Source organism: Pseudomonas sp. NY15437 (genome assembly GCF_048068435.1).
GTDB lineage: Bacteria > Pseudomonadota > Gammaproteobacteria > Pseudomonadales > Pseudomonadaceae > Pseudomonas > Pseudomonas nitroreducens_B.
Genome location: NZ_JBLUQC010000002.1, coordinates 272318 through 327432, shown reverse-complemented (window position 1 = coordinate 327432; position 55115 = coordinate 272318). Strand labels below are relative to the sequence as shown.

The following is a 55115-nucleotide window of genomic DNA, read 5'->3' as shown; positions in this document are numbered from 1 at the left end:
AGTCCTCAGAGCAGGGGGTCGAGGATGCCCAGCGGCAGCGGGACATCCAGGGTGCGGTCGAACAGCACGTAGAGGCCGATGGCGAGCAGCGTCGCGGTGATCACGCTGGCCACCGGGCGGCCGCCGTAGATCAACGCGATGAAGGTGCCGACCAGGGCGCTCGCCGGGATGAAGCCCAGCGGTTCGAACAGCCCGGCGTAAACGGCCAGCAGCGCGACGCAGAGCACCACCTTGCCGAGCAGCGCGCCTTCCAGGGCGGGTTCGTCGTCCTCGCGCTTGATCGGCGTGGGGCGCGCGATCAGCCAGGCCAGGCCCACGGCCATCAGGCCCAGGCACAGCAGCGGATAGGCGCGCGGGCCGACCGGTTCGTAGGAAAAGGGCGCCTGGAGCTGCCAGGCGATCAGGGCGAAGGCGACGCAGGCGAGCAGCCAGGCGCCGGCGAACAGCCGCTGGAAGAGGCTGGTACGGGACATGGGGAGTCTCCTGGCGCCGCCTTCGCGGAAGGCGGCGCCGCTCAGGACGTTACTGGATGAGGCCGAACTCGCGGGCCAGCTGCTTGTACTGGGCGACCTGCTGCTTCACATAGGCGTCCAGTTCCGGGCCGGTCATGGCGAAGGGGAACAGCTCGCGCTGGTCGCGCAGCTTGGCGAAGTCCTCCGAGGCCAGCAGCTTGTCGAACGAGGCCTTCCAGAACTGGTAGTCCTCGTCGCTCACCTTCGGCCCGACGTAGAAGCCGCGCACCACCGGCCAGACGATGTCGTAGCCCTGTTCCTTGGCGGTGGGGATGTCGGCCATGCCTTCATCCTTCAGGCGCTCCTCGGCGAACACCGCGAGCAGGCGCATCTTGCCGGCGCGGATGTGCGGCATGGAGTCGGAGATGTCCGTGCTGCCCACCTGGATGTGACCGCCCAGCAGGGCCGTGGCGATCTCGCCGCCGCCTTCCAGGGCGACGTAGCGCAACTGCTTGGGATCGATGCCGGCGGCCTTGGCGATCAGCGCGGTCTGCATCCAGTCCTGGCTGCCGACGGTGCCGCCGGAGCCGATCACCACCTTGCTCGGGTCGGCCTTGAGCGCAGCCACCAGGTCGCCGAGGTTCTTGTACGGCGAGTCGCTGGGCACGGCGATGGCGCCGTAGCTGGTGCCCACGGCAGCCAGCCACTTCACGGCGTTTTCATCGAAACGGCCGAACTTGCCCTGGGCCAGGTTGAGCAGCGAGCCGCTGGAGAAGGCGGTGATGGTGTTGCCGTCGGCCGGACGCTGGGCGACCACCGCGTTGTAGGCCACGGCGCCGACGCCGCCGGGCATGTAGGTGACGCGCATCGGCCGGGACAGCAGCTTGCCGTCCACCAGGGCGCTCTGCGCCAGCTTGCAGGTGAGGTCGAAGCCGCCGCCGGGGGAGGCGGGGGCGATGCATTCCGGGCGCTTGGGCTCGGCCATCAGTTGGCTGGCGGCGAGCAGCGTGGCGCCGGCGAGGGTCAGGGTGCGCAGGACGGTGGGCATGGGGCAATTCCTCTTATTGTTGTTGGCTTACCAGATCGCCAGGGAGTAGCTGAGGTAAATACGCGTCTCGTCGGCATCGCGGGCGAAGCTGGAACGGTAGGTGGCGTTGCGCACGCGCACTGCCACGTCCTTGAGCGGGCCGCTCTGGATCACGTACTTGATATCGGTGTTGCGCTCCCATTCCTTGCCGTGACCGTCCATGCCGGTGATTCTGGCATTGTCACCGCTGATGTAGCGGTTCATCAGAGTCAGGCCGGGGATGCCGAACTTGGCGAAGTCGTAGTCGTGGCGCACCTGCCAGGAGCGCTCGTCGGTCTCGGCGAAGTCGCCGACCTGGACGAAGTTGACGAGGTAGGGGTTGCTGCCGTCGATGTAGGGGAAGGCGCTGTCGCCGCTCATCCGCTGCCAGCCGAGGCTGAACTTGTTGGCGCCGATGGCGTAGCCGAGCATGCCGTTGAAGGCGCGGTTGTCGATCTCGCCGCCGCGCGCCTCGCCCTGGTCGTCGCTGATGGCCAGGCGCACATCGGCGCTGAACTTGCCGGGGCCCAGCGGGTAGCTGGCGAGCAGGCCGACGAAGTGCTGGCGGTAGACCTCGTCCAGTTGCGCGTAGTGGTAGCGGCCAGTGAGGTTGTCGGTGAACTGGTAGTCGCCGCCGGCCAGGTCGTAGTGCTTGCCCTCGGCGCTGCCGCCGGAGAAGCGGCGGTTCTTGTTGTTCAGCGCCAGGTCGGTGTAGTCGGTGGAGTCGCGGTCCTTGACCTTTTCCAGGCGGCCGCCGGTGAAGTTCAGGCCCGGCAGGTCGGTGGAGTTGAGCAGGCCGCCTTCGAACGTCTGCGGGAACAGGCGGCTGTCGTTGGGCTGCAGGGTTGGCAGGTCGGGGATCAGGCTGCCGATCTTCAGCTCGGTTTCGGAGGCCTTGAACTTGGCGGTCAGGCCCAGCTTGCTGTACTCGTCGGCGGCGCGGCCGTCATCGTGGGTCGGCAGCAGGCCGGTGCCGGTCCTGTCGGGCGAGGAGTCGAGCTTCAGGCCGAGCATGCCCATGGCATCGAGGCCGACGCCGACGGGGCCGGGGGTGTAGCCGGACTGGAAATCGAGGATGAAGCCCTGCGCCCATTCTTCGCGCTTGGACTGGCCGGCGCCGTCGCGGAAATCACGGTTGAAGTAGATGTTCTGGGTGCTGAGCGTGGCGCTGCTGTCCTCGATGAAGCCGTCGGCTTCGCACAGCGGGGCGACCCCCGCGAATGCCAGCAGGGCAGGGGTCAGACAGCAGGAACTGGGCTTGGTGAAAGCCGGTGCAGCCAAAGGCCGGGCGGTGGGCATCTGTGGTCTCCGTTCTTGTTGTTGTCGCGAAAGGGCACCACGCCGCCTTTCGCTCTGCTGACGGTCTTCGCCGTCGTCGAGTCCGCTGCTCCCGCCGTTGCGCCTGGGCAGTCGGCGCGGAAGAATCGGGGTTGGGAGGCGGCTCGTTGGCGATGCTAACGGGCTAAGCTTTCGCCAGGCTTTCAGTGTCCTTTCGCAGTGATTTCAGCGAATTTCCCCCATTCACAGCGGCGCGCGGATGGGTAAACTGCCGGCCCGAACCTGTAGTCCGAGGGGTAGAAACCCGTGCGAATTCTCCTGGTTGAAGACCACCCGCAACTCGGCGAAAGCGTCGCCCAGGCGCTCAAGGGCGCCGGTTGGACCGTGGACCTGTTGCAGGATGGCGTGGCCGCCGACCTGGCCCTGGCCAGCGAGGACTACGCGCTGGCGATCCTCGATGTCGGCCTGCCGCGGCTGGATGGCTTCCAGGTGCTGGCGCGCCTGCGCGAGCGCGGCAAGACCCTGCCGGTGCTGATGCTCACCGCCCGCGGGGAAGTGCGCGACCGTGTGCACGGGTTGAACCTGGGCGCCGACGATTACCTGGCCAAACCCTTCGAACTCACCGAGCTGGAAGCGCGGGTCAAGGCATTGCTGCGCCGCAGCGTGCTGGGCGGCGAACAGCAACAGCGCTGTGGCGAACTGGTCTATGACCTCGGCGCACGGCGCTTCACCCTGGCGGCGCAGGCGATGAACCTGACCTCCCGCGAGCAGGCCGTGCTCGAGGCGCTGATCGCACGTCCCGGGCGGGTGATGAGCAAGGAACAACTGGCGGCGCAGGTATTCGGCCTGGACCAGGACGCCAGCGCCGATGCCATCGAAATCTACGTGCACCGCCTGCGCAAGAAGCTCGAAGGCAGCTCGGTGCGCATCGTCACCTTCCGTGGCCTGGGTTACCTGCTGGAAGCCCAGGATGGCTGATCGACGCTGGGCCTTGCCCGGCACGGGCAGCCTGCGCGGTCGGCTGCTCTGGCGCCTCGGCGGTCTGCTGCTGGTGCTGCTGCTGATCGGCAGCGCGGCCACCTACTGGCGCGCCCGGCACGCCGCCGACATCGCCTATGACCGCACCCTGCTGGCTTCGGCGCGGGACATCGCCGACGGCCTCTACGCCAGCGACGGCTCGCTGCGGGCCAACGTGCCCTACGTGGCGCTGGACAGCTTCGAGTACGACAGCGCCGGGCGCATCTTCTACCAGGTGATCGACCCCCAGGGGCAGATGATCTCCGGCTACGAGAACCTGCCCGCGCCGCTGCCGACCACGCCGCGCACCGACGATTACCCCGCGCTGGCCAAGTTCTACGACGCCACCTACGAAGGGCAGGGCGTGCGGGTGGTCAGCCTGTTGCAGCCGGTGAGCCAGCCAACGGTCAACGGCATGGCGGAAATCCGCGTCGCCGAGACCCTGGGCGCCCGCGAGCGGCTGGCGCGCAACCTGCTCGCCGACACGCTGCTCAACCTGGCGCTGTCGGCCATCGCCGCGCTGATGATGGTCTGGTACGCGGTGAGCGCCGGCCTGCGCCCGCTCGACCGCCTGCGCGAAGCCGTGGAGGAACGCCAGCCGGACGACCTGCGGCCGTTGCCGGAGGTACGCGTGCAGAAGGAGCTGCGCCCGCTGGTGGCGGCGCTCAACCATTTCACCGTACGCCTGCGCGGGCTGTTCGACCGTCAGTCGCAGTTCATCGCCGAGGCCTCCCATGAGTTGCGCACGCCGCTGGCCGCGCTCAAGGCGCGCCTGGAACTGGGCCTGCGCGAGCAGGACCCGCAGCAGTGGCGGGCGACCCTGGTGGAGGCGGTGCAGAACACCGATCGGGTGACGGGATTGGCCAACCAGCTCCTCTCGCTGGCGCGGGTCGAAAGTGGCGCCCGGGCGATTGCCGAAGGCGCGGGCGAGCGCATCGAACTCGGCCAACTGGCCCGCGAGCTGGGCCTGGCGCTGGCGCCGCTGGCCTATTCGCGCGGGGTGGCGCTGGCCCTGGAAGCGGATGAGCCGGCCTGGGTGAAGGGGGACCCGACCCTGCTCTACGAACTGCTCAGCAACCTGGTGGACAACGCCATTGCCCACGCCCCGGCGGAGGGTAACGTGATCATCCGCGTGCGCTCGCCGGCGGAGCTGGAGGTGGAGGATGACGGCCCCGGTATTCCGGCGGAGGAGCGCGACAAGGTGTTCCGCCGCTTCTACCGCCGCCGCCAGCAGGGCACCGGCCTGGGCCTGGCCATCGTCGGTGAGATCTGCAGTGCGCACCGCGCGCGGATCGAGCTGGGGCAGGGCGCGCTGGGCGGGTTGCTGGTGCGCGTGACCTTCCCGGCGGAAAACGCCTGAACCGGAAACGCGAAACCCGCCGGTGAGGGCGGGTTTCGGTGTGGCCTGTAGGAGCGAGCTTGCTCGCGAACCGAGCGTTCCCGCAACGCCGCTGCCTTGCGGGTTCGCGAGCAAGCTCGCTCCTACGAAGAGCAGGGGCTTCCGGGCGTTTCCGGTTACTGCAACATGCTCATCGCCGCTTCCATCGCGGCGGAGAGGTCTTCGTCTTCCTTCACGTCCGCCTTCGGGTCCAGGCCCAGCTTGGCGAAGGCCGGAATGGCCGCCCAGTCCAGCTCGGTGTAGGGGTGCTGGCTTCCCAGGTAGCTCTGCAGGGTGGCGACCTGGACGATGTCCACGTAGTCCACCTTGGCCGAGTCGCGGCTGAAGTCCAGGTGCTGGCCCGGCACGGCGGCGATCGGCGCCGGGAAGTCCCAGGCCTTGAGAATGCGGTCGCCGATGATCGGGTGGATGCGCTCGATCACGTGGTTGAGGCTGATGGAATCGGCCAGCAGCTCGCTGTGGTCCTCGGCGTAGGTGAGGATCGGCAGCACGCCGATCTGGTGCACCAGGCCGGCGAGGGTCGCCTGGTCCGGCGCCAGGCGCGTGTAGTGGCGGCACAGGGCGTGGCAGATGCCGGCGATCTCGGTGCTCTTGGTCCACACCTCGCGCATCTTGCGGTCGACCACATCGGAAGTGGCCTGGAACATCTGCTCCATCGCAAGGCCGGTGGCCAGGTTGCAGGTGTAGTTGATGCCCAGACGGCTGATCGCCATCTGCAGATCGTTGATTTCCTTGTTGGTGCGCAGCAGCGGGCTGTTCACCACCTTGATGATGCGCGCGGTCAGGGCGGCATCGTTGCCGATTACCTTGGCCAGATCCTGGATGCTGATGTCGGGGTTTTCCGCCGCTTCGCGGACGCGCAGAGCGACTTCCGGCAGTGTCGGCAGCACCAGTTCATCGTTGTCGATGGCCCGCAGCAGTTCCTGTTGTACTTTTTCGGCAAGCTTGCTCATGGCGTTTCCTGTGAGGGGCGCCGGGCTCCCCGCCCGGCACGAAAGTCAGCGCTGGATCTCGCGGTCGCTGTCCAGAACGTAAGGCAAATCCAGCAGGCGCAGGGGCTGGTCGTCGCCCAGGCGCACATTGCCGTCGGCGGCGGCGTCGTCCTGCAGCACGGCCAGCAGCTCCACGCCATCTTCTGCACGGGCGGCCAGCACCACTTCGCCGACGCTGGTGCTGTGCACCGGCGAGAACAGCTCGCAGCCCGGCTCCGGCAGTTCGCCGCCGTCGAGTTTCAGGCGCTGCAGGCGGCGCTTGAGGCGGCCGAGGTACTGCATGCGCGCGACGATTTCCTGGCCGGTGTAGCAGCCCTTCTTGAAGCTCACGCCGCCCACGGCCTGCAGGTTGATCATCTGCGGGATGAACAGCTCGCGGGTGGCGCCGAACACCTGGCCGACCCCGGCGCGCACCTGGCCCAGCAGCCAGTCGTTGAGCTCGGCGTGGGCCAGGCGGGCCTGCAGCAGGTCGATCAGGGCGGCGGCGCGCTCGGCCGGCACCCAGAGTTCGACGCGGCCCTGGCCGAGGCCGACGGCGATCAGGCCATCGGCCCGCGCCACCTGGTCGGCGTCGCCGGACAGCTCCAGGCCCAGTTCGGCGAGGATGGCGTCCGCGCCGCCCAGGCCGAAACGCGCCCACTGGGCGCTGTCATCGGACAGCGTGGCCTTGGAGAACACCGCGTACTTCTTCAGGTCCGCCAGTTGGCTGTCCAGCAGGTCCTTGGCCATGGCCAGCAGGAAACCGTCGCCCTCGGCGAGGATACGGAAGCTGGACGTCATGCGGCCCTTGGGTGTGCAGCGGGCGCCCAGGCTGGAATGGTCGGCGGTGAGGTAGTTGAGGTTGCAGGTCAGCTGGCCCTGGAGGAATTTGGCGGCGTCCGCGCCACGGACGGCGAGAATCCCTTCGTGATTGAGTTCGGTGTAGAAAGCAGAGTCGGTCATCACGATTCGCTGGAAGAAAGTTAGGGGACTCATGATAGAGCCCAGGCCACGCCTTGTCAGCGGGTGCCGGGGAGCCTGCTCATGCGTATAATGCCGCTCGGCTCGCGCCGTCCGTCGACTTCGCGAGCGCCACGCCGTATTCGCCCGCTGTTAATCGAGGTGCCCGCAGATGACCGACGAAACCGAACTCAAACGCCTTTTCTGGCACAGCCGCCGCGGCATGCTGGAACTGGACGTCCTGCTGGTGCCCTTTGTCCAGGAAGTCTATCCGGGCCTGCCGGCCGAGGATCAGGCGCGCTTCCGCAAGCTGCTGGAATGCGAGGACCAGGACATGTTCGGCTGGTTCATGCAGCGCGGCGAGCCGGAAGATGCCGACCTGCGCATCATCGTTCGCATGATCCTGGACCGTGTCCAGCCCAAGTGAGCCCTTCGAGTGCCGCTGGCAGCCGTCCATCGGTTTGCTCGCGGCCTACCTCGCCGCGCAGTGCGGTGCCGTCCTGGCGCTGCTGCTGGCGGAGATTCCCCTGCACTGGAAAACGTTCGGCCTGAGTCTCTGCCTGCTGCATGCCTGCTGGGTGGTGCCGCGGCGGATTCTATTGCGCGCGCCGGATTCGTTACGTGCGCTGCGCCACAACGCCGACGGCTGGCAGCTGTGGAGCGAGCGGGATGGTTTCCAGCCGGTGCGCCTGCTGCCGGACAGCCTGGCGCTGCCGACATTGATCGTCCTGCGTTTCCGGCGTCCCGGCGACTGGCTGGCGCGCAGCGTCTGCGTCCCGGCCGATGCCCTGGCGCCGGAGTTGCACCGGCGCCTGCGCGTGCGGTTGCGCTTCAGCCGCAGTAGGTGGACGGCGCCAGGATAGTGTCGCGGGCCTCGGGCAGCAGGTCCGGATAGTCCAGTGTGTAGTGCAGGCCGCGGCTTTCGTGGCGCTGCATCGCGGAGAGGATGATCAGCTCGGCCACCTGGGCCAGGTTGCGCAGCTCGATGAGGTCGCGGCTGACCTTGTAGTTCGAGTAGAACTCGTCGATCTCGTCCAGCAACAGGCGCACCCGGTGCTGCGCGCGGGCCAGGCGCTTGTTGGTGCGCACGATGCCCACGTAGTCCCACATGAAGCGCCGCAATTCGTCCCAGTTGTGGGCGATGATCACGTCCTCGTCCGAGTCGGTCACCTGGCTGGCGTCCCAGCACGGCAGCGCGACCAGGTCCTGCGCCTTGGGCAGTTCGGCCAGGATGTCGGCGGCCGCGGAGCGGGCGTAGACGAAGCACTCCAGCAGCGAATTGCTGGCCATGCGGTTGGCGCCGTGCAGGCCGGTGAAGGTGGTTTCGCCAATGGCGTAGAGGTTCGGCACGTCGGTGCGGCCCTGGGAATCCACCACCACGCCGCCACAGGTGTAGTGCGCCGCCGGCACCACCGGAATCGGTTCGCAGGTGATGTCGATGCCGAAGTCCAGGCAGCGCTCGTAGACGGTGGGGAAGTGCTCGCGGATGAACTCGGCCGGCTTGTGGCTGATGTCCAGGTAGACGTAATCGATACCCAGGCGCTTCATCTCGTGGTCGATGGCGCGGGCCACCACGTCGCGCGGGGCGAGTTCGCCCAGGGCGTGGAAGCGCGGCATGAAGCGCTCGCCATTGGGCAGGCGGAGCAGGGCGCCTTCGCCGCGCAGCGCCTCGGTGATCAGGAAGCTCTTGGCCTGCGGGTGGTACAGGCAGGTCGGGTGGAACTGGTTGAATTCCAGGTTGCCCACCCGGCAGCCGGCGCGCCAGGCCATGGCGATGCCGTCGCCGGAGTTGCCATCGGGGTTGCTGGTATAGAGGTAGACCTTGCTGGCGCCGCCGGAGGCGAGCACGGTGAAGCGCGCGCTGAAGGTGTCCACCTCGCCGGTCGCGCGATCCAGCACGTAGGCGCCCAGGCAGCGCTGGCCGTTCATGCCCAGCTTGCGCTCGGTGATCAGGTCGACGGCGACGCGTTGCGACAGCAGCTCGATGTTCGGCCGCTGGCGCGCCTGCTCCAGCAGGGTATTGAAGATCGCCGCGCCGGTGGCATCGGCGGCATGGATGATGCGCCGGTGACTATGGCCACCCTCGCGGGTCAGGTGGAATTCGAAACCGCCGTCTTCGCGGCCCGGTTCATGGTCGCGGGTGAACGGCACGCCCTGTTCGATCAGCCACTGGATGGCCTCGCGGCTATGCTCGACGGTGAATTTCACCGCGTCCTCGCGGCACAGGCCGGCGCCGGCGACCAGGGTGTCCTCGACGTGGGACTCGACGGTATCGGTGTCATCCAGCACGGCCGCGACCCCGCCCTGGGCCCAGAAGGTGGAGCCCTGGGACAACTCGCCCTTGCTCAGCACGGCGATCTTCAGGTGCGAAGGCAGCGTCAACGCCAGCGTCAGGCCGGCGGCCCCGCTGCCGATCACTAGGACATCGTGCTGGAAATGCTGACTCATACCCGGCTCCACAAAATGGCGCCCTAGTATATAGAAGGGGGCCACGGCACAATACTGGCGAACCGATGACACCGAAGACGCCCGCGCTGGGGCGGCGGTCGCAGGGCGGGAGACATTCTTCCCCGCTCAAGCCGGCCTGACGGGCGCCGAGGGTGACATCGAAGTGATTGAAGGATCACGGCAAATCACCGGAACTTTTTCAGGGGTTCCGGTTCGAACCCGGAATACCCATTCAACTTTGCGCGCAGATTGACATTGCGCGGAAGGGGAGCGGGTGTTCCGCCCGGTACAGTTGAATTTGACGGGCTTCGGACGCATGTCGGGGTCCGATTGCCACAAATGTGAAAAAACTGTGCGGCGCATGCTTGGAGGGGAGAACTTTTGCAAAAGACCCGAGTCTATCTTGGCAGGACGATTTACCAGGGTGCTCGATGCTCCTCCAGGTTTTCAGAGGAGCATTCATGCTAACCCAGGAACAGGATCAGCAACTGGTTGAACGGGTACAGCGCGGAGACAAACGGGCTTTCGACCTGCTGGTGCTGAAGTACCAGCACAAGATTCTGGGGCTCATCGTGCGGTTCGTGCACGACGCCCAGGAAGCCCAGGACGTTGCACAGGAAGCATTCATCAAGGCGTATCGCGCCTTGGGTAACTTCCGGGGTGACAGTGCCTTTTATACCTGGCTGTACCGTATCGCCATCAACACCGCGAAGAACCACCTGGTGGCGCGCGGTCGGCGGCCGCCGGACAGCGATGTCACGGCAGAGGACGCGGAGTTCTTCGACGGCGACCATGCCCTGAAGGACATCGAGTCGCCGGAAAGAGCCATGCTGCGGGATGAGATCGAGGAAACGGTCCATCGCACCATCCAGCAGCTGCCCGATGATTTGCGCACGGCATTGACCCTGCGCGAGTTCGAAGGCCTGAGTTACGAAGATATCGCCACCGTGATGCAGTGTCCGGTGGGAACCGTCCGCTCACGGATTTTCCGTGCGCGGGAAGCGATCGACAAAGCTTTGCAGCCTTTGTTGCATGATGAAGTCTGATACAGCGGCAGAAGCCAAGAGAGGTACCGCTATGAGTCGTGAAGCCCTGCAGGAGTCGCTGTCCGCTGTTATGGATAACGAAGCGGATGAGCTGGAGCTGCGGCGTGTGCTTGCAGCCTGCGGCGAGGACGCCGAATTGCGGGCCACCTGGTCCCGTTACCAACTGGCTCGTGCAGTGATGCACCGCGAGCCAGCCCTGCCCAAACTGGACATCGCCGCCGCCGTGTCCGCCGCGCTGGCCGATGAGGCCGCCCCGGCGGTGCGCAGCCGCAACCCGTGGCGCAATGTCGGCCGACTGGCCGTCGCCGCCTCGGTGACGCTGGCCGTGCTGGCCGGTGTGCGCCTGTACCACCAGGATGACAGTGTCGCCAGCGGCCTTGCCCAGCAAGGCGCCACCCCGCAGATCGCCCTGCCGCAAGTGCAAGGCCCGGCGGTGCTGGCAGGCTACACTCAGGACGAGGCGCCGCAGGTGATCACCAATGCCCAGGGCGGGCAGACCACCTGGCATGAGCAGCGCCTTCCGGGTTACCTGCGTCAACACGCGCAGCAGTCCGCCGTCAGCGGCACCGACAGCGCCCTGCCTTACGCACGCGCCGCGAGCCTGGAAGACCGCTGATTTGCGACCTTAAGGAGCGACATGCGCGCAACCACAGCACTGTTGTTCTTCCTCGGCGGTCTGCTGGCAGTGCCAGTTCAGGCCGCCGATGCGTTGGACTGGATCAAGCGCCTCTCCGAGGCTGATCAGCAGCAGAACTTCCAGGGTACCTTCATCTACGAACGCAGCGGAGCCTTCTCCACCCACGATGTCTGGCATCGGGTGGAGAGCGACGGTTCCGTGCGCGAGCACCTGGTCCAGGTCGATGGGCCGCGCCAGGAAGTGGTGCGCGTCGACGGCGCCACCCAGTGCGTGGCGGGCGGCATGTCCGGGCAGGTGTCGACCGGCGAGATGTGGCCGGCGCGCAAGCTCGATCCGACTGAATTGTCCAGTTACTACGACGTCCGCGTGGCCGGCGAATCGCGCATTGCCGATCGCCCGGCGGTGGTCCTGGCGGTGATCCCGCGCGACCAGCACCGCTACGGCTTCGAACTGCACGTGGACAAGCAGACCGGCCTGCCGCTCAAGTCCCTGCTGCTCAACGACAAGGGCCAGATCATCGAGCGCCTGCAGTTCACCCGCATCGACATGGCAGCCCCGGACGACGGCGAGTTGCAGCCGACCGCGGCCTGCAAGCCGGTGAAGGAAGCCAAGGTCGCCGAAGTGAAAACCAGCTGGCATTCCGAATGGGTGCCGCCGGGCTTCACGCTCAACAGCACCTTGCAGGAACGCAGCCCGGTCTCCAATGACCAGGTCCTGTGCCTCGCCTATGGCGACGGCCTGGCGCGCTTCTCGGTGTTCCTCGAGCCGTTGCACGGCGCCAAGGTCGACGATGCCCGCACCCAGCTGGGCCCGACCACCGTGGTGTCGAGGCGGTTCGCCAGCGACGATGGCGGCACCATGGTGACCGTGGTCGGCGAGATACCCAGCGGCACCGCCGAACGCGTGGCGTTGTCCATGCGGCCAACGGGAGCCAAGGCTCAGTGATCCACGAGCGGGGGAGGGTGATTGCGGTCGAGGCTGGCGCTGTCCAGGTCGAAACGCTGCGCCGCTCCACCTGCTCGGGTTGTTCGGCCAACGCCGGTTGCGGCCGGGGCCTGCTCGATCGACTGGGTATTGCGCGAGATCGCGGCCAGGTCCGTACGCTCCCCTCGCAGCGTGTCGCTGCGCTGCAACTGTCGCCCGGCGACGACATCGTGCTGGGCATCGGCGAAGACCTTCTGCTCAAACATGCCCTGCTTCTCTATCTTGCCCCTCTGCTAGGGTTACTGGCGTTGTCCCTGCTGGCAGCGCAGTTCGGCGGCGGGGAACCTCTTATCATCGTGGCCGGGTTGGCGGGTTTCCTGCTGACCTGGCTGCTCGTGCGTCGCCATGCGCGACGCCACATGGATGATCCGGCGATGCAACCGGTTGTGCTGCGTGCGCCGGTCGGTGGGCCGCCCGGCCCTGTATAGTGATTTTCCCAATCAACATCACGGGAGCTGTAGTCAATGCAAACCCTGAAACGCAGCATGGCTGCGCTGGTCGCCCTGCTGGCCTTGAGCCTGTCGGTTGTCGCGCGGGCTGAACTACCGGACTTCACCCCGCTGGTCGAGAAGGCCTCGCCGGCGGTGGTCAACATCAGTACGACGCAGAAGATTCCCGACCGCTCCAACGCGCAGATGGGCATTCCGGACCTCGACGGCCTGCCGCCGGGCCTGCGCGAATTCTTCGAACGCAGCATTCCCCGCGGCCAGGGCGGCCAGGGGCAGGCGCCCCGTGGCCAGCAGCGCGAAGCGCAGTCGCTGGGTTCGGGCTTCATCATTTCCGATGATGGCTACATCCTCACCAACAACCACGTGGTGGCCGACGCCGACGAGATCCTCGTGCGCCTGTCCGACCGCAGCGAGCACAAGGCCAAGCTGGTCGGTGCCGATCCGCGCAGCGACGTCGCCGTGCTGAAGATCGATGCCAAGAACCTGCCGACCCTCAAGCTGGGCGATTCCGACAAGCTGAAGGTCGGCGAGTGGGTGCTGGCCATCGGTTCGCCGTTCGGCTTCGACCACTCGGTGACCGCCGGTATCGTCAGCGCCAAGGGCCGCAGCCTGCCGAACGAGAACTACGTGCCGTTCATCCAGACCGACGTGGCGATCAACCCCGGCAACTCCGGTGGCCCGCTGCTGAACCTGCAGGGCGAAGTCGTGGGTATCAACTCGCAGATCTTCACCCGTTCCGGCGGCTTCATGGGTCTTTCCTTCGCGATCCCGATCGATGTGGCGCTCAACGTTGCCGATCAGCTCAAGGCCGGCGGCAAGGTCAACCGTGGCTGGCTGGGCGTGGTGATCCAGGAAGTGAACAAGGACCTGGCCGAGTCCTTCGGTCTCGACAAGCCGTCCGGCGCGCTGGTGGCGCAGCTGGTGGAAGACGGTCCGGCCGCCAAGGGCGGGCTGCAGGTGGGTGACGTGATCCTCAGCCTCAACGGCCAGGCGATCAACGAATCCGCCGACCTGCCGCACCTGGTGGGCAACATGAAGCCGGGCGACAAAGCCAGCCTGGAGGTCATCCGCGACAACAAGCGCCAGACCCTCAACCTGACCATCGGCAGCCTGCCGGACGACGACGATGCCGTCGCCGCCGTCGAGGGCAAGGGCGCCGAGCGCAGCAGCAACCGCATGGGCGTGACCGTGGCGGAACTGACTGCCGAGCAGCGCAAGTCCCTGGATATCAAGGGCGGCGTGGTCATCAAGGAAGTGCAGGGCGGTCCGGCGGCCATGATCGGCCTGCGTCCGGGCGACGTCATCACCCACCTGAACAACCGCGCGGTGGATTCCTCGAAAACCTTCAGCGAGATCGCCAAGGCGCTGCCGAAGGACCGTTCGATTTCCATGCGCGTGCTGCGTCAGGGTCGTGCGAGCTTCATCACGTTCAAATTGACCGAGTAAGCCTGTGCACCAGAAAAGGGCGGTTTCGACCGCCCTTTTTCATGCCTGACCGTCCGGCGCGGCGTGACGCCCCGCGCTGTATTCAGGTAAACTCCCCGGCTATTTTTCGGCGGACCACCGCCTTCAGCCTTCCGAGTGTGTTCAGCCGTGAGTGACCTGAGTCATATCCGCAATTTCTCCATCATCGCCCACATCGACCATGGCAAGTCGACGCTGGCAGACCGCTTCATCCAGATGTGCGGCGGCCTCTCCGACCGCGAGATGGAGGCCCAGGTGCTGGACTCCATGGACCTGGAGCGTGAGCGCGGCATCACCATCAAGGCGCACAGCGTCACCCTTCACTACAAGGCGAAGGACGGCAAGACCTACCAGCTGAACTTCATCGATACCCCCGGCCACGTCGACTTCACCTACGAAGTCAGCCGCTCGCTGGCCGCCTGCGAAGGCGCGCTGCTGGTGGTGGATGCCGGCCAGGGCGTGGAAGCGCAGTCGGTCGCCAACTGCTACACCGCCATCGAGCAGGGCCTGGAAGTGATGCCGGTCCTGAACAAGATGGACCTGCCGCAGGCCGACCCGGACCGCGTGAAGGACGAAATCGAAAGCATCATCGGTATCGACGCCACCGACGCCGTGGCCTGCTCGGCCAAGAGCGGCATGGGCGTTGAAGATGTGCTGGAGCGCCTGGTCACCGCCATTCCGGCGCCCGAGGGCGAAATCGATGCGCCGCTGCAGGCGCTGATCATCGACTCCTGGTTCGACAACTACCTGGGCGTGGTCTCGCTGGTGCGGGTGAAGCACGGCCGCGTGAAGAAGGGCGACAAGATCCTGGTGAAATCCACCGGCAAGGTCCACCAGGTGGACAGCGTCGGTGTCTTCACCCCGAAGCACACCGAGACCCCGGACCTCAAGGCCGGCGAAGTGGGCTTCATCATCGCCGGCATCAAGGACATCCTGGGCGCGCCGGTGGGCGACACCCTGACGCTGAACAGCACCCCCGACGTGGACGTGCTGCCGGGCTTCAAGCGCATCAAGCCGCAGGTCTACGCCGGCCTGTTCCCGGTCAGCTCCGATGACTTCGAAGACTTCCGCGAGGCGCTGCAGAAGCTGACGCTGAACGACGCCGCGCTGCAGTACGAGCCGGAGAGCTCCGAGGCCCTGGGCTTCGGCTTCCGCATCGGCTTCCTCGGCATGCTGCACATGGAGATCATCCAGGAGCGCCTGGAGCGCGAGTACGACCTGGACCTGATCACCACCGCGCCGACCGTGATCTTCGAGATCGTGCAGAAGAACGGCGACATCCTCTATGTCGACAACCCGTCCAAGCTGCCCGACCTCTCGTCCATCGACGAGATGCGCGAGCCGATCTGCCGCGCGACCATCCTTGTGCCTCAGGAGCACCTGGGCAACGTCATTACCCTGTGCATCGAGAAGCGCGGTGTCCAGCGCGACATGCACTTCCTCAGCGGCCAGGTCCAGGTGATCTACGATCTGCCGATGAACGAAGTGGTGCTGGACTTCTTCGACCGCCTGAAGTCCACCAGCCGCGGCTATGCTTCGCTGGACTACAGCTTCGATCGCTTCGAACCGGCCAACCTGGTTCGTCTCGATGTGCTGATCAACGGCGAGAAGGTCGACGCCCTCGCCCTGATCGTCCACCGCGACAACGCCCCGTACAAGGGCCGTCAGCTGGTGGAGAAAATGAAGGAATTGATTCCGCGGCAGATGTTCGACGTCGCGATTCAGGCCGCCATCGGTGGGCAGATCATCGCTCGCTCGACGGTCAAGGCGCTCAGGAAGAACGTGCTGGCCAAGTGCTACGGTGGTGACGTGAGCCGTAAGCGCAAGCTGCTGGAGAAGCAGAAGGCCGGTAAGAAAAGGATGAAGCAGGTCGGTAGCGTGGAGATTCCGCAGGAAGCCTTCCTCGCTGTGCTCAAAGTGGACAGTTGAACCCTATGACCCTGAATTTCCCGCTGTTGCTGGTGATTGCCGTTGCGGTATGCGGCGTTCTCGCCCTGGTGGACCTGGTGCTGTTCGCGCCGCGCCGCCGGGCGGCCATTTCCGCCTACGAAGGCTCGGTCAGCGAAGCTGACCCGGAAGTGCTGGAGAAGCTGAACAAAGAGCCGGTGCTGGTCGAGTACGGCAAGTCGTTCTTCCCGGTGCTGTTCATCGTGCTGGTGCTGCGCTCGTTCCTGGTCGAGCCCTTCCAGATCCCGTCGGGCTCGATGAAGCCGACCCTGGAAGTGGGCGATTTCATCCTGGTGAACAAGTTCGCCTACGGCATCCGCCTGCCGGTGCTGGACACCAAGGTGATCCCGATCGGTGACCCGCAGCGTGGCGATGTCATGGTGTTCCGCTACCCCAGCGACCCGAACATCAACTACATCAAGCGCGTCATCGGCGTGCCGGGTGACACCATCCGCTACACCAGCGACAAGCGCCTGTACATCAATGACCAGGCCGTGGCCGAGTCGCTGGTGGGCGAGGAGCCGGGCACCCTGGGCAGCGTGACCCTGTACCAGGAGAAGCTGGGCGCCGTGGAGCACATGATCCGCAAGGAAATGACCCGCTTCCGCATCGAACCGGGCAAGCAGTGGAAAGTGCCGGCCGGCCATTACTTCATGATGGGCGACAACCGCGACAACTCCAACGACAGCCGCTACTGGAACGACCCGAAGATTCCGAAGGACCTGCTGGGCATGGTTCCGGACCGCAATATCGTCGGCAAGGCGTTCGCGGTGTGGATGAGCTGGCCGGATCCGAAGATGCGCAATCTGCCGAACTTCTCACGAGTCGGCGTGATTCACTAAACTTGTGAGACGCTCCAGGCCAGCATGGCTGGAACGGTGCTAGAAAAGGGCGGGGCTGCACGCGGGGAGCGAGGCAGCCCCGCTTCACTTGGACCCGCCGCGGTTGGCGGGCAAATAAGAAAAGATACCGACATGAGGTCGATATGACGTACGCACGTTCGCAGAAGGGCATGTCCTTGCTGAGTTGGCTGGTGGTGCTCGCCGTGGTGGCGTTCCTGGCCAGCGCCGCGTTCAAGGTCATCCCGCATTACCTGGACTACTACGCAATCGAGAAGGCCATTACCTCGGTGGAGACGGACAAGGCCGCCGAAGTGCGCACCGTGCCGGAGTTCTACTCCTATGTCGACAAGGCGCTCATGCTCAACAACATCCGCGACCTGAAGCTGGATGACGCACTGGACGTGAAACTCGAGAACAACGAGTTCCGCGCCCACCTGAAATACGAAAAACGCGAGCCACTGGTGCAGAACATCGACCTGGTGGTCAAATTTGACAAAGAATTCCGTGTACGAATGCCGTGAGTAACAACAGTCTGGATCGACTCGAGCGCAAGCTTGGCTACACCTTTCGCGACCAGGACCTGATGGTCCTGGCGCTGACCCATCGCAGTTTCGCCGGGCGCAACAACGAGCGCCTGGAGTTCCTCGGCGACGCCATCCTCAACTTCGTCATCGGCGAAGCCCTGTTCACCCACTTTCCCCAGGCCCGAGAGGGCCAGCTGTCGCGCCTGCGCGCGCGCCTGGTGAAGGGCGAGACCCTGGCGCTGCTGGCGCGCGGTTTCGAGATCGGCGATTACCTGCGTCTGGGCTCGGGCGAGCTGAAAAGCGGCGGTTACCGCCGCGAGTCGATCCTGGCTGACGCCATGGAGGCGCTGATCGGCGCCATCTACCTGGACACCGGCATGGATTCCGCCCGCGAGCGGATCATGGCCTGGCTCGGCCCGCAGTTGCGCGAGCTGACCCCGGTGGATACCAACAAGGACCCCAAGACCCGCCTGCAGGAATTCCTGCAATCGCGCGGGTGCGAATTGCCGCGTTACGACGTGGTGGATATCCAGGGCGAGCCGCATTGCCGCACCTTCTTCGTGGAGTGCGAGGTGGCCCTGCTGAACGACAAGACCCACGGTCACGGCGGCAGCCGCCGCATCGCCGAGCAGGTGGCCGCCGCCGCCGCGCTGGCAGCCCTGGGCGTGGAGAATGGCCATGAGTGAGCACGAGCAAACCCCGCACGAACCATCCGAGCACGATGAAGCAGGAGCCGTCCGTTGCGGTTACGTCGCCATCGTCGGCCGTCCCAATGTGGGCAAGTCGACCCTGCTCAACCATATCCTCGGGCAGAAGCTGGCGATCACCTCGCGCAAGCCGCAGACCACCCGCCATACCCTGCTGGGCATCAAGACCGAGGGTGACGTGCAGGCCGTGTACGTCGATACCCCCGGCCTGCACAAGGACAACGACAAGGCGCTCAACCGCTACATGAACCGTTCGGCCAGCGCCGCGCTGAAGGACGTCGACGTGGTGATCTTCGTCGTCGACCGCAATCGCTGGACCGACGAAGACCAGATGGTCTACGACAAGGTCAAGTACGTCAGCTGCCCGGTGCTGCTGGCGGTGAACAAGGTCGACCGCATGGAAGACAAGGGCGAGCTGCTGCCGCACCTGCAGTGGCTGGCCGAACAGCTGCCCAACGCCGAAGTCGTGCCGATTTCCGCCCAGCACGGGCAGAACCTCGACGTGCTCGAAGGGCTGGTGGCCGAGCGCCTGCCGGAAAGCGAGCACTTCTTCCCGGAAGACCAGATCACCGACCGCAGCAGCCGCTTCCTGGCCGCCGAACTGGTGCGCGAGAAGATCATGCGCCAGCTGGGCGCCGAGCTTCCCTACCAGGTCACCGTGGAAATCGAAGAGTTCAAGCAGGACGGCCCGATCCTGCACATCCACGCGCTGATCCTGGTGGAACGCGACGGCCAGAAGAATATCATCATCGGCGAGAAGGGCGAGCGCATCAAAAGCATCGGCCAGAACGCCCGCAAGGACATGGAGGTGCTGTTCGACTCCAAGGTCATGCTCAACCTCTGGGTGAAGGTGAAGGGCGGCTGGTCCGACGACGAGCGCGCACTGCGTTCGCTGGGCTACGGCGACCTCTGATCCTCCGGCGCCCCGCGAGCCATCGCGGGGCGCAGCCTGCCGGTGCGTGAGCGCGCCGATATCCCGATTCCCACTCCAGGCGCAGCGCCATGAGCCTCGCTTCTACTGCCCAAGCCGCGTTTGTCCTGCACAGCCGTCCCTACAAGGAAACCAGCGCGCTGGTGGATTTCTTCACCCCGCAGGGGCGCCTGCGCGCCGTGCTGCGCGGTGCGCGGGGCAAGGCCGGTGCGCTGGCGCGGCCGTTCGTGCCGCTGGAAGCTGAATTCCGCGGGCGCAGCGACCTGAAGAACGTCGCGCGCCTGGAGCCCAACGGCATCCCCAACCTGCTCAGTGGCGAGGCGCTGTTCAGCGGCCTGTACCTGAACGAGCTGATGATCCGCCTGCTGCCGGCGGAAGACCCGCACCCCGCCCTGTTCGAACACTACCGCGCGACCCTGCCGCTGCTGGCCGCCGGCAGCCCGCTGGAGCCGCTGCTGCGCGCCTTCGAATGGCGGCTGCTGGACGACCTGGGCTATGGTTTTTCCCTGGACACCGATATCGTCGGCCAGAGCGTGGCGCCGGACGGCCTCTACCGCCTGCTGCCCGACTCGGGCCTGGAGCCGGTCGGCAGCCTGCAGCCAGGCCTGTTCCATGGCGCCGACCTGCTGGCCATGGCCGAAGCCGACTGGAGCGCCCCCGGCGCCCTGGCGGCGGCCAAGCGCCTGATGCGCCAGGCCCTGGCGCCCCACCTTGGCGGCAGACCGCTGGTCAGCCGCGAGCTCTTCATGAATCGCAAGGACACTTCCCGTGACTGAAGCCAACCGTATCCTGCTCGGCGTGAACATCGACCACGTCGCCACCCTGCGCCAGGCCCGCGGCACCCGTTATCCCGACCCGGTGAAAGCCGCGCTGGATGCCGAGGAAGCCGGTGCCGACGGCATCACCGTGCACCTGCGCGAAGATCGCCGGCACATCCAGGACCGCGACGTGCGCGTGCTCGCCGAGGTGCTGCAGACCCGCATGAACTTCGAGATGGGCGTCACCGAGGAGATGATGAAGTTCGCCGAGATCATCCGTCCGGCGCACGTCTGCCTGGTCCCTGAGACCCGCCAGGAACTGACCACCGAGGGCGGCCTGGATGTCGCCGGCCAGGAAGCACGCATCCGCGAAGCGGTGCAGCGCCTGGCGGCCGCCGGCTGCGAGGTGTCGCTGTTCATCGACCCGGATCAGCGCCAGATCGAAGCCTCCGCACGCATCGGCGCGCCGGCGGTGGAATTGCACACCGGCCGCTATGCCGACGCGCACACCCCGGCCGAAGCCGCCCAGGAGCTGGCGCGCATCCGTGACGGCGTGGAGTTCGGCCTGTCCCACGGCCTGATCGTCAACGCCGGCCACGGCCTGCATTACCACAACGCCGAGCCGGTGGCGGCGATTGCCGGCATCAACGAGCTGAACATCGGCCACGCCATCGTTGCCCATGCGCTGTTCGTGGGCTTCAAGCAGGCGGTGGCGGAGATGAAGGCGCTGATCGTGGCGGCGGCGAATCGCTGATTGCTGGCTGATTCGGCGTCGTAGGGCGGGTAACCCGGAACGGGTTATTCGCCGCCATGGTTGATAGGGATTGGGTGGTTCGCGAGCAAGCTCGCTCCTACGAAGAGCACCGCTCGTGCTCGCGAACCCGGCACAAGCTAAGGCTTGCGCGCCACCAGCGTGGCGCGCAGCGGCGCCGGCAGGCCTTCGACGGTGCGGCTGTGGTCCTGCGGGTCGAGGAAGTCCGGCAGCGACTGGTAGCGCATCCACTGCGTGGCGCGTTGCTCTTCCACCGAGGTGCGGCTGATATCGACACTGCGCACGTCGGTGAAACCCGCGCGGCGCAGCCATAGCTCCAGCGCCGGCACCGACGGCAGGAACCACACGTTGCGCATCTGCGCGTAGCGGTCCTCGGGCACCAGCACGGTGTTCACGTCGCCTTCCACCACCAGGGTCTCCAGCACCAGTTCGCCGCCCCGGCGCAGGCAGTCCTTGAGCGCCAGCAGGTGGTCGATGGGCGAGCGGCGGTGATAGAGCACGCCCATGGAGAACACCGTGTCGAAGCCTTCCAGTTTCTCGGGCAGGTCTTCCAGGGCGAACGGCAGATGCCAGGCCGGCAGGTCCGGGAGGTAGCGCTTCATGGCGAGGAATTGGCAGAAGAACAGCCAGTTCGGGTCCACGCCCACCACGCTGCGCGCGCCGGCGCCTAGCATGCGCCATTGGTAGTAGCCATTGCCGCAGCCGACGTCGAGGACACGCTTGCCCACCAGGTCGATGTGCGGCGAGACGCGCTGCCATTTCCAGTCCGAGCGCCATTCGGTGTCGATGTGCACGCCGAACAGGTGGAACGGCCCCTTGCGCCACGGGATCAGCCCTTGCAGGGCGAGTGTGAGCTGGGCACGGGTGCCTTCGTCGCAGGCGCCCTCCAGGTTGAAGCGTTCGCCCAGTTCGACGGCGGACGCCTGCAGCGGCGGCAGGCGGTCCACCGCCGCCAGCCAGCGTTCCAGGTCGCCATGGCCATCCTCGACCTTGGCGGCCAGTTGCGCGGGCAGCGAGGCGGCCCAGGATTCCAGTGGCGTGCCGGCCAGTTCAAGGCGCAGGCGGTCGAGGTCGAAGCGTTCGATCATGGCAGGGCAATCAGGGAAGCGAAGTTGAGGCACTGGAACCAGGGCACCACCTTGGAGAAACCGGCGGCCAGCAGGCGCTCGCGGTGGGTCTCCAGGGTGTCGGGGCGCATCACGTTCTCGATGGCGGTGCGCTTCTGGGCGATTTCCAGTTCGCTGTAGCCATTGGCGCGCTTGAAGTCGATGTGCAGGTCGGTGAGCAGCGCGTGCTCCTGCTCATCGGCGAAGCGCAGTTTTTCCGAGAGGATCAGCGCGCCGCCGGGCAGCAGGGCGCTGTGCAGGCGGGTGAGCAGGCCCAGGCGTTGCTCGGGGGCGATGAACTGCAGGGTGAAGTTCAGCGCGATCAGCGAGCAGGGCTTGAGGTCCAGCGTCAGGATATCCGCCTCGATCAGTTCGACCGGCAGCAGTTCCTGGTGCATGGCGTCCTGGGCGCGCAGGTACTCGCCGCAGCGCTCGATCATCGGCGCGGAGTTGTCGACGCCGATGACGCGGCAGCCTTCGGTCTTCACATGGCGGCGCAGCGCCTGGGTCACGGCGCCCAGCGAGCAGCCGAGGTCGTAGAGCACGCTGTGGGGCGCGGCAAAACGCGCACCGAGCACGCCGATGTTCTCGACGATGGTGGGGTAGCCCGGCACCGATCGCTTGATCATGTCCGGGAAGACGCGCACCACGTCCTCGTTGAAGGTGAAGTCGGGAACCTGGCTTTGCGGCTGGGCGAAGATGCGGTCGGATTCGCTCACGCTGGATGGGGCCTCGTTGCGCTGAACAGGCAAGCGGGCGCGGCGCGCCCGGTTTGCCGGGGCGCGCATTGTAGCCGAGGCGCAGGGTGCGCCCAAGCTTCAGCCGATAAGGGTCACTTGAGCTGGTCGGAGAAGTACTCGCCGGCGCCCTGCAGCGGGCCGAGGGGGTTCTTCTTGTCTTCCATGCGGCGGATGTTCGGTTCGCCGTTGCTGGTCTTGTGCACCACCACGTCGTCGATCAGCACGAACACCGGACGGAACGACCAGCCCTGCACCTGGCGGCGCTTGCGGAAGTTGAAGATGTCCGCCCAGAAGCTGCCCACGCGCTGGCTGTCGGTCTTGTTGAAGTCGAAGGCATAGCCGATGCAGCGGTCCTTGGCCTGCAGGCAGGTCACCAGGCCGTCGGGCAGGTAGTCGATGGGAATGTTGGGTTGCACGAAGAGCAGGCGCACGTCGATGAACGACAGCATCTTCGCATTGCCTTGGGACAGCGGATCGAAGCCCAGCGCATAGAGCTGCGACTTGGTGGTCTTGCCGGGATCGACCTGGTTGTAGCGGCTCTGTGCGTCCTGGTAATCCAGGAAGGGCGATTGCACTTCCGCGCGTTCACTGGGCAGCAGGCTGCCACAGGCCGAGAGGATCAGGCAGGCTCCCAGCAACAACATCGAGCGACCTACTGCACGCATGGAGCTCCCCTTTTCCCAGTCTCTTATGATTGATCTATAGCCGATGACAGAGGGCTCTGCCGGACTTTTCTCACGCCTTTGCAGGGCTAGTCAACGGCGATGCCGTAACCCTGCATCAGGGGTTTCCACTGGTCGTTGCGGCGCAGTTCGCGCAGGCCCTCGTCGAGGTCGTCCAGGCGCTCGCGCACGCCTTCCAGCCGCGGATTGAGCGCGACATACATGGGACGTTTATCGGCGAGCTCGCCGGCGGCTTGAATGCGCCCGGACAGCCCGTGGCGGTGCAGGTAGTGCTCGACGATCTGGCTGTCTTCGAGCAGCACGGTGATACGCCCCAGCAGCAGCTTCTGGATATTGCGCTCGAGGACCTTCTCGCCGCTGAGCACCTGTACCTGTTCGAGGTTGCTCAGGTGTTCGTCGCGCCAGGCATCGAGCTCCTTGCCGTAGGAGTATCCCTGGGCCAGGCCGATGGATTGGCTGCTCAGCGAGGCCGGGCCTTTCCAGGTCCAGGGATTGTCGCTGCGCACGTAGAAGCGCATGGTCACCCAGCCGATGGGTTCCTCGCCGATCAGCAACTGCGCGGACTCCTCGCTGTAGGCGCCGACCACGCCATCCACCAGGCCTTCGCGGGCCATCTGCAGGGCGCGCGGCCAGGGCAGCGGTTCGAAGCGTGGCGGCTGCGGCAACACCTGGCCGAGGGCCTCGAGCAGGTAGCCGGGCTTGTCCGGATCGTCCGGGCAGAGGTAGGGGCACCAGTCGTCGCCGGCCAGGCGCAGGGGTTCGGCGCTGGCCAGCGCCGAACAGAGCAGGAGCAGCGGTGACGCGAGTCGCAGCATGTCAGGCCCGGGAAGTGGTGGGGTCTTCCGAGTATGGCAGAGCGATGTGACGGGATGTCACCGAGGCGGCGATACCGAGCTGGCCGAGCCAGTAGGTCAGCATGATGGCGTAGGAGGCGCCGTCGAAGGCGGCGACGAAGCGGCTGATGCCGATCATCGCGTCGGAGCTGACGAACAGCAGCGCGCCGAGAGCGGCGCACGCGCGGCTTGCGTTGGCGATGCCGGGTACGCCGAGGCGGGCGATGGCGCGCCAGAGCATGGCGCTGATGGTCAGGCTGTACAGCGCGATGGGCACGAGCAGCGGGCCCAGGCCGCGGCTGTAGAGCAGGGCGAACAGACCGCCGCCCAGGGTGCCTGCGATCAACAGGCCGAGCGGGGCGACGCGGCGGGTATCGCCCAGGTAGGCCGCGAGGTAGGCGAGGTGCGCCAGCAGGAAGGCGGCAAGGCCGGGCACGAAGGCATTGATCGGCCATTCCAGCAGGATGTCGCCGAGCATCGACAGCACCAGGCCGACGGCAACCCAGCGGCGATAGCCGTCGGCGGGGCTGCCGAGTATCCACAACAACATGGCCAGCACGGGCAGCGGCTTGCACAGCATGCGCAGGGCAGGCAGGTCGAAGGTGACGGCGAACAGGTAGGCGGCAGCGCCGATCAGTGCCAAGAGTGCCCAGCGCATGGGGTTCCCTCCCGAGGAAATGAACGCCTACTGTGCCGTAGCGCGGCGCCCCGGCCACAGGCCGAAGGCGTCAGGGTGAGGAGCTTATGGCGCCTTATTTCACCGCGATGGGGCAGACGAACGTCTTGGCCGGCGGCACTTCTGCCTCCCACGGACGGCGGTAGGCCAGTTCCAGCGTGTCCTCGCCGGCGGCGGTTACGCGGAAGCGCCAGGTGGATTCGCCGGCGCTGCCGACCAGGCCCACGTCCTCCGGGTTGCTGTACACCTCGGGGCCGAGCGCGCGTAGCAGACCGTTGGCGGCGTTGCGCAGCTCCCAGCGGAAGCCGGTGGTGGGGTTGCTCGGCAGGATCAGCACCAGCTCCTGGCCGGTGTGCAGTTTCAGCGGCTTGCAGTCGCTGGCGTCTTCCAGGGTGACCACGGGTTTGCTCTGCCCGGCGCAGCCGGCGAGCAGGGCCAGGGTGAGGGGCAGCAACGGGCGGTACGACGGCATGACGGCTCCTGAGTGGGGACAGGTTGGGGCGCAGGATACCGCAATCGTGGGAGAAGTAGAGGTTTCGCGGGGCGGGATATGTAGGGCGGCTGGCGCCAGCCTGTAGGCGCGCCCCGTGGGCGCGTGCCCTCGCAATGTCGGCTGTCGTAGGAGCGGACCATGTCCGCGAAATCCTGCGCGGAAGAATCGGCTCCGACCGGGAGCGCATTTGCCTCCTGCCTGCGTAGGAGCGGACTTTGTCCGCGATCAGCGCTGTGCCGTGCGGTTCGCGAGCAAGCTCGCTCCTACAAGGGCAGGAGCGAGCCGATCGGTCGCAGGGTTCAAACGGGGAACAGCACCCTCGCCACATCCCCGAAGCGCCGGGCGAAATGCACCGTCAGGCCTTCCTTCAGGTACTCCGGCAGCTCCTCGAAGTCGCCACGGTTGGGCTCGGGCAGGATCAGCTCGAAGATCTTCTGCCGCCGCGCCGCGATGACCTTCTCGCGCACTCCGCCAATGGGCAGTACCTGGCCGGTGAGGGTCAGCTCGCCGGTCATGGCCACGCCCTTTTTCGGCGCCTGGTTGCGCGCCAGCGACAGCAGCGCGCTGGCCATGGTCACGCCGGCGCTGGGGCCGTCCTTGGGCGTGGCGCCCTCGGGTACGTGGAGGTGCACGAAGGCCTGGTCGAAGAAGGTCGACTCGCCGCCGTACTTCTTCAGGTTCGAGCTGATATAGCTGTAGGCGATCTCCGCCGACTCCTTCATCACGTCTCCCAGTTGCCCGGTGAGCTTGAAGCCGCGGTTGAGCGTGTGGATGCGCGTCGCCTCGATGGGCAGGGTCGCGCCGCCCATGCTGGTCCAGGCAAGCCCGGTGATCACGCCGATCCCGGACAGCACCTGCTCGGTACGGAACACCGGCATGCCCAGGTACTGCTCCAGGTCCTTGGCGCCGATCTTCACCACCGAGTCCGGGTCTTCCAGCAGCTTCATCACCGACTTGCGCACCAGCTTGCCGAGCACTTTTTCCAGCTGGCGCACGCCGGCCTCGCGGGCGTAGCCCTCGATCACCGCGCGCAGGGCGGCGTCGTTGATCGACACCCGATGCTTGGGCACGCCGGCTTTTTCCAGCTGCTTGGGCCACAGGTGACGCTTGGCGATGGCCAGCTTCTCCTCGGCGATGTAGCCGGAGAGGCGGATGACTTCCATGCGGTCCAGCAGCGGGCCGGGGATGGAGTCCAGGGTGTTGGCGGTGCAGACGAACAGCACCTTGGACAGGTCCAGGCGCAGGTCCAGGTAGTGGTCGAGGAACTCCACGTTCTGCTCCGGATCCAGCGTCTCCAGCAGCGCCGAGGCGGGGTCGCCCTGGTAGCTGCTGCCGAGCTTGTCGATCTCGTCGAGCATGATCACCGGGTTCATCACCTCCACTTCCTTCAGCGCCTGCACCAGCTTGCCGGGCAGGGCGCCGATGTAGGTACGGCGATGGCCCTTGATCTCGGCCTCGTCACGCATGCCGCCGACGCTGAAGCGATAGAACGGCCGCCCCAGGCTCTCGGCGATGGACTTGCCGATGCTGGTTTTGCCCACGCCGGGCGGGCCGACCAGGAGCACGATGGAGCCGGCGATCTCGCCCTTGAAGGTGCCCACCGCGAGGAATTCGAGGATGCGGTCCTTCACGTCTTCCAGGCCGGAATGGTGCCGGTCGAGGACCTTGCGGGCGTGCTTGAGGTCGAGCTTGTCGACGCCCATCAGGCCCCATGGCACCGAGGTTGCCCAGTCGAGGTAATTGCGCGTGACGGCGTACTCGGGCGAGCCGGTCTCGAGGATCGACAGCTTGTTCAGCTCCTCGTCGATGCGCTTCTTCGCCTGCTCGGGCAGGGTCTTGCCCTCCAGGCGTGCGCGGAATTCGTCGGAGTCGGCGCTCTTGTCGTCCTTGGTGATGCCCAGTTCCTGCTGGATGATCTTCAGCTGTTCCTGCAGGAAGAACTCGCGCTGGCGCTCGCCGATCTTGCGATTGACCTCGGCGGACAGCTCTTTCTGCAGCCGCGCGACTTCCACTTCCTTGCGCAGCAGCGGCAGCACCTTCTCCATGCGCTTGAGGATCGGCACGGTATCGAGCACGCCCTGCAGCTCGGAGCCGGGGGCGGTGGTCAGCGCGGCGGCGAAATCGGTCAGCGGCGACGGGTCGTTGGGGTTGAAGCGGTTGAGGTAGTTCTTCAGCTCTTCGCTGTACAGCGGGTTGAGCGGCAGCAGCTCCTTGATCGCGTTGATCAGGGCCATGCCGTAGGCCTTCACCTCGTCGCTCGGGTCGCTGGGGGTGTGCGGGTACTCCACCTCCACCAGGAAGGGCGGGCGATGGCGCTTGATCCAGCCGCGGATGCGCACGCGCGAGAGGCCCTGGGCGACGAACTGCAGCTTGCCTCCCTCGCGGCTGGCGTGGTGCACGCGCACCAGGGTGCCGTGCTCGGGCAGGCTGTCCGGGTCGAAATGGCGCGGGTCTTCCGGCGGGTTCTCCATGAAGAACAGCGCCAGGCTGTGGTGTTCGGTCTTGGCGACCAGCTCCAGCGTCTCGGCCCACGGCTCCTCGTTGACGATCACCGGCAGCACCTGCGCCGGGAAGAACGGGCGGTTGTGGATCGGGATGACGTAGACCGTGGTCGGCAGGTTCTGCCCCGGCAGCACCAGCCCGGTGTTGCTGACCTCTTCGGCGCTATGGATATCGTGAATCTCGTCGTGGTCGCTCATGAGGCACCTGACTGATTGAACATGACAGTCTAGATGGGGAAACCGGCGCGGGGTTTCAATCCCATTTTTCAGCAATGTGCCTGAAGATGTTGCGGCCCACGTGTGCTCGCAAAGCTCAGGGGCGACGCGGCCGCAGGAAATCGCTGGGCGGCCGGCCGAACTGGCGGCTGAACATCGCGCTGAAGGCGCTGGGCGTGCTGTAGCCCACGTCCAGCGCCACGCTCAGCACGCTGTCGCCCAGCGCCAGGCGCTCCAGGGCGGTCAGCAGGCGCGCCTGTTGCCGCCATTGGCCGAAGGTCAGCCCGGTTTCGGCGAAGAACCAGCGTTGCACCGTCTTGCTGTCCACGCTCAGCCGCGCGGCCCACTGGGCGAGGCTCGCGCTGTCGCCGGGCTGCGCCTGGATGGCCTGGCACAGCGCGCGCAGGCGTGGATGGGCAGGCAGCGGCAGGTGCAACGGCAGCATGGGGTCTTCGCGCAACTCGTCGAGCACCAGGCCTAGCACCCGACCGTCGCGGGAGTCCGGCGTGACCTCGCCACTGATCGACAGCGCGGCGAGGATCAGCTCCCGCAGCAGCGGCGACACCGCCAGCACGCAGCAGTCCGGCGGCAGGTGCGGGGCGCTGCCCGGCTCCACATACAGGGTGCGCACCTGCACCTCGCCGACCATGCGCGTCCAGTGCTCGACGCCGGCGGGTATCCACAGGCCGCGGTTGTCCGGCACCACCCACTGGCCGCTGGCGCTGCCCACCACCAGCACGCCGCGCACGGCATACAGCAGTTGCGCGCGGTGGTGGCTGTGCGCGGGCACCTGATGGCCGTCGGGAAAATCCAGCGCGACCGCCGCCACCGGGCTGGCGGCCCGTTCGTCGCCGTGGTTCTCCAGCGGTTGGGGCGGAATGTCCTTTTTGCGCATGTGCATGCCTGTTTGTCGTTAGACGACCACTTTCGCCCATCGCTAGGCTGCTGAACAGTCCTCCTCTGCCCGATGATCTTCGTCATGACCGAGCTTCCCCTGAACGCACTGGCCGCCATCTCCGAACAACTGGCGCGCATCGCCGGCCTGCTCGAACACGCCCTGCCGGCGCGCCCCGCGCTGGCGCTGGAAGAAGGCGCCATCGCCCACCTGTGGGAGTACCGCCAGGGCCAGCCGCGCCTGACGCCGGTGATCGAGCCGGCGCTGATCGCCTTCGACGACCTGCGCAACGTCGAGCGCCAGAAAGCGCTGATCGAGCAGAACACCCGCCAGTTCGTCTCCGGCCGCCCGGCGAACAACGTCCTGCTGACCGGCGCCCGCGGCACCGGCAAGAGCTCGCTGGTGAAGGCCTGCCTGCACGCCTTCCATGCCGAAGGGTTGCGCCTGATCGAAGTGGACAAGGAGCACCTGGCCGACCTGCCGCAGATCATCGACCTGCTGCGCCATCGCCCGGAGCGCTTCATCCTGTTCTGCGACGACCTGTCCTTCGAGGACGGCGAGACCGGCTACAAGGGCCTGAAAACCGTACTGGATGGTTCGGTGGCGGGGCAGTCCGGCAACGTGCTGATCTATGCCACGTCCAACCGCCGCCACCTGCTGGCCGAGCGCGCCGAGGACAACCTGTCCTTCCAGCGCAGCGAGAGCGGCGAACTGCACCCCGGCGAGGCGGTGGAGGAGAAGATCTCGCTCTCCGAGCGCTTCGGCCTGTGGATATCCTTCTATGCCTTCAGCCAGGAGCAGTACCTGGAGGCGGTCGCCCGCTGGCTGGAATACCACGGCCTGGGCGGCGTGCAGCCGGAGGAGTGGGAGCAGGCGGCGATCCGCTGGGCGACCCATCGCGGGTCGCGGTCCGGGCGGATCGCCGCGCAATTCGCCCGGGATTACGCCGGGCGGCAGCGCTAGCACATCAGAACGCGACCTTGATCCCCGCCTGGATGCCGCGCCCGCCGGCCGGCACGCTGTCGCGCAGGATGGAGCTGGCGTAGCGCACGGTCTGGTTGGTCAGGTTCTCGCCCTTGACGAAGGCCAGCCAGCGGCTGTCGCCCAGGTCGAAGCGGTAGCCGACGCTGGCGCCCAGGGTGGTGTAGCCGTCGGTGCGCAGCTCGTTCTCGGGCACGCGGTTCTGGTCGGCGGCGTATTCCACATCGACCCGCGCCTGCCATTGCTGCAACTCCCAGAGCAGCGCGCTGTTCAGGCGCAGCGGGGCGATGCGCGGCAGGGCCTCGCCGGTGTCCTTGTTCTTCGCGCGGGTGTAATCGCCGGACAGCTCCAGGTCGAAGCGGCCGTAGGGGCTGTCCAGCAGGTGGATGCGGTCCTGCGCCTCGACGCCGTAGAAGTCCGCCTTCACGCCGCTGTAGAGGTACTCGGGCAGCGCCTCGTCGTCACCGGCGTCCACCAGCGCGCCTTCCTCGTCGCGATAACGCCCGCTGGCCAGCAGCCCGATGTAGTTGGAAAAGCGGCTGTAGAACACGCCGACGCTGCCCTTGTGACGGCCGCTGTCGAAGCGCAGGGCGAGGTCGGTGGAGACGGCCTTTTCCTTGCTCGCGTCGGCGTCGCCCACTTCATAGGTGCCGGTGGCGGCATGGGCGCCGTTGGCGTACAGCTCATAGAAGGTCGGCGCGCGCTCGGTGTAGGCCAGGGTGCCGGCCAGCGACCAGATCGGCGTCAGGGTGTACACCGCGCCGGTGGACAGGCTGCCGGCGGTGAAGCTGCGCGCGTCGTCGTTCTCGGCGAAGCGCTCGTTGTCCTTGGCGTTGGGCGCGATGCGCGTGTGCTCGACGCGGCCGCCCAGGTTCAGCGCCAGGCGCTCGCTGGCCTGCCAGTTCTCCAGGAAGAACAGCGCGGTGCTGTCGGTCTCGGTGTGCGGCACGAACGCTTCTTCGCCCAGCGCGGAGAAGCGGCTGTTGGCGACCTGCGCGCCGACCACGCCGTCCAGCGGGCCGATGGGCTGGTGCCGTGCCTCGATGCGGGCCTCGTAGCCGTCGTTCTTGAAGGTGGTGCCGGTCTCGCCGTCCTCGATTTCCTTGTGCTGGTACTCGGTGTAGGCGGCGTCCAGCTTCACCGAGCTGAACGGACCGTCGAGGTCGCGGATTTCCGAGGCGAAGGCGTAGCGGTCCTGCAGCATCTTCAGGCGCACGTCGTCTTCGGCGGGGGAGCCGTAGTTGCTGTCGTAGCCGCTGTAGGAGAGGCCGGCATAGCCGTGGTCCCAGTGGTAGCTGCCGCCAACGGCGCCGCTGTCCTGGCGGCCATCGCTGTTGTCCACGCGATGTTTCGCGTCGTCGCCGTCCACCTGGCGCTGCCGCCCGGAGTGGGCGTAGCCGGGGATGCGCAGGTCGTTGAACTCGCGGGAGCCGGCATCCAGGTGCAGGGCGAAGTGGCCGTCGCCGGCTTCCAGCGCGCCGGCGGCGCTGCGGGTGGTGTCCGCGCCGCCGTAACGCAGCTCGCCCTGGCCGTGGATACCGTCCACCGGTTCGCTGGGAATGCGGTTGTCGAAGCTGTTGATCACGCCGCCGATGGCGTTGCCGCCGTAGAGCAGGGCGGCCGGGCCGCGCACGACTTCGATGCGCTCGACCACGTTGGGGTCTTCCGGCACGGCGTGGTCGTAGGACAGCGACGAGGCGTCCGCGCGCCCACGCCATTGCGCAGCAGGCGGATGCGGTCGCCGTCCATGCCGCGGATCACCGGGCGGCTGGCGCCGGGGCCGAACCAGGTGGAGGACACGCCCGGCGTGCCGTTGAGGGTTTCACCCAGGCTGCCTTTCTGCCGCAGGGTCAGCTGGTCGCCCTGCAGGACGCTGCTCGGTGCGGCGGGGGAGGCGTCACCCAGCGGGTTGGCGGTAATCACCTGGGGCTCCAGCTCGGTGGGCGCGGCCTCGGCCAGCGAGGGTGCGCCGGCGCACAGGGCCAGGCCCAGCGGGGCCAGACGCCAGCGCGGACGGGGAAGGGATGGGGGCATGACAACTCCTGGTTTTTCTTCTGGCAAAGCGAACCCCTCCCTGGTGATCAGGGATTGCGCCAGGCGGCAGGGAAGGGGGAATGGAAAGGCGCTATTTGTTATAACATAACATATCTATTGGTTAGCAAGAATTTCTCGCTTAGATGCTTTTGTGCTGGCGCTGTCTGGAGTTGCGCTCGGTTGCACCTGCTGCTGGGCAGGCGTACGAATTTTCCGTACCATGCTCAAAATTTGATCACCCAGCGCCATGTTCGATACCCGACTCGCCACGCTGTCCGACCAGACCGACCAGCACGTCCATGGCCATCACCAACTGGTGATGTGCCTGAGCGGCCGCGCGGAATTCGCCATTGGCGGCGCTGGTGGTGAGGTCTGCCGCATGCGCGCTTGCCTGGTGCCGGGGGAGATCGATCATGAATTCGCCGGGCTGGGCGACAACCGCCTGCTGATCGTCGATCTCGACGAAGCCGGCGCGGCCGAGCAGGACCGCGACCTGCTGGCGCGGTTGTTCGAGGTGCCGCGCTACCCGACCCTGGATGCGGATTTCCAGCACCTGCTCAGCTACGCGGGGGCGGAAATCGCTCGCTACGGCGGCGACCCGCTGCTCGCTCGCGCCCTCGGCGGCGTGCTGCTGCGGGCCCTGCACCTGCGTCTGTTCGGCGAGGACCGCGCGCCGCGCCAGGGGCCGCTGGACCTGGAGCGGCTGGACGGCTACATCGCCGATCACCTGTCGCGGCGCATCACGGTGGCGGAGCTTGCGCAGGTGGCCTGCCTGAGCCCCAGTCACTTCCACGCGCAGTTCAAGGACCGCGTCGGCCTCACGCCGCACCAGTACCTGCTGCGCCAGCGCCTGGATCGCGCCGCGCGCCTGCTGCGCGAAACCGACCTGCCGCTGGTCGGCGTCGCCGGCGAATGCGGCTTCTCCAGCCAGAGCGCGCTGACCACCGCCATGCGCCGTTACCTCGGCCTGACCCCGGGCAGCCTGCGCCGCAGCTGAGGCCCACGGCCCGCGCGCCGTGGTTTGCTGATCGAGTGGTCAGTGGCGCGCCGGCGGTTGCCGGAGCTTTTTGCAAGAACTCCAGAGCTTTCGGCAAGAATTCTCCAAGGTGCAACCCCTAGAGTCCGCCCACCGTGTTGCAGGTGCAACCCGGTCATACCAAGAACAATAGCCAGCTCGATACGCGGGAGGGGCAGCATGCCCATCACCGGTTCAGACTTCGCCCCTCGCGCGCCCGTAGCCGGCCGCGCCACCGCCTCCACGGCCCGGCCCGCAGCGCCCCCCCGTGGCCGCGCGCCGTCCGCCCTCGGACCAATGGCGCCATCCCTGTCGATGCTTTCTGTACAATCCGCGCCCTCGCGCGCCGGCCACCCCCTGCCGCACCTTCATGCGCGCGTCAGCACAGTTTCAGTCACTCGCGACGAACGTCGTCGCCAGCCCCGTATCGTGCGGCTGGCGGGCATTCGCCGGGAGCAGGGCGCCTGCCTCGGCGCCTGATGGATGACCGGGTCCGCCCGGAAATCGGCCCGCCCTGCGCTTACCGGCGCAGGCGGGACGGAGGTCGCCGTGGTGAGACGGTGGCTGCAGGAAGACGCCAGCAAGGACGAGGGCGTGCCTGCGTCGGGATGCGTAGCGGTTCGGTGCCGGTTTGGCGCCACGCGCAACCCGGTTTGCCTGTGAGCAAGCGCTAACCGGTCGGCGTCAACCACGCCGGCTGCCAGTCAAGGGTCCGCGATACCCCGCGAACCTGGATAAAAACAAGCTGTAGGGGAGTCCCCATGAGCGTCAACACGCCAACACTGATCACCTTCGTGATCTACATCGCGGCCATGGTTCTGATCGGCTTGGCCGCCTATCGTTCGACCAACAACTTCTCCGACTACATCCTCGGTGGCCGCAGCCTCGGCAGCTTCGTCACGGCGCTGTCGGCCGGTGCCTCGGACATGAGCGGCTGGCTGCTGATGGGCCTGCCGGGCGCTATCTACCTGTCGGGCATCTCCGAAAGCTGGATCGCCATCGGCCTGATCTGCGGCGCCTACCTGAACTGGCTGTTCGTCGCCGGCCGCCTGCGCGTGCACACCGAGCACAACGGCAACGCCCTGACCCTGCCGGACTACTTCAGCACCCGCTTCGAGGACAACAGCCGTATCCTGCGCGTCATCTCCGCGCTGGTGATCCTGGTGTTCTTCACCATCTACTGCGCCTCCGGCATCGTCGCCGGCGCCCGCCTGTTCGAAAGCACCTTCGGCATGTCCTACGAGACCGCGCTGTGGGCCGGTGCCGCCGCGACCATCGCCTACACCTTCGTCGGTGGCTTCCTGGCGGTGAGCTGGACCGACACCGTGCAGGCCTCGCTGATGATCTTCGCGCTGATCCTCACCCCGGTGATCGTGCTGTTCGCCACCGGCGGCGTGGAGCCGACCTTCGCGGCCATCGAGCTGAAGGACGCGGCCAACTTCGACATGTTCAAGGGCGCTTCCTTCGTCGGCGTGCTGTCGCTGATGGCCTGGGGCCTGGGCTACTTCGGCCAGCCGCACATCCTGGCGCGCTTCATGGCCGCCGATTCGGTGAAGTCGATCCCGGCTGCCCGCCGCATCTCCATGACCTGGATGATCCTCTGCCTGGGTGGCGCGGTCGCCGTGGGCTTCTTCGGCATCGCCTACTTCCAGGCGCACCCGGAGCAGGCTGGCGCGGTCGGCGAGAACCATGAGCGCGTGTTCATCGAGCTGGCGAAGATCCTCTTCAACCCGTGGATTGCCGGCGTGCTGCTGTCCGCCATCCTGGCGGCGGTGATGAGCACCCTGAGCTGCCAGCTGCTGGTGTGCTCCTCGGCGCTGACCGAAGACTTCTACAAGGCCTTCCTGCGCAAGAACGCCAGCCAGCTTGAACTGGTATGGGTCGGCCGCGCCATGGTCCTGCTGGTCGCCCTGGTGTCCATCGCCCTGGCCGCCAACCCGGACAACCGCGTCCTGGGCCTGGTGTCCTACGCCTGGGCCGGCTTCGGCGCCGCCTTCGGCCCGCTGGTGCTGTTCTCCGTGCTGTGGAAGGGCATGACCCGCAACGGTGCGCTGGCCGGCATCATCGTTGGCGCGGTCACCGTGATCGTGTGGAAGCAGTTCGGCTGGCTCGGCCTGTACGAGATCATCCCGGGCTTCATCCTCTCCAGCCTCTCCATCGTGGTGTTCAGCCTGTTCGGTTCCGCACCGTCCAAGGCGATGATCCAGCGTTTCGAAGCCGCCGAGGCCGAGTACGCGGACGCGCACCTGCCCGAGGGTTCTCCGGCTACCAGCCGCTGAGTCTTCGCTGAATCAAAAAGGCCGCGCTCCGAGAGGGGCGCGGCCTTTTTCGTTGGGGCCCCGTGATGTGCTTCGTGCTGACCGGGGGGCGCATTTGTAGGATGGGCGTCCGGAAGGTTCGCGAGCAAGCTCGCTCCTACAGGCTCAGCCCAGCTCCGGAGTTCCTGTGTAGGAGCGGGCCATGCCCGCGATCGCGCGCATGGCGCGCTCCTACCGGGAGCACCGATGTGTCAGTGCGAGCCGTGCCCGCCACTCAGCGCTGCCGCATAGCGCCAGCAGGCGAACAGGCACAGCAGCAGGCCGACCGCCGCCAGCGCGCCGCCGACGTAGCCGATCCACTCCAGCCCCAGGCCCACCGCCACGCGGCTGCCCAGCAACGCGCCGCCGCCGATGCCGACGTTGTACAGGCCGGAGAACATCGCCATGGCCACGTCGGTGGCGTCATGGGCCAGTTGCAGCACCTTGGCCTGCAGCGCCAGGCCGAAGCAGAGGATCGCCGCGCCCCAGAACAGGCTCAGCCCGAGCAGCGCCGTCGGCGAATGCGCCAGCGGCATCAGCAGCAGGAGCGTGCCGCCGAGCACCGCGATGGCCAGGCACGGGAAGGCGCGCGGGAAGCGCTCGCTGTAACGGCTGAAGAGGATCGAGCCGAACATCCCGGCGCCGCCGAACAGCAGCAGGAGCAGGGTGGTTTTCTGGCTGTCCAGCGCGGCCACCTCGCGGGCGAACGGCTCGATGTAGCTGTAGGCGGTGAACTGTGCGGTGATCACCAGCACGGTGAGCACGTACATCGCCACCAGCGCCGGGCGTCGCAGCAGCAGCGGCAGGCTGCGCAGCGAGCCGGAATTCTGGCTCGGCAGCAGCGGCAGTGCGCGGGCCAGCCAGAGCACCACCACCACCGAGACGCCGGCGATGGTGAGGAAGGTCGTGCGCCAGCCCAGCGCCTCGCCGAGCATGCGCCCCAGCGGGATGCCCAGCACCATCGCCAGGATCGTCCCGGTGGCCAGCAGGCCGAGGGCTTTGGCCTGCTGCCCCGGCGGCGCCACGCGCACCGCCAGCGAAGCGGTGATCGACCAGAACACGGCGTGGGCGAAGGCGATGCCGAAGCGGCTGATCATGAGCACCGTGAAGTTCCAGGCGAAGCCGGACAGCACGTGGCTGACGATGAACAGGCAGAAGATCACCACCAGCAGGCGCCGGCGTTCCATGTTGCGGGTCAGCTGCATCAGCGGCAGGGAGGCCAGGGAAACCACCCAGGCGTACAGCGTGAGCATCAGCCCGGTCTGTTCCGGACGCATGTCGAAGCTCGCGCCGATGTCGCTGAGCAGGCCCACCGGGACGAACTCGGTGGTATTGAAGATGAAGGCGGCGATGGCCAGGGCGATGACGTTCAGCCAACTGCCGGAGCGGGTGTGGTGCGCGGTACTCATGGGAATCCTGAGGTGAAGTGGGGCTCAGGCCGTGCCCTGGGATCACGCGCCGGGCGTGTCGCGGGCGAAGAAGAATTGTTGTAGCGGCAGGGCCATTCTACGCACGGGTTGCCCATCGCGCACGGCGAAGCGGCGCCTGCGCGGGTGCAGCGGCAGGTTCAGGCGGCGTTGTCGATCAGCGGGTCGGCCGCCTGCGCCGCTTCCTCGGCCAGCCAGTCGAGGAACGCGCGCACCGGCGGATGACGCTCGCGGCCCGGCACGCAGAGCGCGGTGTAGCGCGCCCCGGGGACGTTGATCTCCGGGCGGTAGGGGACCAGCAGGCCCTGCTCCACGCTCTCCGACACCAGCAGCGAACTGGCCAGCACCAGCCCCTGGCCGGCGACGGCTGCCTGCAGGGCGTAGAACTCCTCGTCGTATTCGCGCTGTACCGCCTGGGCCAGCAGGCATTCCTCGCCGGCCACCTGGCACCAGGCCTTCCAGCCGCGCTCGTAGAGTTCGGAGTTGTGCCAGCGCACGCTGATCATCTCCGGCACTTCCACGTCCGCGGTGGCCACCAGCGCCGGTGCGCCATACACGGCGAAACGTTCCGCCAGCAGGAACTGGCTGTGCATGCGCGGGTAGTCGCCGAAGCCTAGCGGATCGCCAGGTCGACGCTGGCGTCCTGTTGCAGGTCGAGCAGTTCGCACTGGCTGTCCAGGCGCAGGCGGATGTGCGGATGGCGCGCATAGAAACGGCCCAGGCGCGGCACCAGCCACAGCGCGGCGAAAGCCGGCGTGGTGGAGATCGTCAGGCTGCTGGCGCTGCGCTGCGGGCGCAGGCTGTCCACCGATTGCGAGACCTCCAGCAGCGCCCCATGCAGGCTGCGGAACAGCCGCTCGCCGGCTTCGGTCAGGCGCACCTGGCGTGGCAGGCGCTCGAACAGCGGCAGGCCCAGCCATTCCTCCAGCGCGCGCACCTGGTGTGACACCGCCGTGGGGGTCACCGCCAGTTCCTGGGCGGCCGCCTTGAAACTCAACTGGCGCGCGGCGGATTCGAAGGTGCGCAGTGCTGGAAGCGGCAGGTTGGCGAACATGGCGTGCTCCATGGATGAGATCAATTCATCTGGAGGGAGATTCCCTCAGTTGTCCGCTGACCCGGCTGGAAATAGCTTAGGTCGCAACAGGAGGCCAGCCTGGACCTCCGCAGTGTACACCTTCGCAAGGAATGACAGATGAACAGGATTCTTTCCATCCACGCCAGCCCCCGCGCCGACCGCTCGCATTCCCGCCGCCTGGCGGAAGGCTTTCTGGCCGCGCTGCCGCAGGCCTCGATCACCCGCCGCGAAGTGGGCCGCGCCGATCTGCCCCACGTCAGCGAGGGCTTCATCGCCGCGGCCTTCCACCCGCAGCGCGAGCATCGCCCGGCCGAGTTGCAGGCCGAGCTGGCGCTGAGCGACGAGCTGGTGAACGAGTTGCTCGCCCATGACCTGCTGGTGATCTCCACGCCGATGTACAACTTCAGCGTGCCCAGCGGATTGAAGGCCTGGGTCGACCAGATCGTCCGCATCGGCCGCACCTTCGACCTGCACCTGAAGGACGGCGAGGCCGAGTACGAGCCGCTGCTCAAGGGGCGCAAGGCGCTCATCGTCACCAGCCGCGGCGGCGCCGGCATGGGGCCGGGCGGCGAGCTGGAGTGGATGAACCACGCCGACGCCTGGCTGCGCGTGGTGCTGGGCTTCCTCGGCATCGAGGATGTGCAGGTGGTCGCCGCCGAGGGCGAGGAGGGCAATCCCGATGCCTTCCGTGCCTCTTACCAACAGGCTGAAAAAGCCCTGGCCGACCTCGCCGAGAGCGAGTGGGCGCGCGCGTGATGGCCTGGGCGATGCTGATGGTGGCCGCGGTGTTCGAGGTGATGTTCGCGGTGTCGATGAAGTACGCCGAGGGCTTCACCCGGCCGCTGCCGACCGTGGTGACGGTACTGGCGGTGATCGGCGGGATCTTCTTCCTCACCCTGGCGATGCGCCAGTTGCCGGTGAGCATCGCCTACCCGATCTGGACGGCCATCGGCACGCTGGGCACGGTGTTCTTCGGCTTCCTGCTGCTGGGCGAGGCGCTGACGCTGACCAAGCTGGCCTCGGTGGCCCTGATCATCGCCGGGGTGGCCGGGCTGCGGACGTGATCGCCCGAACCGGAGCTTGATGCTAAGGTGCCGCGCATTTCCCGCACGACGGTACCGACCATGAACGACAAACCGAAGAACCCGCTGCATGGCGTGACCCTGGAAGCCATCCTCAACCACCTGGTGGCGCAGTACGGCTGGGACGGGCTGGCCAAGCGCATCGACGTGCGCTGCTTCAAGAACGACCCGAGCATCAAGTCCAGCCTGACCTTCCTGCGCCGCACGCCCTGGGCGCGGGAGCAGGTCGAGGCGTTGTACGTGAAGAGCGTGCAGGGCAAGTAACAGAGCGGCTTTGCGTAGGAGCGAGCTTGCTCGCGAATCGTCTGATGCCAAGGGTGCCCGGCGAGGTTCGCGAGCAAGCTCGCTCCTACAGGTTCAGGCGGGCATGTGTGCGCTGGGCTATCCCCTCACCCCAGCCCTCTCCCCGAGGAGAGGGGGCCGTCCGGTGTGGTGGCTGCCAAGGAAATCAGCCGGCGAACGCGGAGCTCTTTGTAGGAGCGAGCTTGCTCGCGAACCGTGCCGGCGACCCCTGGCATGAAGCGGTTCGCGAGCAAGCTCGCTCCTACAGGTTCAGGCAGGCAGGTGTGCTCGGGGCTTTCCCCTCACCCCAGCCCTCTCCCCGAGGAGCGGGAGCCGTTCGGGGCGTTGTATATGAACCGAGTCAGCCGGCTAACGCAGCAATGCCAGAGCGCTCGGAACAGTCCCCTCTCCCTTCGGGAGAGGGCTAGGGTGAGGGGGCGGAGCCCATCGCCGCGGCCCTCAGCGCCAACTCACCCGCAGGTTGTCCAGCCGCTCCTGGCAGCCGGTGCTGATGCCCGGCTCCAGGTACCCGGTCAGCAGCGGCGCCATGCCCTTGAGCACCTGTACCGGCAGCGCCGAGGTGAACTTGAAGCCGTCCGACTCGCTGCCGGCCACGTAGGCGGTGAGCGTGCCGAAGTGGCGCGGGCCGATGTAGAAGACGAAGGTCGCCGTGCGGTTCATCGCCTTCGAACTCTTCACCCAGCCGCTGCGGGTGACGCTCTCGATGCGGTTGTCGCCGGTGCCGGTCTTGCCGCCCATCACCAGGGCGTTGCCGTCGGCCAGCTTGAAGGTGCCGGACAGGCGCCGCGCGGTACCCGCATCCACGACCTGGGACAGCGCGGTGCGCAAGGCTTGGGCGACTTCCGAGCGCATCACCTGGCGGCCGTTGCCCGCCTCCGGCCCCAGGCTGACTTCGTAGGGCGTGCCGGCGGCGAAATGCAGGCTGTCGATACGCAGGGTCGGCTGGCGCACGCCGTCGTTGAGGATGATCCCCATCAGCTCCGCCAGCGCCGCCGGGCGGTCGCCGGAGCTGCCCAGCGCGGTGGCCAGCGACGGCACCAGATGGTCGAACGGGTAGCCCAGGCGCTTCCACTGTTCATGCAGGTCGAGGAAGGCCTCCACCTCCAGCATGATGCGGATGCGCTTGTCGCGGGCGTACTTGTGCCGCGACTTGAACAGCCAGCCGTAGACCTCCTTGCGCTCGGCGCTGCTGGCGGCCACGGCGTCGGCGAAGGTCGCCGCCGGCTGGCGTTGCAGGTAGCCCAGCAGCCACAGTTCCAGCGGGTGCACGCGGGCGACGTAGCCCTGGTCGTTGAGGTTGAATGCGCCCGGCCCGTAGCGGGTGTAGAGGTCCTCGATGCGCTTGTCGGTGAGCTTGTCGCCGGCGTACTTGCCCTGCTTGAGGCGGTCCTGCAGGAAGGCGGCGAAGGTCGGGATATCCGCCTGCGGCTGCAGGTAGCGATGGATCGCCGCGAGCCGCACCGGCCAGGCGCGCAGGCCGTCGAGGAAGGTGCTCAGGCGCTCGTCGTTGTCCTTGCCCTTGTACTTCTGCCAGAAGCGCAGCAGGTAGACCTGGCTTTCCTTGTCGACGAAACGGTCCAGGTAGTCCTGGCGGCGCGGGTCCTTGTCGTCAGCCAGCACGGCGACCTTGCTGCCTTCGTTGGCATAGATGTCGTGGCGCACCAGGTCGCGCAGCAGGCGCACGAAGGGCAGGTTGATCGACTCGCGCAGGGCATCCTGCAGGGTCGGGATGCGCCCGTTGTCTTCCTTGCGGAAGTTGCTGAAGGTGTGGATGCCCCCGCCAGTGAAGAAGCTTTCGTAGGGGCTGGCGGAGTACTTGCGCTGCAGGGCGGCGGCGAGCATGTCCGGCAGGTTGCGGTCCTTGACGGTCATCAGGTAATCGATGGACCAGCGGCTGAGGAAGTCCAGCGGCTCCACCGGTACCTTCTTCAGCTCGGCGACGGACAGCGGGGCGTATTGCTCATGCAGGTCGGCGATGGTTTCCAGGTAGGTGGCGAGCACCCGCAGTTTCGCGGTGGAGCCCAGCTCCAGCTTGCTGCCTTCGTTGATGTCGAAGGGCTGCTCGGTGCTGTCGGTCTGCACGCGCACGCGGTTGCCGCTGGGGGTGCGCTCGAACAGGGTGAAGCTGTAGCGCACGTCCTTGGTCTTGTCCTTGGACAGCAGGTGTTCGCCGAACAGGCCGATCTGCTCGGCAAACGCCGGGTCGGACAGCTGCCGCAGGTAGCCGGTGACCTGCTCCTGCAACTCATGCTGCAGGGTGGTGGTGAAGCTCATGTCGAAGCGGTCGAGGTCGTACAGCGGCACATCGAGCATGCCGGCCAGGCGCGTGCGTGCCAGGCCGATGCCCTTGTTGTTCTCCAGCGGGGTGAAGCTCGGCTCGCTGCGCGGATCGCGGAACGTGAGTTTCTGCTTGAGCGCGGCGTCACGCAGCTCGGGGGCGATCACGTTGTTCTGCGCCAGCAGGCGCAGGTAGCTGTCGGTCAGCACGGCCAGTTGGTCGCGGCCGCGGGCGAGATACCAGGAGGGCCGGCGGTGGGCGATCATCAGTGACACCACCTGGCGCAGCGCCTTGCCCTGGGCGGCCAGCTCCGCGCCGGAGCCGGGCGGGGTGTTGAGCAGCTTGTTGACCTGCTGGTAGTCCGCGCCGTACCAGATCCACAGGCCGTCCGGCAGGCCGCTCACCTCGCCGTAGCCGGGCTGTGCCGAGAGCGGGACGGAGTTGAGGTAGGTGAGGGCGACGTTGCGCCGCGCGGCCATGTTCTCCGCGCCGTTCTGGTAGGTGCGCACGCTGGCCGATGCCATCTGCCGCAGCTTGTCGGTGATGGAGTTGGTGCGGCCATCCTCGGAGTGACGGTACTTCTCGATCTGCGTGGCCAGGGTGCTGCCGCCGGGGGCGTGGTTGCCCAGGCCGACCAGCTTGCCCACCTGCGCCACCGAGGCCTGGGTGAAGCGGCTCCAGTCGATGGCCGGGTTCAGGTAGGGGCGATCGGGATCGAGCAGGTCGCGGTTCTCGATGAACAGCAGGCTGTTGACGATGGTCGGCGAGATGCTCTCGAAGTTGGCGTAGAGCCGCTGCGGATAGCGGAAGTTGTAGATCGGCAGGCCGCGGCAATCGGCGATGTCGACGCCGGCCTGGGCCTTCTCCGGGTAGGGCGGAAAGAGGCCGTGGCCGGTGTACTGCATCAGCGGGTCGGAGAAGCGCGCCTGGCTGAGGGTGACGAAGTTGCGCTCGTGCAGGCGGCCGAGGAAGCTGGGCAACTGCTGGTAGCCCAGGCGCCGGTCGAAGGGCCCGCCCTGGGGGTAGACCACGTTGCTGGTGCCGCCCTGTTCCAGGCTCCAGGTCAGGCCGGTGGCGTAGCGCGCCAGTTCGCGCGCCTGCAGCTTCGAGGTGCGCGCTTCATAGAGCAGCGCCGCGCCCATGGCGGCCAGCAACGGCAGGAGAAACAGGAAGAGGATCAGGAAGCGGTGGTGGTGGACTTTCTGCGAGGAAATACCGGGCCCCAGACTTCCCGGTTGACCTGCCACTTGCGTACCGGAATGCTTCGCTCTGCCCATCTTCACGCCCCGCCCTTGCTTGTACGACAGCCCAGGTAGCGGACTCCGCCCACGTGATGGCCGGCGCCATCCTGGCACCGCGAAAGCCGCTTCCCCCGCGGCTTTCCTAACTTCCAGCGTAGTCGGCGGCAAAAAATCTGCGCGCCGCCCGGCGCCGTTCATGGCCATGCGGATTGATTTGCCGACGGCCAGCAGGTGCAATGTACGAACTTCGACAGGAACCCTTGCCCATGCGTTCGCCTTTTCTGCCTTGCCGTCTGCCCCTGGCCGCGCTGTTGCTGGCGTCCTTGAGCGCCCAGGCGGCGCCGATGCCGTTCTACCGCTGGCAGAGCAAGGTCGATGGCGCCTTCACCTGCCAGCAGACGTCGCCGGGCAATGGCTGGCAGAAAGTCGGCGGACCGTTCCGCGACGCCGGCTGCCGCCAGGCACTGCCGCAGACCCCGCCGCCCAAGGGGTTGGCGGTGCCGAAGGTGTTGAAGGGGCGGTAGGTCCGGCTTTTTCTGCCGGGACGAGGTGTGCAGCTTGTCTACCCTCACCCCCGCCCTCTCCCTGAGGGAGAGGGGGCAGATTGTGCCGGCTGATTCTGTGGTTTCATCCTGCACCGGACGGTTCCCTCTCCCGCTTGCGGGAGAGGGTTAGGGTGAGGGGCTTTTCGACTTTGCAGGAGCGGATTCATCCGCGATCGCATCCCCCACGCACGGAGCCGACCATGACCGACCACGCCGCCCGAATCCGCCACAGCTGGCAAACCAACGCCGCGGCCTGGACCCGTGCCGTGCGCGAGCAGCGTATCGAGAGCCGGCGGCTGGTGACGGATGCGGCGATCCTCGGCGCCATCGCCGATGGCCCGGCGCAGCGGGTGCTCGACATCGGCTGCGGTGAAGGCTGGTTGTGCCGCGCACTGGCAGGGCAGGGTCGCCAGTGCGTTGGCGTGGATGCCTCGGCGCCCTTGATCGACGCGGCGCGGGCGGCGGGTGGCGCGCGCTTCGAGGTGATGGATTACGCGGCGCTGGTCGCGTCGGGCGCCACCCTCGGCCAGTTCGACGCGCTGGTCTGCAACTTCGCCCTGCTCGACGACCATCCCGCGCCACTGCTCGGTGCGCTGCGCGACCGGCTCGTCCCTGGCGGGCGGCTGCTGATCCAGACCGTGCATCCCTGGACCGCCGGCGGCGACGAGCCCTATGCCGATGGCTGGCGGCTGGAAACCTTCACCACCTTCGGTGGCGACTTCAGCGCACCCATGCCCTGGTACTTCCGCACCCTGGAGTCCTGGCTGGCGCTGCTGGCCGCCAGCGGCTGGCGCTTGCGGCAGCTGCGCGAACCGCGTCATCCGGAGACCGGCCAGCCCTGCTCGCTGCTGCTGGAGCTGCAGCCCGTGGTGGGCTGAGCCGCTCTACACCGGCCCTGACGAGGGAGGCAGATGTGGCGAAACGCCGCTATCCCTTTGGTCACATTGCACCTTGGTGGTGCAGACGTTTCCTACGCAGTTATGTAACACTCGCCCGCGACCTCAGCCGTGGTCCTCCCGCAATGCCCACGTCCGCTTCACAAGAGCGGGCAGCCTCTTCCGGTGTGCCGTCCTGGAACTGCCAGACACTGCTCCCCCGTGCCCTCCTGCGCGGTGGCGAAGCTTTTCCGGTGCTTCCGCATCCCGACTGCACTGCGAGTCCGCGGCTGATTACTCCCAAGAACAAAACGAGGTTGCATCACCATGTCGTCCCACGATCTCCAAAGGGATCTCAACGAGCGGCACATCCGTCTCATGGCCCTGGGCGCCTGCATCGGCGTCGGCCTGTTTCTCGGCTCCGCCAAGGCCATCCAGATGGCCGGCCCGGCCATCATGCTCTCCTACATCATCGGCGGTCTCGCCATCCTGGTGATCATGCGCGCCCTGGGCGAGATGGCCGTGCACAATCCCGTCGCCGGCTCCTTCGCCCGCTACGCCCAGGACTACCTCGGCCCGCTGGCCGGCTACCTGACCGGCTGGAACTACTGGTTCCTCTGGCTGGTGACCTGCGTCGCGGAGATCACCGCGGTGGCCATCTACATGGGCATCTGGTTCCCCGACGTGCCGCGCTGGATCTGGGCGCTGGCCGCGCTGGCGAGCATGGGCACCATCAACCTGATCGCCGTGCGCGCCTTCGGTGAGTTCGAGTTCTGGTTCGCCCTGATCAAGATCGTCACCATCGTCGCCATGATCCTGGTGGGCGGCGGGATGATCGTCTTCGGCCTGGGCAACGGCGGCATCGCCACCGGTATCTCCAACCTCTGGAGCAACGGTGGCTTCATGCCCCACGGCATCACCGGCGTGCTGATGTCGCTGCAGATGGTGATGTTCGCCTACCTGGGCGTGGAGATGATCGGCCTCACCGCCGGCGAAGCGAAGAACCCGCAGAAGACCATTCCCGGCGCCATCAACTCGGTGTTCTGGCGCATCCTGCTGTTCTACGTGGGCGCGCTGTTCGTGATCATGTCCATCTACCCGTGGAACGAGATCGGCACCCAGGGCAGCCCCTTCGTGATGACCTTCGAGCGCATGGGCATCAAGACCGCCGCCGGCATCATCAACTTCGTGGTGATCACCGCCGCGCTGTCGTCCTGCAACGGCGGCATCTTCAGCACCGGGCGCATGCTCTACAGCCTCGCCCAGCACGGCCAGGCGCCGGCGGTGTTCGCCAAGACCTCCAAGGGCGGCGTGCCGCGCAATGCGCTGCTGCTGTCGATCTTCGCGCTGCTGCTGGGCGTGCTGCTGAACTATCTCGTGCCCGAGAAGGTGTTCACCTGGGTGACCTCCATCGCCACCTTCGGTGCGATCTGGACCTGGGCGATGATCCTGCTGGCGCAGCTGAAGTTCCGCCGCGGCCTCTCCGCCGCCGAAGCCGGCAAGCTGCAGTTCAGAATGTGGCTGTACCCGGTCAGCTCCTACCTCGCCATGGCCTTCCTGGTGCTGGTGGTGGTGCTGATGGCCTTCTTCGAGGACACCCGCATCGCGCTGTACATCGGCCCGGCCTTCCTGGTGCTGCTGACGGTGCTGTACTACGCGCTGAACCTTGCCCCCAAAGAGCAGGGCAGCGTTGCCAGCCGCGCTTGATGCGGTCGCGCGACTGACCAAAGGGCCTCTTCGGAGGCCCTTTTTCGTTGGTGGGTCATGCCGCGGGCAGGCTGCTGGCCATGCGGGTCAGGCGGCGCTCGAACTCGGTGATCTCCAGCTGCAGGCCGAGGGGGCGCTTTTCCATGAGCGCGGCGAGGGTCTGCTCGGCCATGGCGAACAGCGTGTCGACGATGCGCTGGCGCAGCTCCTCCGGGCGGCCGGGGGCGATACGGATCTGGATATTGATAAAGGCTTCATCCTGCGTGTTGGCGCCGACCTGGAACTCCTCGACGGCGCGGGCGAAGGTGCGCAGGCCGTTGAGGGGAAACACCCCCAGGGTCCGCGCGGCGTCGTGGAGCTTCTGTGCCAGGGCCAGCGGTGCGAGGTCGTCGGCGAGATTGGCGGTGTAGTCGATGGCGATGTGAGGCATGGTGAGCGTCCAGTCTTCATGAGGCCAGCCATGCTAGGGGGAAGGGCGCATGACGGATATGCGGGTGACTACGTAGGCGCCGCTGCCATGCGGTTCGCGAGCAAGCTCGCTCCTACAGCCGGACTCCGGTGCGTAGGAGCGGACCTTGTCCGCGAAATCCATCGCGGATGAATCCGCTCCTGCAGGGGAATGCCGTTGCCTCCCGCGGCCCTTCGTAGGGCGTATAACGCGCCAGCGTTATACGCCGTCCGGGCATCGGCGGATAACCCGTAGCGGGTTATTCGCCCTACGCGCTGAACGGGGCTTTCGGCGTGCGCGGAGATTTCTCTGGAAGCCTTCAGAGTCAGAGCGGCGCATTCGCTTTTTGTAGGAGCGAGCTTGCTCGCGAACCGCATGGCACGGAACTTCCCTGTAGGAGCGGGCCATGCCCGCGACCGCGCGCATGGCGCGCTCCTGCAGGGGGCGAATCAGCCCGCCAGCAACGGCGGCATCGGGCAGTCGAGGATATCCGCCACCGCGCGCATCAGTTCGGCCTCGCCGGCGTTGATGCGGCCGTCGTGCTCGATGCAGCGCGCCAGCGACTTGAGCAGCTGCGGCTTCTGCAGCGGGCGCAGTTGCTCCAGCTTTTTCAGCGCGCCTTCCAGGTCACGCAGGCTGCCCGCCGCCGGCAAGGGGCGAGGCGGGAAGGGCAGGCCGCTCCAGGCATCGGCGAAGGCCTGGGCGGTTTCCACATCGCTGGTTTCACCGACGCGAGCGAGGAAGGCCAGCAGCGTCGCGGACTCTTCGCCAAGCTCCGCCAGCGCCACATGGCCGATCTTGCCGCTGCCCGGCCGCAGGTTGCGTTCGATGATGCGCAAGAGGGTCCACTCCAGCAGCTTCACCTTGCCGTCCAGCTTGATCAGCAGCGCCATGTTCTCGCGCAGGGCGAGGAAGGCCTGGGCGTCCAGTTGCTTGAGTGCCGGCATCGCCAGGTCCAGCAGCGGCAGGCGCTGGCCAGGGTCGAGGCGCAGCAGCGACTCTTCCAGCAGGTCCAGTTGCAGCGCCAGGCTCAGGTCCAGGCGCTTCCTGACCTCTTCGAGCTGGCGCGCGCGCAGGCCGGGTTCGCTGTCCAGCAGCAGGCCGTAGATCAGCGCCTGGGCGCCCTCGCTGTCATGGGCGGCGCGTTGCAGGCGTTCGTCCAGGCGCTGCAGGGTGTGGCGCGCTTCCAGCAGGTGAGCGGCCGTCGGCGCGCCCACGGCCGCCACCGCCACGTCCACGGCGCCGGGCTGGTAAGGCTGGCCGGTAACGGCGGCGGTCCAGGCGTCCTTGTTCATCAGGGCCACGTCCAGGCGCGGCTCGAATTTCGGGTAGCGGCCGTCCCAGCCCGGGTCGACGCGGCGGATGCGATCCTTCAGTGGCGGGTGGGTGTCGAACCAACTGCTGCCCACGCCGTCACCGAAGTACATATGGCTGAACTCGGCCGCGCGCGGCGCGCTGAGCAGGGCGCCCAGCGGGTTGCCGCCGATCTTCTTGAGCGCGCCGGCGATGGTCGAGGGATCGCGGGTGAACTGCACCGCCGAGGCGTCGGCCAGGTACTCGCGCTGGCGGCTCACCGAGGCCTTGATCAGGTGGCCGAAGAAGGTGCCGACATAGCCCAGCACGTAGAGCACCACGCCGGCGCCGATCACCAGCAGCACCACGCTGCCACCGCCGTTCTTGTCGTTGCTGCTACTGCGGGTGCTGATGCGCACGCCGCTGCTGGTCTCGCTCCAGCCGCGCAGCAGCATGCCGCCGATCAACCCGAGCAGGAGCATGCCGTGCAGCAGGGCGGTCAGTCGCGTGTTGAGCAGCATGTCGCCGTGGTGGATGTGGCTGAATTCGTGGGCGATCACGCCTTGCAGCTCATGGCGCTCGAGCTGCTCGATGGCGCCGCGGGTGATGCCGATCACCGCGTCGCGCGGGGTCAGACCGGCGGCGAAGGCGTTGATCGAGCCGTCTTCCAGCACGTACACCGGCGGTACCGGCGAGCCGGAGGCCAGGGCCATTTCCTCGACGACGTTGAGCAGGCGGCGCTCGTCGGCGTTGCTGGCGCTGAGGTTGAGCAGGCGACCGCCCAGGCTCTCGGCCACCACCTTGCCGCCGGCGCTCAGTTGCACCTGCTTGTACAGCGCGCCGAGCACGACCACGCCGACGATCACGGCGGCCACCGACAGGTACAGCTCCGGGTCGGGCAGGGAGGCGGGCGAGGTGAGGTGCAGCGCCGGCTCGCCCAAATGCCGCCAGAGCCAGCCCAGGGCGAAGCTGGTGATGGTGACCAGGCAGACCACCGCGACGCTGAGGAGCACGACCAGGCGCCCGGTCTGCTTGCGGGCGCGGTCCTGGTGTTCGAAGAAGTTCATCGCGCGTCCTGCGCCGGGGATCAGAAGGCGACTTTCGGCGCGGCCTGGATGTCCTTGCTGTCCTCGAACTGCAGCAGGCTGGCGTCCTTGCTGTGGCCATAGGTGGCGGCGAGGAAGTTGGCGGGGAACGACTGGCGGTAGGTGTTGTACTCCATCACCGCGTCGTTGTAGGCCTGGCGGGCGAAGGCCACCTTGTTCTCGGTGCTCGACAGTTCCTCGCTGACCTGCTGCAGGTTCTGCGAGGCCTTGAGGTCCGGGTAGGCTTCCAGGGTCACGTTCAGGCGGCCCATGGCGCCGCCCAGGGCGTTCTCGGCGGCGGCCAGTTGCGCCATGCGGCCGGCGTCGCCGGGTTGCTCGGAGGCAGCCTTCAGGCCGGCCACCGCCGCGTTGCGCGCGGCGATCACCGCTTCCAGGGTTTCGCGCTCGTGCTTGAGGTAGGCCTTGGCGGTTTCCACCAGGTTGGGGATCAGGTCGTAGCGACGCTTGAGCTGTACCTCGATCTGCGCGAAGGCGTTCTGGTAGCGGTTGCGCAGGGCGACCAGGCGGTTGAACACGCTGATCAGCAGGAAGATCACGCCAGCGATGATGGCGAGGGTGATGATCGAGGAAACGCTCATGGGATGTCCTTATCGACAGGCGAATGAGCGTCGATCATAGCGGAAAGCCAGCAAAACGGGACTCCTCGTTACCGGATGCGCAGGGCTGCCCCTGTTGTAGGAGCGAGCTTGCTCGCGAACCCGCCAGGCACCTTCGGCATCAAGCGGTTCGCGAGCAAGCTCGCTCCTACAGGTACTGCCCAGCGTCAGATTTCCTTGTGGGAGCGCCCCGAATCAGCGGTCCAGGTACTCGGCGGTGGACACCACCTCGGTATAGGCGAATGCCAGCGACGCCATGTAGGCCGCGTGGACCTGGGCTGCCGGCACCTTCACGCCATTGAACTCCAGGTCCAGGGTGGCACAGGCGTCGTGCAGCACGGTCACCGGGTAGCCGAAGTCGGCGGCGGCGCGCACCGCGCCGTCCACGCACATGTGGCTCATGTGGCCGACCACCACCAGCGACTCGACGCCGTGCTGGTCGAGGAGGGCCTTCAGCTCGGTATCGCGGAAGGAATTGACGAAGTGCTTGAGCACCACCGGCTCGCCGGGCAGATTGGCCACCTTGCCGTGGATCTTCGCGCCGTCGCTGCCGGGGGCGAAGAACGGTGCGTCGGCGCTGTCGAATTCGTGGCGCACGTGCACCACCAGGTCACCGCGCTCGCGGAACGCGGCCAGCACCTTGGCGGCCTGGTCGGCGGCGGCCTCGATGCCCACCAGCGGCCACTTGCCGGAAGGGAAGTAGTCGTTCTGGATATCCACTAGGATGAGCGCTTGCTTGGCCATTTCAGGTTCCTTTCGTGAGGGGGAGGACGTGGAGCCAGTATGGTTCGCCGTGCGCCGCGCGGGGATCAGTCGGAACGACAATAACCGGGGGAAAACTGACAATGGCTGTGGAACGAAGCGTCGTCGAGATCGGGTTGCTGCTCTATCCCGGCGTGCAGACGGCGGCGCTGCATGGGCTCACCGACCTGTTCGCGGTGGCCGAGCGCATCGCCAGCGAAGAGGCCGCGCAACAACTGCCGGCGCTGCGGGTCAGCCACTGGTCCGGCGAGGACGGCGGCGAGCCGCGGCGCGTGTTCGACACGCATCCCAGCGCGCACAGCCCCCTGGTTGCCGTGATCGTCCCGCCGTCGCTGTTCGGCCTGCCGGACGCCACGCCGCTGCGCAACCTCACCGACTGGCTGGCCGCGCGCCACGGCGAGGGCGCCATCGTCGGCTCGGTGTGCATCGGCGGCCTGCTGGTGGCGGAGGCCGGGCTGCTCGACGGGCGCAGCGCCACCGCCCACTGGAGCGGCGCCGACTCCTTCGCCAAGCGCTTTCCGCGCGTGCGCCTTGAGACGCACAAGCCGATGGTGGACGACGGCGACCTGATCACCTCCGCCGGGCTGATGGCCTGGTCGGAGCTGGGCCTGCGCATCGTCGACCGCCTGCTCGGGCCGAGCATTGCCAACCGCACGGCACGCTTCCTGGTGGTGGAACACAGCGACAGCGCCCAGCAATGCGGCAGCAACTTCGCGCCGCTGCTGGGCCATGGCGACGCCGCGATCCTCAAGGTGCAGCACTGGCTGCAGGGCAATGGCGCGGTGGACGTCAGCCTCGCCGCCATGGCCGCCCAGGCCGGGCTGGAAGAGCGCACCTTCCTGCGCCGCTTCCGCGCCGCTACCGGGCTCAAGCCCACCGAGTACTGCCAGCACCTGCGGGTGGGCAAGGCGCGCGAGCTGCTGGAGTTCACCAACGGCACGGTGGACCACATCGCCTACACGGTGGGCTATCTCGACCCGGGCTCGTTCCGCAGCATCTTCCGCAAGATCACCGGCATGGCGCCGAGCGACTACCGCAAGCGCTTCGGGGCCAAGGCGGGCGAGCTCCCGGTCCGCAGCTGAGCACGGTGAGAACGCGATCCCACTGTCGCTGAAGTCGCGCTAATATCCTTATAAGGATGCTTATATTGACCGCCTCCCCAGCGAGGCCGTCATGAACCGCATCCACTGGACCCGTAAGGCCGTAAAGCAGCTCGGCCGCCTCAACAAGGCGGACCAGCCGGTGATCTACGACGCCGTGCAGACGCTGGCGCGAATGCCTGACGTCCAGAACGTCAAGAGACTGGTCAAGCACGCCTATGGCTACCGCCTGCGGGTGGGCAACTACCGGGTGCTGTTCGACTGGGATGGCGCCATCCGCATCGTGAATATCGAAGAGGTCAGCAAGCGCGATGAGCACACGTACTAACGTGCAGATCATCAACGGACCGGACGGTGTGCCGGCCTTCGTGGTCATCCCCTACGCGGAGTACATCGCCAGCCACCCGAAGGAGGACCTGGTGCCCAACGAGGTGGTGGGTTTCATGGTCCGGGAGGGGCTGAGCGCCATTGGCGCCTGGCGCAGGCACCTGGGGCTGACCCAGACGGAAGTCGCCAGGCGAATGGGCGTCAGCCAGCCCGCCTATGCCCAGCAGGAAGCCGCGACCCGGCCGCGCAAACCGACGCGGGAAAAGGTCGCGAAGGCGCTGGGGATTCACGCCGACCTGCTGGATCTCTGAGCGGTCAGATCCAGCGATCATTCTCCGCCGTGCGTTCGCCGCCCTGGTCGCCGGTGTTCAGCACGCCGCGCGGTTCGATGAGCATCACCTGCACTTCGTGCTCGGCATAGGGTTTGTGTTCCACGCCGCGCGGCACCACGTACAGCTCGCCGGCGCGCAGGGTCAGCGGGCCATCGCGGAAGTCGATGCGCAACTCGCCGTCGAGCACGATGAAGGTTTCGTCGGTGTCGGCGTGGCTGTGCCAGACGAAGTCGCCGTGCAGCTTCACGACCTTGAACTGGTAGTCGTTCATCTCGGCGATCACCCGCGGCTGCCAGGTGTCAGTGATGCGGCCGAGCTTGTCCTGCAGGTTGATCGGTTGGCGTTGGGTCACGGTGTGTTGCTCCTTGAAATCGGTCTGCCGACACTACGACCCGTCGGGCGAGCCGTCTTGCAGGAACTTGCGCTTGGCTGTCGGTCGCGGCGGCGGGCTGGGCGGGGAAAGGCGCGCGACTATGCTCAGAGCATTGCGCTCGTTGCTGCTCGGAGATCGCCATGTCCACACCTGTTCCCGTTACCCGCCCCAGCGTCATTCCCTGCCTGCGCTACCGCGATGCGCCCCAGGCCATCGACTGGCTGTGCGCCACGTTCGGCTTCCAGCGGCAACTGGTGGTCGCCGATGACCACGGCGGTATCGCCCATGCGCAGTTGGCCCTGGCCGACGGCGGCGGGCTGGTGATGCTCGGCTCGCTGCACGACAACGAATACGGCCGGCTGATGCGCCAGCCCGACGAGATCGGCGGCTGCACCCAGAGCATCTACGTGGTGGTGAAAGACGCCGAAGTCGTGTATCGCGCGGCCGTCGACGCCGGCGCGCAGATCGTCATCGACATCAAGGACGAGGACTACGGCGGCCAGGGCTTCACCTGCCGCGACCCGGAAGGGCACATCTGGAGCTTCGGCACCTACGATCCCTGGCACTGAGGGCGCCCGCGCCGCGCCTGCAACATCCTGCCCAACCCCCGCGCTTGACGCTTTCCGCCAGCCGATGTTCAGATGCCTCCCGTTTCAGGTGCCCCCCGCCGCCGTGCGTGGGGTGAAACGGGAAGCCGGTGCGTCGCCTTCGTGCGATCAGTCCGGCGCTGCCCCCGCAACGGTAAGCGAGCGGAGCATCCACGAGGCCACTGTGCTCAGGCATGGGAAGGCGGATGTTCCACGACCCTCGCAAGCCCGGAGACCGGCCTGGAACCTGTTTGGCAAACCCGCGGTGGGCGGGCGTGAGCCGGTCCCCGGGCGCGCTCGTTCCGGGCCTCGCTGCGCCGCCTGCGAAATCCCGATTTCGAGGCGATAACCTTGCAACACTCTCCTGACCTGAACCGGCGCGCGCTGCGCTGGAGTCCCGTTCTGTTCCTCTGCACGCTCGGCTCGCCGCTCGCGGCGGCGCCACTGGACCTGGCCGACGAAGTCGTCAGCGGCCCTTCCGTGGAATCCACCACGGTGGCCGACATGGCCCGCTACGGCAGCCGGCTGGAGGTCATCGACCGCCAGCAGATCGAACGCGGCGGCCCCGGCGCCGACATCACCCGCGTGCTGCAGATGTATGTGCCCGGCCTGTTCGTCGCGCCGAAGAACGGCCCGTTCGACTACGGCACCTACTCGCTGCTGGGCGGACGCAACGACGACACGCTGATCCTGCTGGACGGTGTGCGCCTGAACAACCGCCTCTACGGCGGCATCTACCTCGATACCCTGCCGACCACCGCGGTGGAGCGCATCGAGGTGCTCAAGGGCGGCCAGGGCTTGCTGTTCGGCACGCAGGCGGTATCCGGGGTGATCAACATCGTCACCCGCAGCGCGCGCAGCCGCGTGGCATCCGGGGAAGTGAACCTCGGCCTGGACACCTTCAAGGGCCGCAGCGGCGATGCCCGCGCCGAGCAGATCGTGCAGACCGGCCTGGGCGACCTCGGGCTGATGGCCTACGTCAGCCACAACCGCTCCGACGGCTACCAGCCGTACCGCGACCGCGACATGACCGACACGCTGAGCGACAAGCGCCGCTCCTACGACGTCAACGTGTTCGGCGCCAAGGCCATCCAGACCATCGGCGAGGCCTCGCGCCTGGAGCTGTTCTACCAGTACGCCGACGCCGCGCTGGATTTCGCCCGGCCCACCGCCAACCGCCACACCCGCAACAACCGCGTGCAGCAGATCGCCACGGCGACCTTCCAGCAGAGCGTCGGCGACGACTTCAGCTGGTTCGCCAAGACCCACCTCAACGACTGGGACACCCGTTACGACCGCGTCTACAACCTGCAGGGCGGCGGCACCCAGGTGCTCAACCACAACGACTACTGGGGCTTCACCGACTGGGGCGCGCAGGTCGAAGGCAAGGCGACCCTGGCGGGCGCCCACGAACTGGTCCTGGGCAATGACAACCAGTGGTACAAGGGCCAGGACGATGTGCTGATCATCGACAACCAGCAGGCCGAGTCCCACGCGCTCTATGCCCAGCTGCGGCCGAACATCGAGGCGCTGCCCGACTGGCACCCGAGCCTGGGGGTGCGCCGCGAGGAGATCGCCGGCGGCGAGGGCGCCACCGTGTGGATGCTCACCTCGCTCTATGACCTCACCCGGCAGCTGAAGCTGCGCGGCCAGTTCGGCACCGCCTTCAAGCTGCCCACCGCCGAGCAGCTGTTCGTCAACGAACCGGGCGAGGAAGTCGGCAACCGCGACCTCAAGCCCGAGCGCAGCCGCAACGCCGAGCTGGGCCTGGACTACACCGGCGAGCTGTTCGACCAGCCGTGGAGCGGCAGCGTCACGCTGTTCCGCCGCGAGATCACCGACCTCATCACCCTCGCCGGCGACCAGTGGGTGAACGGCAACGGCGAGATCACCGTGCGCGGGGCCGAAGCCAGCGGCCAGTGGCAGCTCGGTCGGCGCTGGCAGCTCTGGGCCGACGCCACGCGCAACCTGGTGGACAGCCGCGAGGGCGTGGCGGTGAACAACATCCCGCAGTTCTTCGCCCGCCTGCGCCTGGGCTACGACGACAGCCAGTGGGGGGCGGGGCTTGCCACCCGCTATGTCGGCGCCATCGTCAGCGCCCAGGGGGATGACTACGGCCACTACACGGTGCTCGACGGCGACGCCTACCGCTACCTCGATGCCGCCCGCGCACACCGCCTGAGCCTGCTGCTGGAGAACCTGCTGGACCGCGACTACGCCACCGGCCGCACCAGCAACGGCCTCCGCCAGGTGGACAATCTCGGCCGGCCGCGCACGGCCGAGCTGCGCTACACCTTCAGCTTCTGATGAAGGCCATCCTGTTGGTCGGCCCGCTGGCCGGCGCCCAGGGCGAGCGCCTGCTCCGCGAGGTGTCGATGCGTCTGGCCGATGTCGAGTGCGTCGACACCGGCGACGGTTTCGAAGGGCTGTGGGCGCGCCTGCGCGCGGGGTTTGCCGAGCGTCGGGACGTGCTGCTGGTGGACCTCGAGCCGAGCGCTGATGGCGCCTACCTCGACTGGCTGCGCGCCGAAGTGGC

General features: G+C 67.0%; 52 protein-coding genes, 2 pseudogenes and 1 riboswitch (1 of these 55 cut by a window edge). Of the genes and pseudogenes, 31 read left to right on the top strand and 23 right to left on the bottom strand.

Annotated features, from left to right (window positions below; translation table 11 throughout):
- Positions 1-5: 5 nt before the first annotated feature.
- From ACNFIA_RS05655 to ACNFIA_RS05645, 3 genes are read right to left on the bottom strand one after another with little or no spacing between them, the layout of a single operon-like run.
- Positions 6-473 (bottom strand): tripartite tricarboxylate transporter TctB family protein, encoded by a 468-nt coding sequence (locus ACNFIA_RS05655; protein ID WP_416783346.1) that lies wholly within the window; start codon positions 471-473, stop codon positions 6-8.
- A 49-nt stretch (positions 474-522) separates the two neighbouring features.
- Positions 523-1500, bottom strand: coding sequence for a Bug family tripartite tricarboxylate transporter substrate binding protein (locus ACNFIA_RS05650; protein WP_259753316.1), 978 nt, complete (start codon positions 1498-1500; stop codon positions 523-525).
- Positions 1501-1527: 27 nt separating this feature from the next.
- Positions 1528-2817: an OprD family porin gene (locus ACNFIA_RS05645; RefSeq protein WP_416783344.1), complete on the bottom strand. Its 1290-nt coding sequence runs from the start codon at positions 2815-2817 to the stop codon at positions 1528-1530.
- A gap of 285 nt (positions 2818-3102) precedes the next feature.
- Here ACNFIA_RS05645 and ACNFIA_RS05640 point away from each other — a divergent pair, with 285 nt between their 5' ends.
- On the top strand, positions 3103-3774 hold the full coding sequence (locus ACNFIA_RS05640) for a response regulator (RefSeq protein WP_416783342.1): 672 nt from the start codon (positions 3103-3105) through the stop codon (positions 3772-3774).
- A gap of 13 nt (positions 3775-3787) precedes the next feature.
- The gene (locus ACNFIA_RS05635) at positions 3788-5173 is read left to right on the top strand and encodes a sensor histidine kinase (RefSeq protein ID WP_259759568.1); all 1386 of its coding nucleotides are present in this window, start codon (positions 3788-3790) and stop codon (positions 5171-5173) included.
- A 155-nt stretch (positions 5174-5328) separates the two neighbouring features.
- On the opposite strand, the gene ACNFIA_RS05630 is transcribed toward ACNFIA_RS05635, so the two are convergent.
- Both ACNFIA_RS05630 and ACNFIA_RS05625 read right to left on the bottom strand, forming a co-directional pair.
- Positions 5329-6165: an HDOD domain-containing protein gene (locus ACNFIA_RS05630; RefSeq protein WP_259753318.1), complete on the bottom strand. Its 837-nt coding sequence runs from the start codon at positions 6163-6165 to the stop codon at positions 5329-5331.
- Between the two features lie 45 nt (positions 6166-6210).
- The gene (locus tag ACNFIA_RS05625) at positions 6211-7146 is read right to left on the bottom strand and encodes a YgfZ/GcvT domain-containing protein (protein WP_416783340.1); all 936 of its coding nucleotides are present in this window, start codon (positions 7144-7146) and stop codon (positions 6211-6213) included.
- Between the two features lie 169 nt (positions 7147-7315).
- Here ACNFIA_RS05625 and ACNFIA_RS05620 point away from each other — a divergent pair, with 169 nt between their 5' ends.
- The gene (locus tag ACNFIA_RS05620; protein ID WP_017516651.1) at positions 7316-7570 is read left to right on the top strand and encodes a succinate dehydrogenase assembly factor 2; all 255 of its coding nucleotides are present in this window, start codon (positions 7316-7318) and stop codon (positions 7568-7570) included.
- Positions 7554-8006: a protein YgfX gene (locus tag ACNFIA_RS05615; RefSeq protein WP_416783338.1), complete on the top strand. Its 453-nt coding sequence runs from the start codon at positions 7554-7556 to the stop codon at positions 8004-8006. Before ACNFIA_RS05620 ends, ACNFIA_RS05615 begins: the two co-directional genes overlap by 17 nt.
- Here ACNFIA_RS05615 and nadB read toward each other — a convergent pair.
- The gene (gene nadB / locus ACNFIA_RS05610; RefSeq protein WP_416783337.1) at positions 7975-9591 is read right to left on the bottom strand and encodes an L-aspartate oxidase; all 1617 of its coding nucleotides are present in this window, start codon (positions 9589-9591) and stop codon (positions 7975-7977) included. The genes ACNFIA_RS05615 and nadB overlap by 32 nt on opposite strands.
- 461 nt (positions 9592-10052) lie before the next feature.
- Between nadB and rpoE the strand changes: the two genes are divergently transcribed.
- The 12 genes from rpoE (at position 10053) to pdxJ (ending at position 20634) form a co-directional block, all read left to right on the top strand.
- Entirely contained in the window at positions 10053-10637 is a 585-nt protein-coding gene (rpoE, locus tag ACNFIA_RS05605) for an RNA polymerase sigma factor RpoE (RefSeq protein WP_017516654.1), read from the top strand.
- 31 nt (positions 10638-10668) lie between these two features.
- Positions 10669-11253, top strand: coding sequence for a sigma-E factor negative regulatory protein (locus ACNFIA_RS05600; protein WP_259753321.1), 585 nt, complete (start codon positions 10669-10671; stop codon positions 11251-11253).
- A gap of 21 nt (positions 11254-11274) precedes the next feature.
- The gene (locus tag ACNFIA_RS05595; RefSeq protein ID WP_259753322.1) at positions 11275-12219 is read left to right on the top strand and encodes a MucB/RseB C-terminal domain-containing protein; all 945 of its coding nucleotides are present in this window, start codon (positions 11275-11277) and stop codon (positions 12217-12219) included.
- Positions 12216-12686: a SoxR reducing system RseC family protein gene (locus ACNFIA_RS05590; protein WP_416783334.1), complete on the top strand. Its 471-nt coding sequence runs from the start codon at positions 12216-12218 to the stop codon at positions 12684-12686. The genes ACNFIA_RS05595 and ACNFIA_RS05590 overlap by 4 nt, the downstream gene beginning before the upstream one ends.
- 36 nt (positions 12687-12722) lie before the next feature.
- The gene (locus ACNFIA_RS05585) at positions 12723-14153 is read left to right on the top strand and encodes a DegQ family serine endoprotease (protein WP_259753324.1); all 1431 of its coding nucleotides are present in this window, start codon (positions 12723-12725) and stop codon (positions 14151-14153) included.
- A gap of 147 nt (positions 14154-14300) precedes the next feature.
- Positions 14301-16100, top strand: a complete 1800-nt coding sequence (lepA, locus tag ACNFIA_RS05580; RefSeq protein ID WP_259753325.1) for a translation elongation factor 4 — start codon at positions 14301-14303, stop codon at positions 16098-16100.
- A 5-nt stretch (positions 16101-16105) separates the two neighbouring features.
- On the top strand, positions 16106-16960 hold the full coding sequence (gene lepB, locus ACNFIA_RS05575; RefSeq protein WP_416783332.1) for a signal peptidase I: 855 nt from the start codon (positions 16106-16108) through the stop codon (positions 16958-16960).
- 143 nt (positions 16961-17103) lie between these two features.
- The gene (locus ACNFIA_RS05570) at positions 17104-17481 is read left to right on the top strand and encodes a DUF4845 domain-containing protein (RefSeq protein WP_259753327.1); all 378 of its coding nucleotides are present in this window, start codon (positions 17104-17106) and stop codon (positions 17479-17481) included.
- A complete protein-coding gene (gene rnc, locus ACNFIA_RS05565) occupies positions 17478-18170 on the top strand; it encodes a ribonuclease III (protein WP_024765542.1) in 693 nt (230 codons plus the stop codon). The genes ACNFIA_RS05570 and rnc overlap by 4 nt, the downstream gene beginning before the upstream one ends.
- Positions 18163-19104, top strand: coding sequence for a GTPase Era (gene era / locus ACNFIA_RS05560; RefSeq protein WP_416783330.1), 942 nt, complete (start codon positions 18163-18165; stop codon positions 19102-19104). Before rnc ends, era begins: the two co-directional genes overlap by 8 nt.
- 89 nt (positions 19105-19193) lie before the next feature.
- Positions 19194-19898: a DNA repair protein RecO gene (gene recO / locus ACNFIA_RS05555; protein WP_259753329.1), complete on the top strand. Its 705-nt coding sequence runs from the start codon at positions 19194-19196 to the stop codon at positions 19896-19898.
- A complete protein-coding gene (gene pdxJ, locus ACNFIA_RS05550) occupies positions 19891-20634 on the top strand; it encodes a pyridoxine 5'-phosphate synthase (protein WP_416783328.1) in 744 nt (247 codons plus the stop codon). Before recO ends, pdxJ begins: the two co-directional genes overlap by 8 nt.
- A gap of 137 nt (positions 20635-20771) precedes the next feature.
- On the opposite strand, the gene cmoB is transcribed toward pdxJ, so the two are convergent.
- The 8 genes from cmoB to ACNFIA_RS05510 form a co-directional block, all read right to left on the bottom strand.
- The gene (cmoB, locus tag ACNFIA_RS05545) at positions 20772-21740 is read right to left on the bottom strand and encodes a tRNA 5-methoxyuridine(34)/uridine 5-oxyacetic acid(34) synthase CmoB (RefSeq protein WP_416783326.1); all 969 of its coding nucleotides are present in this window, start codon (positions 21738-21740) and stop codon (positions 20772-20774) included.
- A complete protein-coding gene (gene cmoA, locus ACNFIA_RS05540; RefSeq protein ID WP_416783323.1) occupies positions 21737-22477 on the bottom strand; it encodes a carboxy-S-adenosyl-L-methionine synthase CmoA in 741 nt (246 codons plus the stop codon). Before cmoA ends, cmoB begins: the two co-directional genes overlap by 4 nt.
- Before the next feature lie 113 nt (positions 22478-22590).
- A complete protein-coding gene (locus ACNFIA_RS05535; protein ID WP_259753333.1) occupies positions 22591-23163 on the bottom strand; it encodes a hypothetical protein in 573 nt (190 codons plus the stop codon).
- Positions 23164-23249: 86 nt separating this feature from the next.
- Positions 23250-23996 carry a substrate-binding periplasmic protein gene (locus ACNFIA_RS05530; RefSeq protein ID WP_259753334.1) on the bottom strand — a complete coding sequence of 249 codons (747 nt, stop codon included), beginning with the start codon at positions 23994-23996 and terminating at the stop codon, positions 23250-23252.
- 1 nt (position 23997) lies between these two features.
- A complete protein-coding gene (locus ACNFIA_RS05525) occupies positions 23998-24672 on the bottom strand; it encodes a lysoplasmalogenase (RefSeq protein WP_416783321.1) in 675 nt (224 codons plus the stop codon).
- Positions 24673-24766: 94 nt separating this feature from the next.
- Positions 24767-25162 carry a protease inhibitor I42 family protein gene (locus tag ACNFIA_RS05520; RefSeq protein WP_416783320.1) on the bottom strand — a complete coding sequence of 132 codons (396 nt, stop codon included), beginning with the start codon at positions 25160-25162 and terminating at the stop codon, positions 24767-24769.
- Positions 25163-25482: 320 nt separating this feature from the next.
- Positions 25483-27882 carry an endopeptidase La gene (lon, locus tag ACNFIA_RS05515; RefSeq protein WP_416783318.1) on the bottom strand — a complete coding sequence of 800 codons (2400 nt, stop codon included), beginning with the start codon at positions 27880-27882 and terminating at the stop codon, positions 25483-25485.
- A gap of 115 nt (positions 27883-27997) precedes the next feature.
- The gene (locus ACNFIA_RS05510; protein ID WP_416783734.1) at positions 27998-28795 is read right to left on the bottom strand and encodes an AraC family transcriptional regulator; all 798 of its coding nucleotides are present in this window, start codon (positions 28793-28795) and stop codon (positions 27998-28000) included.
- Between the two features lie 84 nt (positions 28796-28879).
- On the opposite strand from ACNFIA_RS05510, the gene ACNFIA_RS05505 reads away from it, so the two are divergent.
- On the top strand, positions 28880-29758 hold the full coding sequence (locus ACNFIA_RS05505) for an ATP-binding protein (protein WP_416783317.1): 879 nt from the start codon (positions 28880-28882) through the stop codon (positions 29756-29758).
- Between the two features lie 4 nt (positions 29759-29762).
- Here the strand turns inward: ACNFIA_RS05505 and ACNFIA_RS05500 are convergent.
- Positions 29763-31810 (bottom strand): annotated as a pseudogene (locus tag ACNFIA_RS05500) (TonB-dependent receptor).
- Between the two features lie 247 nt (positions 31811-32057).
- Between ACNFIA_RS05500 and ACNFIA_RS05495 the strand changes: the two are divergent.
- On the top strand, positions 32058-32807 hold the full coding sequence (locus tag ACNFIA_RS05495) for a helix-turn-helix domain-containing protein (RefSeq protein WP_416783315.1): 750 nt from the start codon (positions 32058-32060) through the stop codon (positions 32805-32807).
- Positions 32808-33586: 779 nt separating this feature from the next.
- Positions 33587-35104, top strand: coding sequence for a sodium/proline symporter PutP (gene putP, locus ACNFIA_RS05490; RefSeq protein ID WP_259753341.1), 1518 nt, complete (start codon positions 33587-33589; stop codon positions 35102-35104).
- Between the two features lie 230 nt (positions 35105-35334).
- On the opposite strand, the gene ACNFIA_RS05485 is transcribed toward putP, so the two are convergent.
- A complete protein-coding gene (locus tag ACNFIA_RS05485; RefSeq protein WP_259753342.1) occupies positions 35335-36531 on the bottom strand; it encodes a sugar transporter in 1197 nt (398 codons plus the stop codon).
- A 158-nt stretch (positions 36532-36689) separates the two neighbouring features.
- A pseudogene (locus ACNFIA_RS05480) lies at positions 36690-37603 on the bottom strand (LysR substrate-binding domain-containing protein).
- A 138-nt stretch (positions 37604-37741) separates the two neighbouring features.
- Here ACNFIA_RS05480 and ACNFIA_RS05475 point away from each other — a divergent pair.
- From ACNFIA_RS05475 to ACNFIA_RS05465, 3 genes are read left to right on the top strand one after another with little or no spacing between them, the layout of a single operon-like run.
- Positions 37742-38380 carry an FMN-dependent NADH-azoreductase gene (locus ACNFIA_RS05475; protein WP_416783313.1) on the top strand — a complete coding sequence of 213 codons (639 nt, stop codon included), beginning with the start codon at positions 37742-37744 and terminating at the stop codon, positions 38378-38380.
- Positions 38380-38688, top strand: a complete 309-nt coding sequence (locus tag ACNFIA_RS05470; RefSeq protein WP_259753345.1) for a DMT family transporter — start codon at positions 38380-38382, stop codon at positions 38686-38688. Before ACNFIA_RS05475 ends, ACNFIA_RS05470 begins: the two co-directional genes overlap by 1 nt.
- A 60-nt stretch (positions 38689-38748) precedes the next feature.
- Positions 38749-38970, top strand: coding sequence for a VF530 family protein (locus ACNFIA_RS05465; RefSeq protein WP_259753346.1), 222 nt, complete (start codon positions 38749-38751; stop codon positions 38968-38970).
- A 477-nt stretch (positions 38971-39447) separates the two neighbouring features.
- On the opposite strand, the gene ACNFIA_RS05460 is transcribed toward ACNFIA_RS05465, so the two are convergent.
- Entirely contained in the window at positions 39448-42564 is a 3117-nt protein-coding gene (locus tag ACNFIA_RS05460; protein WP_416783311.1) for a transglycosylase domain-containing protein, read from the bottom strand.
- Between the two features lie 230 nt (positions 42565-42794).
- Between ACNFIA_RS05460 and ACNFIA_RS05455 the strand changes: the two genes are divergently transcribed.
- From ACNFIA_RS05455 to ACNFIA_RS05445, 3 genes are all read left to right on the top strand, one after another.
- On the top strand, positions 42795-43052 hold the full coding sequence (locus ACNFIA_RS05455) for a hypothetical protein (protein ID WP_416783309.1): 258 nt from the start codon (positions 42795-42797) through the stop codon (positions 43050-43052).
- Positions 43053-43273: 221 nt separating this feature from the next.
- Positions 43274-43951: a class I SAM-dependent methyltransferase gene (locus ACNFIA_RS05450; protein WP_416783307.1), complete on the top strand. Its 678-nt coding sequence runs from the start codon at positions 43274-43276 to the stop codon at positions 43949-43951.
- 324 nt (positions 43952-44275) lie between these two features.
- Entirely contained in the window at positions 44276-45655 is a 1380-nt protein-coding gene (locus ACNFIA_RS05445) for an amino acid permease (protein ID WP_259753349.1), read from the top strand.
- Positions 45656-45710: 55 nt separating this feature from the next.
- Here ACNFIA_RS05445 and ACNFIA_RS05440 read toward each other — a convergent pair whose 3' ends face one another.
- The 4 genes from ACNFIA_RS05440 to ACNFIA_RS05425 all read right to left on the bottom strand — a co-directional run bounded on the left by ACNFIA_RS05440 (position 45711) and on the right by ACNFIA_RS05425 (position 49842).
- Positions 45711-46085 carry a 5-carboxymethyl-2-hydroxymuconate Delta-isomerase gene (locus ACNFIA_RS05440; protein WP_416783306.1) on the bottom strand — a complete coding sequence of 125 codons (375 nt, stop codon included), beginning with the start codon at positions 46083-46085 and terminating at the stop codon, positions 45711-45713.
- Between the two features lie 467 nt (positions 46086-46552).
- Entirely contained in the window at positions 46553-48463 is a 1911-nt protein-coding gene (locus ACNFIA_RS05435; protein WP_416783305.1) for a M48 family metallopeptidase, read from the bottom strand.
- Between the two features lie 20 nt (positions 48464-48483).
- Positions 48484-49080 carry a LemA family protein gene (locus ACNFIA_RS05430; RefSeq protein ID WP_259753352.1) on the bottom strand — a complete coding sequence of 199 codons (597 nt, stop codon included), beginning with the start codon at positions 49078-49080 and terminating at the stop codon, positions 48484-48486.
- Positions 49081-49293: 213 nt separating this feature from the next.
- Positions 49294-49842, bottom strand: a complete 549-nt coding sequence (locus tag ACNFIA_RS05425; protein WP_416783303.1) for a cysteine hydrolase family protein — start codon at positions 49840-49842, stop codon at positions 49294-49296.
- A gap of 101 nt (positions 49843-49943) precedes the next feature.
- Here ACNFIA_RS05425 and ACNFIA_RS05420 point away from each other — a divergent pair, with 101 nt between their 5' ends.
- From ACNFIA_RS05420 to ACNFIA_RS05410, 3 genes are all read left to right on the top strand, one after another.
- A complete protein-coding gene (locus tag ACNFIA_RS05420; protein ID WP_416783301.1) occupies positions 49944-50942 on the top strand; it encodes a GlxA family transcriptional regulator in 999 nt (332 codons plus the stop codon).
- Positions 50943-51033: 91 nt separating this feature from the next.
- Positions 51034-51288 (top strand): type II toxin-antitoxin system RelE family toxin, encoded by a 255-nt coding sequence (locus ACNFIA_RS05415; protein ID WP_416783299.1) that lies wholly within the window; start codon positions 51034-51036, stop codon positions 51286-51288.
- On the top strand, positions 51272-51598 hold the full coding sequence (locus tag ACNFIA_RS05410; protein ID WP_416783298.1) for a helix-turn-helix domain-containing protein: 327 nt from the start codon (positions 51272-51274) through the stop codon (positions 51596-51598). The genes ACNFIA_RS05415 and ACNFIA_RS05410 overlap by 17 nt, the downstream gene beginning before the upstream one ends.
- A gap of 4 nt (positions 51599-51602) precedes the next feature.
- On the opposite strand, the gene ACNFIA_RS05405 is transcribed toward ACNFIA_RS05410, so the two are convergent.
- Positions 51603-51971 (bottom strand): cupin domain-containing protein, encoded by a 369-nt coding sequence (locus ACNFIA_RS05405; RefSeq protein ID WP_259753357.1) that lies wholly within the window; start codon positions 51969-51971, stop codon positions 51603-51605.
- 161 nt (positions 51972-52132) lie between these two features.
- On the opposite strand from ACNFIA_RS05405, the gene ACNFIA_RS05400 reads away from it, so the two are divergent.
- The 3 genes from ACNFIA_RS05400 to ACNFIA_RS05390 all read left to right on the top strand — a co-directional run.
- Complete coding sequence (locus ACNFIA_RS05400) at positions 52133-52561, top strand: VOC family protein (protein WP_416783296.1); 429 nt, start codon at positions 52133-52135, stop codon at positions 52559-52561.
- 69 nt (positions 52562-52630) lie between these two features.
- Positions 52631-52838, top strand: a riboswitch (cobalamin riboswitch).
- A gap of 92 nt (positions 52839-52930) precedes the next feature.
- A complete protein-coding gene (locus tag ACNFIA_RS05395) occupies positions 52931-54886 on the top strand; it encodes a TonB-dependent receptor plug domain-containing protein (RefSeq protein WP_416783295.1) in 1956 nt (651 codons plus the stop codon).
- Positions 54886-55115: the start of a (2Fe-2S) ferredoxin domain-containing protein gene (locus tag ACNFIA_RS05390; RefSeq protein WP_416783293.1), read on the top strand. 472 nt of this gene lie beyond the right edge of the window; only the first 230 of its 702 coding nucleotides appear in the window; its start codon is at positions 54886-54888; the stop codon falls past the right edge of the window. The genes ACNFIA_RS05395 and ACNFIA_RS05390 overlap by 1 nt, the downstream gene beginning before the upstream one ends.

Bases quoted from the DNA above. Each gene is read 5' to 3' on its own strand.
- ACNFIA_RS05655 (WP_416783346.1), bottom strand. From the start codon at position 473: ATGTCCCGTACCAGCCTCTTCCAGCGGCTGTTCGCCGGCGCCTGGCTG.
- ACNFIA_RS05650 (WP_259753316.1), bottom strand. From the start codon at position 1,500: ATGCCCACCGTCCTGCGCACCCTGACCCTCGCCGGCGCCACGCTGCTC.
- ACNFIA_RS05645 (WP_416783344.1), bottom strand. From the start codon at position 2,817: ATGCCCACCGCCCGGCCTTTGGCTGCACCGGCTTTCACCAAGCCCAGT.
- ACNFIA_RS05630 (WP_259753318.1), bottom strand. From the start codon at position 6,165: ATGAGCAAGCTTGCCGAAAAAGTACAACAGGAACTGCTGCGGGCCATC.
- ACNFIA_RS05625 (WP_416783340.1), bottom strand. From the start codon at position 7,146: ATGACCGACTCTGCTTTCTACACCGAACTCAATCACGAAGGGATTCTC.
- ACNFIA_RS05620 (WP_017516651.1), top strand. From the start codon at position 7,316: ATGACCGACGAAACCGAACTCAAACGCCTTTTCTGGCACAGCCGCCGC.
- nadB (WP_416783337.1), bottom strand. From the start codon at position 9,591: ATGAGTCAGCATTTCCAGCACGATGTCCTAGTGATCGGCAGCGGGGCC.
- rpoE (WP_017516654.1), top strand. From the start codon at position 10,053: ATGCTAACCCAGGAACAGGATCAGCAACTGGTTGAACGGGTACAGCGC.
- ACNFIA_RS05600 (WP_259753321.1), top strand. From the start codon at position 10,669: ATGAGTCGTGAAGCCCTGCAGGAGTCGCTGTCCGCTGTTATGGATAAC.
- ACNFIA_RS05595 (WP_259753322.1), top strand. From the start codon at position 11,275: ATGCGCGCAACCACAGCACTGTTGTTCTTCCTCGGCGGTCTGCTGGCA.
- ACNFIA_RS05585 (WP_259753324.1), top strand. From the start codon at position 12,723: ATGCAAACCCTGAAACGCAGCATGGCTGCGCTGGTCGCCCTGCTGGCC.
- lepB (WP_416783332.1), top strand. From the start codon at position 16,106: ATGACCCTGAATTTCCCGCTGTTGCTGGTGATTGCCGTTGCGGTATGC.
- ACNFIA_RS05570 (WP_259753327.1), top strand. From the start codon at position 17,104: ATGACGTACGCACGTTCGCAGAAGGGCATGTCCTTGCTGAGTTGGCTG.
- era (WP_416783330.1), top strand. From the start codon at position 18,163: ATGAGTGAGCACGAGCAAACCCCGCACGAACCATCCGAGCACGATGAA.
- recO (WP_259753329.1), top strand. From the start codon at position 19,194: ATGAGCCTCGCTTCTACTGCCCAAGCCGCGTTTGTCCTGCACAGCCGT.
- cmoB (WP_416783326.1), bottom strand. From the start codon at position 21,740: ATGATCGAACGCTTCGACCTCGACCGCCTGCGCCTTGAACTGGCCGGC.
- ACNFIA_RS05535 (WP_259753333.1), bottom strand. From the start codon at position 23,163: ATGCGTGCAGTAGGTCGCTCGATGTTGTTGCTGGGAGCCTGCCTGATC.
- ACNFIA_RS05530 (WP_259753334.1), bottom strand. From the start codon at position 23,996: ATGCTGCGACTCGCGTCACCGCTGCTCCTGCTCTGTTCGGCGCTGGCC.
- ACNFIA_RS05525 (WP_416783321.1), bottom strand. From the start codon at position 24,672: ATGCGCTGGGCACTCTTGGCACTGATCGGCGCTGCCGCCTACCTGTTC.
- ACNFIA_RS05520 (WP_416783320.1), bottom strand. From the start codon at position 25,162: ATGCCGTCGTACCGCCCGTTGCTGCCCCTCACCCTGGCCCTGCTCGCC.
- lon (WP_416783318.1), bottom strand. From the start codon at position 27,882: ATGAGCGACCACGACGAGATTCACGATATCCATAGCGCCGAAGAGGTC.
- ACNFIA_RS05510 (WP_416783734.1), bottom strand. From the start codon at position 28,795: ATGCGCAAAAAGGACATTCCGCCCCAACCGCTGGAGAACCACGGCGAC.
- ACNFIA_RS05505 (WP_416783317.1), top strand. From the start codon at position 28,880: ATGACCGAGCTTCCCCTGAACGCACTGGCCGCCATCTCCGAACAACTG.
- ACNFIA_RS05495 (WP_416783315.1), top strand. From the start codon at position 32,058: ATGTTCGATACCCGACTCGCCACGCTGTCCGACCAGACCGACCAGCAC.
- putP (WP_259753341.1), top strand. From the start codon at position 33,587: ATGAGCGTCAACACGCCAACACTGATCACCTTCGTGATCTACATCGCG.
- ACNFIA_RS05485 (WP_259753342.1), bottom strand. From the start codon at position 36,531: ATGAGTACCGCGCACCACACCCGCTCCGGCAGTTGGCTGAACGTCATC.
- ACNFIA_RS05475 (WP_416783313.1), top strand. From the start codon at position 37,742: ATGAACAGGATTCTTTCCATCCACGCCAGCCCCCGCGCCGACCGCTCG.
- ACNFIA_RS05470 (WP_259753345.1), top strand. From the start codon at position 38,380: ATGGCCTGGGCGATGCTGATGGTGGCCGCGGTGTTCGAGGTGATGTTC.
- ACNFIA_RS05465 (WP_259753346.1), top strand. From the start codon at position 38,749: ATGAACGACAAACCGAAGAACCCGCTGCATGGCGTGACCCTGGAAGCC.
- ACNFIA_RS05460 (WP_416783311.1), bottom strand. From the start codon at position 42,564: ATGGGCAGAGCGAAGCATTCCGGTACGCAAGTGGCAGGTCAACCGGGA.
- ACNFIA_RS05455 (WP_416783309.1), top strand. From the start codon at position 42,795: ATGCGTTCGCCTTTTCTGCCTTGCCGTCTGCCCCTGGCCGCGCTGTTG.
- ACNFIA_RS05450 (WP_416783307.1), top strand. From the start codon at position 43,274: ATGACCGACCACGCCGCCCGAATCCGCCACAGCTGGCAAACCAACGCC.
- ACNFIA_RS05445 (WP_259753349.1), top strand. From the start codon at position 44,276: ATGTCGTCCCACGATCTCCAAAGGGATCTCAACGAGCGGCACATCCGT.
- ACNFIA_RS05440 (WP_416783306.1), bottom strand. From the start codon at position 46,085: ATGCCTCACATCGCCATCGACTACACCGCCAATCTCGCCGACGACCTC.
- ACNFIA_RS05435 (WP_416783305.1), bottom strand. From the start codon at position 48,463: ATGAACTTCTTCGAACACCAGGACCGCGCCCGCAAGCAGACCGGGCGC.
- ACNFIA_RS05430 (WP_259753352.1), bottom strand. From the start codon at position 49,080: ATGAGCGTTTCCTCGATCATCACCCTCGCCATCATCGCTGGCGTGATC.
- ACNFIA_RS05425 (WP_416783303.1), bottom strand. From the start codon at position 49,842: ATGGCCAAGCAAGCGCTCATCCTAGTGGATATCCAGAACGACTACTTC.
- ACNFIA_RS05420 (WP_416783301.1), top strand. From the start codon at position 49,944: ATGGCTGTGGAACGAAGCGTCGTCGAGATCGGGTTGCTGCTCTATCCC.
- ACNFIA_RS05415 (WP_416783299.1), top strand. From the start codon at position 51,034: ATGAACCGCATCCACTGGACCCGTAAGGCCGTAAAGCAGCTCGGCCGC.
- ACNFIA_RS05410 (WP_416783298.1), top strand. From the start codon at position 51,272: ATGAGCACACGTACTAACGTGCAGATCATCAACGGACCGGACGGTGTG.
- ACNFIA_RS05400 (WP_416783296.1), top strand. From the start codon at position 52,133: ATGTCCACACCTGTTCCCGTTACCCGCCCCAGCGTCATTCCCTGCCTG.